The sequence below is a fragment of the Candidatus Oscillochloris fontis genome (assembly GCF_004138135.1).
In the GTDB taxonomy this organism is placed as follows: domain Bacteria; phylum Chloroflexota; class Chloroflexia; order Chloroflexales; family Chloroflexaceae; genus Oscillochloris; species Oscillochloris fontis.
The window spans coordinates 1-51,083 of record NZ_RYFD01000031.1; the positions used below are offsets into that span (position 1 = coordinate 1).

Annotated in this window: 45 protein-coding genes; 27 read left to right on the forward strand and 18 right to left on the reverse strand. The window is 56.5% G+C overall.

Annotation, left to right across the window (positions count from 1 at the left end; translation table 11 throughout):
- Window positions 1–288 precede the first annotated feature (288 nt).
- From EKD03_RS12245 to EKD03_RS12280, 9 genes are all read right to left on the reverse strand, one after another.
- Window positions 289–1,392, reverse strand: a complete 1,104-nt coding sequence (locus EKD03_RS12245) for a DegT/DnrJ/EryC1/StrS family aminotransferase (protein WP_129631006.1) — start codon at window positions 1,390–1,392, stop codon at window positions 289–291.
- Window positions 1,393–1,420: 28 nt separating this feature from the next.
- On the reverse strand, window positions 1,421–2,428 hold the full coding sequence (locus EKD03_RS12250) for a Gfo/Idh/MocA family protein (protein ID WP_129631009.1): 1,008 nt from the start codon (window positions 2,426–2,428) through the stop codon (window positions 1,421–1,423).
- An 80-nt stretch (window positions 2,429–2,508) separates the two neighbouring features.
- Window positions 2,509–3,063 carry an acyltransferase gene (locus tag EKD03_RS12255; protein ID WP_129631012.1) on the reverse strand — a complete coding sequence of 185 codons (555 nt, stop codon included), beginning with the start codon at window positions 3,061–3,063 and terminating at the stop codon, window positions 2,509–2,511.
- Window positions 3,064–3,179: 116 nt separating this feature from the next.
- Window positions 3,180–4,643, reverse strand: coding sequence for a flippase (locus tag EKD03_RS12260; RefSeq protein WP_161569256.1), 1,464 nt, complete (start codon window positions 4,641–4,643; stop codon window positions 3,180–3,182).
- A 101-nt stretch (window positions 4,644–4,744) separates the two neighbouring features.
- Window positions 4,745–5,392, reverse strand: coding sequence for a hypothetical protein (locus EKD03_RS12265; protein WP_129631018.1), 648 nt, complete (start codon window positions 5,390–5,392; stop codon window positions 4,745–4,747).
- Between the two features lie 177 nt (window positions 5,393–5,569).
- Window positions 5,570–7,246, reverse strand: coding sequence for an O-antigen ligase family protein (locus EKD03_RS12270; RefSeq protein ID WP_238613508.1), 1,677 nt, complete (start codon window positions 7,244–7,246; stop codon window positions 5,570–5,572).
- A 1-nt stretch (window position 7,247) separates the two neighbouring features.
- Window positions 7,248–7,391: a hypothetical protein gene (locus EKD03_RS18440; protein ID WP_161569257.1), complete on the reverse strand. Its 144-nt coding sequence runs from the start codon at window positions 7,389–7,391 to the stop codon at window positions 7,248–7,250.
- Window positions 7,392–7,409: 18 nt separating this feature from the next.
- Window positions 7,410–8,198, reverse strand: coding sequence for a P-loop NTPase family protein (locus EKD03_RS12275; RefSeq protein WP_129631021.1), 789 nt, complete (start codon window positions 8,196–8,198; stop codon window positions 7,410–7,412).
- A 64-nt stretch (window positions 8,199–8,262) separates the two neighbouring features.
- Entirely contained in the window at window positions 8,263–9,324 is a 1,062-nt protein-coding gene (locus EKD03_RS12280; protein WP_129631023.1) for a GumC domain-containing protein, read from the reverse strand.
- 221 nt (window positions 9,325–9,545) lie between these two features.
- Between EKD03_RS12280 and EKD03_RS12285 the strand changes: the two genes are divergently transcribed.
- Window positions 9,546–10,130: an acyltransferase gene (locus tag EKD03_RS12285; protein ID WP_129631026.1), complete on the forward strand. Its 585-nt coding sequence runs from the start codon at window positions 9,546–9,548 to the stop codon at window positions 10,128–10,130.
- A gap of 196 nt (window positions 10,131–10,326) precedes the next feature.
- Here the strand turns inward: EKD03_RS12285 and EKD03_RS12295 are convergent, their stop codons facing one another.
- Both EKD03_RS12295 and rfbB read right to left on the reverse strand, forming a co-directional pair.
- A complete protein-coding gene (locus EKD03_RS12295) occupies window positions 10,327–12,039 on the reverse strand; it encodes an alpha-L-arabinofuranosidase (protein ID WP_129631032.1) in 1,713 nt (570 codons plus the stop codon).
- 40 nt (window positions 12,040–12,079) lie between these two features.
- The gene (gene rfbB / locus EKD03_RS12300) at window positions 12,080–13,090 is read right to left on the reverse strand and encodes a dTDP-glucose 4,6-dehydratase (RefSeq protein ID WP_129631035.1); all 1,011 of its coding nucleotides are present in this window, start codon (window positions 13,088–13,090) and stop codon (window positions 12,080–12,082) included.
- Window positions 13,091–13,259: 169 nt separating this feature from the next.
- Between rfbB and EKD03_RS12305 the strand changes: the two genes are divergently transcribed.
- From EKD03_RS12305 to EKD03_RS12325, 5 genes are all read left to right on the forward strand, one after another.
- On the forward strand, window positions 13,260–14,213 hold the full coding sequence (locus tag EKD03_RS12305) for a UDP-glucuronic acid decarboxylase family protein (protein WP_129631039.1): 954 nt from the start codon (window positions 13,260–13,262) through the stop codon (window positions 14,211–14,213).
- Between the two features lie 19 nt (window positions 14,214–14,232).
- Window positions 14,233–15,426 (forward strand): L-2-hydroxyglutarate oxidase, encoded by a 1,194-nt coding sequence (gene lhgO, locus EKD03_RS12310; protein WP_202976793.1) that lies wholly within the window; start codon window positions 14,233–14,235, stop codon window positions 15,424–15,426.
- Between the two features lie 20 nt (window positions 15,427–15,446).
- Complete coding sequence (gene rfbC, locus EKD03_RS12315; protein ID WP_129631042.1) at window positions 15,447–15,977, forward strand: dTDP-4-dehydrorhamnose 3,5-epimerase; 531 nt, start codon at window positions 15,447–15,449, stop codon at window positions 15,975–15,977.
- Window positions 15,978–16,145: 168 nt separating this feature from the next.
- Window positions 16,146–17,732: an HlyD family efflux transporter periplasmic adaptor subunit gene (locus EKD03_RS12320; protein ID WP_129631045.1), complete on the forward strand. Its 1,587-nt coding sequence runs from the start codon at window positions 16,146–16,148 to the stop codon at window positions 17,730–17,732.
- A gap of 56 nt (window positions 17,733–17,788) precedes the next feature.
- Entirely contained in the window at window positions 17,789–18,832 is a 1,044-nt protein-coding gene (locus tag EKD03_RS12325) for a tyrosine-type recombinase/integrase (protein ID WP_129631048.1), read from the forward strand.
- A 12-nt stretch (window positions 18,833–18,844) separates the two neighbouring features.
- Here the strand turns inward: EKD03_RS12325 and EKD03_RS12330 are convergent, their stop codons facing one another.
- From EKD03_RS12330 to EKD03_RS12340, 3 genes are all read right to left on the reverse strand, one after another.
- The gene (locus EKD03_RS12330; protein ID WP_129631051.1) at window positions 18,845–19,606 is read right to left on the reverse strand and encodes an SDR family NAD(P)-dependent oxidoreductase; all 762 of its coding nucleotides are present in this window, start codon (window positions 19,604–19,606) and stop codon (window positions 18,845–18,847) included.
- Between the two features lie 137 nt (window positions 19,607–19,743).
- A complete protein-coding gene (locus EKD03_RS12335) occupies window positions 19,744–20,127 on the reverse strand; it encodes a hypothetical protein (protein ID WP_129631054.1) in 384 nt (127 codons plus the stop codon).
- Window positions 20,128–20,479: 352 nt separating this feature from the next.
- Window positions 20,480–20,827: a hypothetical protein gene (locus EKD03_RS12340; protein ID WP_129631056.1), complete on the reverse strand. Its 348-nt coding sequence runs from the start codon at window positions 20,825–20,827 to the stop codon at window positions 20,480–20,482.
- Between the two features lie 249 nt (window positions 20,828–21,076).
- Between EKD03_RS12340 and EKD03_RS12345 the strand changes: the two genes are divergently transcribed.
- A complete protein-coding gene (locus EKD03_RS12345; RefSeq protein WP_129631059.1) occupies window positions 21,077–22,504 on the forward strand; it encodes an ATP-binding protein in 1,428 nt (475 codons plus the stop codon).
- Window positions 22,505–22,793: 289 nt separating this feature from the next.
- On the opposite strand, the gene EKD03_RS12350 is transcribed toward EKD03_RS12345, so the two are convergent.
- Entirely contained in the window at window positions 22,794–26,261 is a 3,468-nt protein-coding gene (locus tag EKD03_RS12350) for a hypothetical protein (RefSeq protein ID WP_129631062.1), read from the reverse strand.
- An 814-nt stretch (window positions 26,262–27,075) separates the two neighbouring features.
- On the reverse strand, window positions 27,076–28,116 hold the full coding sequence (locus EKD03_RS12355; RefSeq protein ID WP_129631065.1) for an ATP-binding protein: 1,041 nt from the start codon (window positions 28,114–28,116) through the stop codon (window positions 27,076–27,078).
- Window positions 28,117–28,322: 206 nt separating this feature from the next.
- Between EKD03_RS12355 and EKD03_RS12360 the strand changes: the two genes are divergently transcribed.
- The 4 genes from EKD03_RS12360 (at window position 28,323) to EKD03_RS12375 (ending at window position 32,842) form a co-directional block, all read left to right on the forward strand.
- A complete protein-coding gene (locus tag EKD03_RS12360) occupies window positions 28,323–29,453 on the forward strand; it encodes an ABC transporter permease (RefSeq protein ID WP_129631068.1) in 1,131 nt (376 codons plus the stop codon).
- 170 nt (window positions 29,454–29,623) lie between these two features.
- Window positions 29,624–31,174, forward strand: a complete 1,551-nt coding sequence (locus EKD03_RS12365; protein WP_129631071.1) for an HlyD family secretion protein — start codon at window positions 29,624–29,626, stop codon at window positions 31,172–31,174.
- A 92-nt stretch (window positions 31,175–31,266) separates the two neighbouring features.
- On the forward strand, window positions 31,267–32,025 hold the full coding sequence (locus EKD03_RS12370) for a ParA family protein (protein ID WP_129631074.1): 759 nt from the start codon (window positions 31,267–31,269) through the stop codon (window positions 32,023–32,025).
- Window positions 32,018–32,842: a hypothetical protein gene (locus EKD03_RS12375; protein ID WP_129631077.1), complete on the forward strand. Its 825-nt coding sequence runs from the start codon at window positions 32,018–32,020 to the stop codon at window positions 32,840–32,842. Before EKD03_RS12370 ends, EKD03_RS12375 begins: the two co-directional genes overlap by 8 nt.
- Before the next feature lie 48 nt (window positions 32,843–32,890).
- On the opposite strand, the gene EKD03_RS12380 is transcribed toward EKD03_RS12375, so the two are convergent.
- On the reverse strand, window positions 32,891–33,127 hold the full coding sequence (locus tag EKD03_RS12380; protein ID WP_129631080.1) for a PspC domain-containing protein: 237 nt from the start codon (window positions 33,125–33,127) through the stop codon (window positions 32,891–32,893).
- 190 nt (window positions 33,128–33,317) lie between these two features.
- Here EKD03_RS12380 and EKD03_RS12385 point away from each other — a divergent pair, with 190 nt between their 5' ends.
- From EKD03_RS12385 to EKD03_RS12460, 16 genes are all read left to right on the forward strand, one after another.
- Window positions 33,318–34,241 (forward strand): ABC transporter ATP-binding protein, encoded by a 924-nt coding sequence (locus EKD03_RS12385; protein WP_129631083.1) that lies wholly within the window; start codon window positions 33,318–33,320, stop codon window positions 34,239–34,241.
- Between the two features lie 137 nt (window positions 34,242–34,378).
- A complete protein-coding gene (locus tag EKD03_RS12390) occupies window positions 34,379–35,317 on the forward strand; it encodes an ABC transporter ATP-binding protein (protein ID WP_238613509.1) in 939 nt (312 codons plus the stop codon).
- Window positions 35,318–35,398: 81 nt separating this feature from the next.
- Entirely contained in the window at window positions 35,399–36,649 is a 1,251-nt protein-coding gene (locus tag EKD03_RS12395; RefSeq protein WP_129631086.1) for a lycopene cyclase family protein, read from the forward strand.
- 251 nt (window positions 36,650–36,900) lie between these two features.
- Window positions 36,901–37,722, forward strand: coding sequence for a hypothetical protein (locus EKD03_RS12400; protein ID WP_129631088.1), 822 nt, complete (start codon window positions 36,901–36,903; stop codon window positions 37,720–37,722).
- Window positions 37,723–37,858: 136 nt separating this feature from the next.
- Complete coding sequence (locus tag EKD03_RS12405) at window positions 37,859–38,194, forward strand: hypothetical protein (RefSeq protein WP_129631091.1); 336 nt, start codon at window positions 37,859–37,861, stop codon at window positions 38,192–38,194.
- Window positions 38,195–38,422: 228 nt separating this feature from the next.
- Complete coding sequence (locus EKD03_RS12410; RefSeq protein WP_161569258.1) at window positions 38,423–39,583, forward strand: sensor histidine kinase; 1,161 nt, start codon at window positions 38,423–38,425, stop codon at window positions 39,581–39,583.
- 256 nt (window positions 39,584–39,839) lie between these two features.
- Complete coding sequence (locus EKD03_RS12415) at window positions 39,840–40,580, forward strand: exopolysaccharide biosynthesis polyprenyl glycosylphosphotransferase (RefSeq protein ID WP_129631096.1); 741 nt, start codon at window positions 39,840–39,842, stop codon at window positions 40,578–40,580.
- Between the two features lie 47 nt (window positions 40,581–40,627).
- A complete protein-coding gene (locus tag EKD03_RS12420; RefSeq protein ID WP_174842863.1) occupies window positions 40,628–42,238 on the forward strand; it encodes a WecB/TagA/CpsF family glycosyltransferase in 1,611 nt (536 codons plus the stop codon).
- A gap of 32 nt (window positions 42,239–42,270) precedes the next feature.
- Complete coding sequence (locus EKD03_RS12425) at window positions 42,271–43,962, forward strand: sugar phosphate nucleotidyltransferase (protein WP_129631100.1); 1,692 nt, start codon at window positions 42,271–42,273, stop codon at window positions 43,960–43,962.
- 16 nt (window positions 43,963–43,978) lie between these two features.
- Window positions 43,979–44,317, forward strand: a complete 339-nt coding sequence (locus EKD03_RS12430; RefSeq protein ID WP_129631102.1) for an STAS domain-containing protein — start codon at window positions 43,979–43,981, stop codon at window positions 44,315–44,317.
- 63 nt (window positions 44,318–44,380) lie between these two features.
- On the forward strand, window positions 44,381–45,904 hold the full coding sequence (locus tag EKD03_RS12435) for a PP2C family protein-serine/threonine phosphatase (RefSeq protein WP_129631104.1): 1,524 nt from the start codon (window positions 44,381–44,383) through the stop codon (window positions 45,902–45,904).
- Window positions 45,901–46,335, forward strand: coding sequence for an ATP-binding protein (locus EKD03_RS12440; RefSeq protein ID WP_129631106.1), 435 nt, complete (start codon window positions 45,901–45,903; stop codon window positions 46,333–46,335). Before EKD03_RS12435 ends, EKD03_RS12440 begins: the two co-directional genes overlap by 4 nt.
- Window positions 46,336–46,432: 97 nt before the next feature.
- Entirely contained in the window at window positions 46,433–46,792 is a 360-nt protein-coding gene (locus EKD03_RS12445; RefSeq protein WP_129631108.1) for a response regulator, read from the forward strand.
- Between the two features lie 55 nt (window positions 46,793–46,847).
- Window positions 46,848–47,963: a glycosyltransferase family 4 protein gene (locus tag EKD03_RS12450; RefSeq protein ID WP_129631110.1), complete on the forward strand. Its 1,116-nt coding sequence runs from the start codon at window positions 46,848–46,850 to the stop codon at window positions 47,961–47,963.
- Window positions 47,960–49,033 (forward strand): glycosyltransferase family 4 protein, encoded by a 1,074-nt coding sequence (locus tag EKD03_RS12455; protein ID WP_129631112.1) that lies wholly within the window; start codon window positions 47,960–47,962, stop codon window positions 49,031–49,033. The genes EKD03_RS12450 and EKD03_RS12455 overlap by 4 nt, the downstream gene beginning before the upstream one ends.
- An 8-nt stretch (window positions 49,034–49,041) precedes the next feature.
- The gene (locus tag EKD03_RS12460; protein WP_129631115.1) at window positions 49,042–50,241 is read left to right on the forward strand and encodes a glycosyltransferase family 2 protein; all 1,200 of its coding nucleotides are present in this window, start codon (window positions 49,042–49,044) and stop codon (window positions 50,239–50,241) included.
- Here the strand turns inward: EKD03_RS12460 and EKD03_RS12465 are convergent, their stop codons facing one another.
- Window positions 50,242–50,766, reverse strand: coding sequence for a serine O-acetyltransferase (locus EKD03_RS12465; RefSeq protein ID WP_129631118.1), 525 nt, complete (start codon window positions 50,764–50,766; stop codon window positions 50,242–50,244).
- Window positions 50,767–51,083: the final 317 nt, after the last annotated feature.

Genomic DNA, 51,083 nt, shown 5'->3' on the forward strand with positions numbered 1-51,083 from the left:
CCAGCCATACCACACCGGAGGTCTTTGGTCAACCTCCCAGACCTGCTATGAACCAATTTTCAACTAGCACAACCCCCCAGTAAGAACGATCAATGCGAAATCAATATGATACGCTACTGACGTAGATACAGTGCTCATCTATCTAGTCTCCATAGTATTGCTTACCCGTCACGCTAGATCATGGAACAACGATTTACCCCGTAAAAGTGATGAATATTTGGAACAACACAGATCAGACATAAGACCAAACCGCTCGTACCAAATATTCATCACCATTATCGCAGTAACTTACGCAGGATGATACCAAGATCGTAGGGCTGCAATTACATGATCTTGCAATTCTGGGGGTAATTCAGGGTACATCGGCAACGAGAGCACCTCCCGCGCCGCCGCCTCGGAGTGCGGGAAGTCGCCCTCCTTGTGGCCAAGTTCGGCAAACGCCTTCTGGAGATGCACCGGGATGGGGTAATGAATACCCGTACTCACCCCGTGGTCATGCAGGAAGGTTTGGAGTTGGTCGCGGCGGGCCTCGCGGATGGCGTAGATGTGGTAAACGTGGCGACGTTCGGGGAGTGCGGTAGGGGTTGCGATCCCCAAGGCGGGCAACTGCGCATCATAGCGTGCCGCCACCGCCCGGCGCGCCTCAGTCCATGCCTCAATGTACTGCATCTTCACCTTGAGTACCGCGCCCTGCACACCCTCTAGGCGGTAGTTATAGCCCTTGAGATCGTGGTAGTACTTGCGCTCCGCGCCCCAATCGCGCAGCATGCGGATGGTACGCGCAAACTCCGGGTTATTGGTCGTCACCGCGCCACCCTCGCCATACGCGCCCAGGTTCTTGCCGGGGTAGAAGCTGAAGCAGCCCAGATCCCCAATACTCCCCACGCGCTGGCCACGGTACTCAGCCCCATGCGCCTGGGCAGCATCCTCGATCACCACCAGATTATGGCGGCGGGCGATCTCCATAATCGGGGCCATCTCCGCCGGCTGGCCGTAGAGGTGGACGGGGAGGATCGCCTTGGTACGCGGCGTAATCGCAGCCTCAATCTTGGCCGGATCTATCGTGAACGAGACCGGGTCAATATCCACAAAGACCGGCGTTGCGCCGGTGTAGTCAATTGCCGAGACGGTGGCAATGAAGGTGAAGGGGGTAGTAATGACCTCATCCCCACGCCCGATTCCCGCCGCGAGCAGCGCCAGGTGCAGCGCACTCGTGCCGGTATTCACCCCCATCACATAACTAGTCTGGGTATAGGCGGCAAAAAGCTCCTCAAAGGCAGCAACCTCTTTCCCCAACACAAACTGGGTACTCTCCAACAGACTCAGCACCGCCGCATCAACCTCGGCCTTGATCGAGAGATACTGCGCCTTCAGGTCAACAAAAGGAACCATCGAAGCCTCCTGAGTCGTCCGGCTGATTTCAGATTGCGACCGGCTGACCATGATTGGCCATCGAACGGGAAGCCGCCTCTAAGATGCGCACCACCCGCAGCCCCGCCGCACCACTTGAGAGGGGTGTTGCCCCACTGTGGATACACTCGACGAAGTGTTCGGCCTCAATCTTCAGCGCCTCAATGTTATCGAGCCGGGGTGCCCACATATCACCGGTGCGGTAGCCGACATGGCGCTGGTAGATCTCATCTTCCTCGTGGCTAACGATGATGCCCTTATCGTAGATTTTGACCTTCTCACTCATCTCCATGTCGTCATAGACGATCATCTTCTCCGAGCCACCAATCAGGGTCTGACGGATCTTGACCGGAGCCAGCCAATTGACGTGGAAATGGGCGATCAGGCTCTGCTCGAAGAAACAGGTCAGATAGGCCATATTCTCCGGGCGACCGGGCACATGCGCCATGCCCGTGGCGGCAACCATTTGGGGGCTACGCCCGATCAAAAAATCCATGATCGAGAGATCATGGACGGCGAGATCCCACAACACACTCACGTCGCTCTGGAAGAGACCGAGATTCACCCGCACCGAATCGTAGTAGTAGAGATCGCCCAAAGAGCCATTCTCGATCAACTCCTTAATCTTACGCACCGAACTGGTGTAGATAAAGGTATGATCAACCATCAGGGTCAAGTTGCGTCGCGCAGCCTCGGCGACCAACTGCTCACCCTCGGCCACGGTGGCCGCAAAGGGCTTCTCGACAAAGACATGCTTCCCGGCCTCCAGAGCACGCATAGCCAAGGGGAAGTGCGAAGAGACTGGGGTTGCAACAGCGACCGCATGCACCTGGGGGCTGCTCAACATCGCATCCACATCGGCATAGGTCGTCACCGCCGGGTAGAGCTTCTCAACCAGAGCGCGGCGTTCTTCACGCTGATCACACACGGCAACCACCTGCGCCCCACGTGCCTGCGAGAAGTTGCGAACAAGGTTCGGTCCCCAATAGCCATAGCCGATCACACCAATACCTAGCATGGAGATGTTCCTTTGGCTCTACGGGTGTCGGGTCAACCCCATCGGTGACCCTGACAGTCAACACCATCCTCTCTGTCAAGCTACATTGCCCCTTCTTGCACACTGAGTTGCGCAGCCTCTTCGGCTGAAGCGCAGCGCACCCCGGTTGCACTCACATACCCAATCAGGCGGGCCGGGTTGCCAACCACCAAGCCAAAATCGGGCACATCCTTGGTTACGACCGACCCCGATCCCACCATCGCCCAGCGCCCAACCGTCACCCCGGTCACAATCACTGCCCCGGCACCGATGGCGGCTCCATACCGAATATGAGTCTTGCCCACATGCCAATCGGTGGCGCTCTTCAAGCTGCCATCCGGGTTGATCGCCCGTGGCAACTTGTCATTGGTGAAGATGACATGTGGGCCGATAAAGACCCCATCCTCAACCGTCAGGCCGACATAGAGCGAGGCATTATTCTGAATTTTGACGTTGTCACCAATAGTTACGTCAAATTCGATGTACGAGTTACGGCCAATGATACAGTTGCAGCCAATCGTGGCCCGCTCACGGATCTGGACATTCGCCCACACTCGCGTGCCCGCACCAATCACCGCTTGTGCAGAGACATCCGCCGTTGGATGGATCGTCGCCATGCGCTACCTTTCGCCAGCATTGCCGAAGATCAGATTCGACAATAACGCATTATGCTCCATTGGTATCTTAACAAAGATAGCGCGAAAAATTAAGCCCCAATAGGTAAAAATACGCTCTAATTCCGTCGCAATCGGCCTACAACGCTCATCAGCCCCTGACGAATGACCTCCATATCCTGCTGTGGGATAATCCGCAGCCCCAATACAGCAGCGACATAGGTTATCGCAGCGACGATGATCGAGAGGAACATCCAGTCGGTACGCAGCCACCAACTCGTGGCCATCATCAACAGGCCCGCGCAGAGGGTAAGGATGCTTGAGCGTACATTCGACCAACCCAATGTGTTGCGGGGAAGGAGGAAAATCGCCGTCACCACCATGCCGCACTCGGTAATCAAGAAGCCTAGTACCCCCCCTAACGCCCCGTTCTGATAGGTCGCGTGGGTCCACGGCACCAGCCACAGGTCCAGCGGCAGCGTAACCACAATCGCCACGAACATGACAATATTCCACGATCCCGTTCGATCCACCGAAATGAGCAACTGGCCCAGAATCGTATTCAGGTAGGTGAAGATCAGCACCACCCCCAGCAGCATCAGAATCGGGCCACTCTGATAAAACTCCGGGCCATAAAGCAGATCAACAAAGGGCTGACCGATCACCACTAAGCCTAAACCAACCGGCACACTCAGCATGAACATGAGATCAAAGCTGCGCTGGGCGATCAGATTGAGTTTAGAATCACCCGTCGCATAGCTGCGCGCCATCGAAGGGAAGATCACCGTCCCAAAGACAACCGGGAGGAACATCAACGTCCCAAACAGGTTCATGGCGGTGCTATACCAACCCACCGTGCGCATATCTACCAGGGCGGCAATAAAGAGCTTGTCAATCTGTTGGTAGACGGTCATCGCAAGGGCAGAGATGAGGTAGACCCATGACTGCATGAGCATGGTGGTGATACCAGCAAAGCGAAATTGGAGACGGAGGGGGTAGAGACGTTGGATAGCCACAAACATAATCGCACAGAGGACAATCGTGGCGAGGATGTTAATTGAGATGACAATGTAGAGTCCTGCATCCAAAACAATCAGGAGCAGACTGCCTCCAGTCAGCACTACTTTAGCGGCAATATTGGCAATCGAGATAAACTCCATCCGTTCTAACCCAATCAGCACCGCTGTAAACACCCCCGAATAGGCCATAAAGAGAAACGAGGCTCCCTCAATCGCCAAGACCCAATTGGCAGTTGCATCGTAGCCCATGATCCAGGAATAGAGCGCCACGACTCCCGATGTGATCACAAAGAGGATGCTCCGAATAAGCAAGCTGGTCAGCATCAGATCCACCGTCATGGTGGGATCACGAGCAACACTCTTGGTGAGGTGGGTATCCATCCCAAACGAGATGAAGACCTGCCCGATTAACCAGATCGAGGTCGCAATCGCCACCACCCCGATAAGATCAGCCCCAAGATAGCGGGGAAGAAAGATTGCCAAGATGAACGATAGCGCCCAGGTGGTAATCTGCGAGGCCATCATCACACTGACATTTTTGGCAATCGTTCTTCCACTGATCATGAATTGTTCCTTTTTTTCGCTCATGTTGGCGACGAAGCCGCCAACATGAGCGAAAAAGAATTCTTTGGAGGAGGCGTAACGTAGGTCACCAACATGCTAATCTAGCGTTCTGGGAGCAGCAGCAGACTCACCTGATCGACATAGAAGGTTGGTACCGACGCACGATCCGTCTTGAGATAGAACCCCGTCACATACTTGTAGGTCGGGTCATAGAGCAGACTATCCAACCAAACCGTCACCTCAACCGATTTTTTGGCCGGAATGGCGGTGTTGATACCAAGAAAGGACAGCCGGGTTTCAGAAAAGATCGGCTCATTATCCGTCACCCGGCCATCAAACTGTACTGAGGTATCATTGTCCACCCAATAGGGCTTCGCATTACTCCCCACTACTGCAACCGTCAACGCATCATTATTGATCGCCAGCGGCCCACCGCTGAGATAGAAGCGAACACCCTGCACCCGTGAGCGCAGAAACATCTGTTTGGCGGTTGGCTTGAGCGTGAAATAGAGCGTCCCGGTGGTATAGAGCGATTTGGCCTTGATCGAATAGCGGCCATTTTGTACATAGGCACGGTTAAGCAGATCAATCTCGGTCTGAAAACTCTGCTCAAGCGACCAATCCGCACTGAGGCTATCACCATAGACCGGCACCACCACTAGTTTATCCTCACCCAGCGCCGTATTGGTCGCTTGGGCAATCGCGGTCGCATTCGGGCGGGTGATCGGGATCGGTGACGATTCGGTCACCAACACAGGGGTAGGCAAGGCGTCAGGAGTGACAAAGAGCGATGAGAGGGTTGGAGCAGGTAGAGGTGTAACTGTTTGAGTTGGGGGCTCTCCACAAGCTACTAAACTAAGTAAGAGGAATAACCCGATAAACTGGAATGTACGCCAAGGATGAGGTATGGGATGCATGGGAAAACCTTATTGATCAGTAGCGTGTGCGGCACGTTCCTTCGCCCGATCCATCTGCGCCGCACGGTAGGCAGGTACGGGCCAGGGCCAAACCTTAGGGGAAGGATAAGGTGGAATAACCCCCGTATCAGGTACCCAAGGCCAGCGTTTGGATGGGGGGAGATCATGGGCGGGAACCCAAGGCCAGCGGGACACCGGGACGGGAAGTGTGCGCTGCGAGATGGGATCAAGCGCATTGATCAGCCCCATCATCGTGCCCACAAAGGTCATACTAATCACTTCCCATGACATGTCGGCATAGGCATAGGTAAAGTGCATCAAGACATAGAGCGTCGCGGTCAGCGCTACCGCTCGTAAGGGGCCAGCAGGCATATTCCAGACCGCTCGCCCACCGACAATCATGGTCATACCCGTGAGTAAGAGCATGGAGAAGAAGGCTCCCACCCCAGCCTGCATCCAGATCCACATGATTGAGTTGTGGGTAATGTACTCCCACCAGATAAAGAAACTGATGTCAGGCATCGGGACGACCATATAAAACTTATTCCCAAACCCAATCCCAAAGAGAGGCGATGCCTTGATATTGAACATCGTATTGACATTCTCAATATCACGATAGATATTCGAGGCCGCATCGCGGGCAGTTGGTTGGCCAATAACTGAACGCACAGCACGAGCCAGAATCCCGATTGCGCCAGTATTATTCCAAAACGCCGCGAGATAGACCAAAAAGACCCCTGCCCCACTGGGTACAAGGGTAAAAAAGAGTTTCCGATTCTCACGATAGAGCATACTGAGTACCACCATCACCCCTAACCCTAAGGTCAAGAAACTCGCTCGGCGCTGGTTGGCAAAGAAACTGTAGAGAACAAACGGAGCCAGCATGGGCAAAATCAAGCGTTTGAGTGCTGAGTCATGGTAAAACCAGACCGTAATCAAGAGCATGAAGAAGGCATTGAATTGGATTGACATGGAGTGTTCGGCAATCCGCTCCACTCCACTCAAGTCCCAATTCAACTGAGTTGCCACATGAACAATGCCCATAATCCCCTTGTAACCCAGCGCAATCACCATCAACCACATCATGCGATTGACGTGTACTGAGGTCAGGATCAGGTTGCCAGTCAGAATCAACATGACGGGGAGGTAGTAGATCGAACGCACCTCCCACAGTGCAATCGAGAGCACCCCACCACGAGAGATTCCATACACCAATCCGAGGGTAATAAAACCCGCAAAGAGCATGGCAGGGATCAGAATCGGGCCAACATAGAAACTAAACTTACGTTCCATGGCCATCCGGCCAAACCAGACAAACAGAGTCAGAGCAATATAGCTCTCCAACGGGCTAAGGTTGACCGACCCATGCAGATACATGAGTGATTCGCCACTGGAGAAATTTTTGGTAAAGGGGTACCAGTAGAGCATAGCCTGATCCCCCATCAAGGTGAGAAAGAGGATCAGATAGACTCCATAACGCGGATTGTAGAAAATTGCCACCATACCCATGAGGTAGATGATCCATGCGATCATAGACCACGAGGGTCCTTGGGTATGCATAAACAGCAGCAGCATCCCAGTGGTCGCGATCAAGCCCACATACATGAGCCACCAGATCAACTGTGAGCGACGCTGAACATCATCAACCGAAGGTATGTGTTTGGCGAGAAAGGCATCAACAGCCATGCTAAATCCAGTTGAGGAAGAAATAACCGAAACAGATAAAGAGGCTAAACCCAACCAAAAGAATAGACATTGTCCGCATACTAAACCGATTGAGGAGCCAACCCGCATAGAAACAGACAAATAAAAATCCGAGAAAGATCTTCATGCCACCTCCTCCATCCAATCAATCCTGGGGTACTAGGCTCTGAATCCAATTCGGCATATGGATCCTGACCTTATTTAAAACGATCCCCAGCATGGTAAGGCTCTTCACATCATCCAACGCCTGCTGGACGGGAGTAATGGAGGTTGTTCCCTGCTGTGTCACCACAATGCATGCAGAACTGAGCGCCGCTAAGACTATCGCATCACTAGTTGTGCGCAGGGCTGGCACATCCAACAACAGGTGATCATACTGTTCGGTTAGCCGAGCTATCAGATCGCGCAAACTGGCAGACCGCGCCGTTGCCGGGCGTCGGCTAATAGGAATATCCCCCGCCGGTAACAGATCCAGGGTGGGAATATTGGTATGGATGATTGCAGCATCCAAGTCGGCTTCGCCCGCCAAAACATGTTCAATACGCGGATGATCAGGAAGCAGTGGTTCGATAGCTTCAACCGCAGCCTTCTTCTTCTTCTTAGCCAGGGTAAGATCTACCCGCCGTGGATCGAGCAGATTGATCATACCCGGTGCCCACCAATTGAGTTCAACCACACAGATACGCCGTCCTGTATCACTCGCAATCGTGGCCCCTAAGGCAACTGCCGTATGCGTTACCCCCTCCCCACGCAAAGCTGCAATCAAAGCAATTCGTGCGGGAAGTTCATTATTCAGAGTCAGATGCGTCGCCATATAACGAAAGCTCTGGATGACATCGGGAGCAAAGGTATGCTGGAGCCGCCCATCCAGTGCCGACACTGTTAATACCTGAGACATATCAATCTCAGGTTCTTTCTTACGTTGCTTGGCCATACTGGCTTTCTATCTCAGGTATACGCATCCCGACCGAGACGAGTAACCGACCGTAGCGTGCGGCTCATGTCTGTGGTTGGAGCGTGGCTTCCTCAGTTGCAACCAGAGTAGCAATGCTGTTTACCCCAACTTCTGCGGGTACCGCAACCAAAATCGGTTTCGCCATAGGCACCATTGCCAATACGGGCAAACTCAACCCATGACGAACATCAATCGGGAAGCGCAGACTACGATCAAGCAATGCACCACCGGCAATCCCGACCACCGAGAGAAAGATTCCTACCACGACAAAGATCGCAAAGTTCATGATCATCGTCTTGGTGGAAATCTCTGCCACTTGGGGTATTTCGGGCTGATCGATCACCATATAGGTCTGTTTGGTGACACTCTCGGATTGCACTTGCGAGAGACTCGCGTTTTCAAGGTTATCACGTGCTGCACTAAGTCGTTCCTCTGCCCGCTGCACCGATGCTTGAAGCCGCTCTAGTTCCATGGTTTCTTCTGGTGGACGATCACCACGCACTGGATTGGGGTTGGCATCCAAGAAATCAATCAGATCATTGCGTGCGTTATCTACGTCTTCCTGGTATGGCACCATCAATGCCTCAAAGAACGAGCGCGCCGCCACGCTCTCCTGGTAGCCATTATTGATCTTCCACTGCACATAGGCATCCATGGTCGAAGCGACCAACTGGTAGACAATCGTCGGATCATCTCCAGTCGCACTAATATCTAGCAAATTGCTCCCCACCGCCTGAATGGAGATGACCTTACGTGCATAGGTCATCGTCTCATAGACCGAATCTGGCCCCAGCGCCATGGAGGCTTCGAGATCGGTCTTCTGGATGACGGTGCGGATGAATGCCTGAGTGCTGATCAACTCATACATCTCGGACACAGTCGTCTCCGCCGCCGTGGTCCAAAATGAACCGCTCTGACCACTTGAGGTGAGGTCGGCGAGCAGATTCTCCTGTGAGACATACAAGCGTCCCGTTGCAACATACTCAGGAGCCATGTTCAACACAAAGATCACGCCGACAATTGCCGCGATGAGTATCGGGATGATGTTGAGCCAACGATGGCGGAAGAAACTCTCCAGCAACCGTAATATGACGATACGTACCATACCTGTTTCACCTTCAAGCTATAATAGAATCGTTTCCTCAAAGGACGGAAACATTCGTAGTGCCAGCATACCATACTCGCTTCGTAGAGACCGCCAGCGGAGTCGTAGGGTCATCATACCTATAGTAGGTGAATAACGCCTGAATCCATGCGTTGTTGATATAAATGGACATTCAACAAGGGTAAGAAAAAGCCCGTGCTCATTATGCTAGTGAGAGGCTTATGACCCGCATCGCTATGCTTGACTATCATCAACTCCGGGCGAAGCTCGGCCACATCGTCTATGAAGAGACCTACGCCTTTCAACCTCGGTTTCTTCTGCTTGCCCTGATCCTGCGCTTCATTCCGCGCTACAGTGGGATGCGTTTGCGTACCCGTCTCCTCCGCGCTTTTGGGATTCAGATTGGCCATGGGACAATCATCCTCGGAACACCCCATATGCATGGGACGGGCAAGATTCACCAACGCTTACGCATCGGTGGACATGTCACACTCAATACAGATTGTTTTTTCGACCTCAATGCACCAATCACAATTGGGAACCATGTCGCCATCGGTCATGAGGTCATGTTTCTCACGAGCTCCCACCAGATCGAATTCCCACATCATCGCGCCGGAAACGTCACGACTGCGGGCGTCACGATTGAAGATGGAGCTTGGATCGGCTCTCGCTGTATCATCCTCCCCGGTATCACGATTGGAACGGGAAGTGTGGTTGCAGCCGGGGCGGTGGTGACAAAGGATGTCCCCCCCAACACCCTGATGGGTGGAGTACCAGCCAAACGCATCCGCGAACTTGATGTCTGAGCAGCTTCCAGGGCATGCACAGAGTCACCTCCGGTGGGGGTTCGGGGGCGGCTTTGCCGCCCCCGAAGATCTTTTTTGTTATTTTTTGGCGGCTTCGCCGCCAAAAAATAACAAAAACTGGGACGTGGGGCTTCAGCCCCAAAGACTTTGCCCATGCCCTGCTTGAGCTTCAGGGAAGCTTCAAACTTCCCTGAAGCTAGGACTCCAGCCGGATCAGGCTGATCGAGAAGGGCGGAGCGGTGTAATCCAACGAACCCTCAACTTGGCCCAGATCCTCGGCTGGTGCATCGGCAAGATCAAATGCCGGATTGGGGTTCTGATTAAACGTTCCTGCGGTCGCTTCCAGCGTATCCGCCATGAAGAGATCAACGCTGGCCTGCCACGTGCCACTCGCTCCCAGCCACTCAAACCGCACCTCCTGCGGGGTCGCGGTCTTGTTGATCGCAAGCAGACTCAGGCTCCCATCTTCGGCCCGCCCCGCATAGAAACTCAGGGTTGTGTCAGCCGCAAACGGCGACTCAACCGGAAGCAGTTGGGTTCCAAAGCGCGTCCAGAGCAGCAAGGCATAATACTGGGGGGCGCGGATTCCAGTATCCATGTCAATCATGCCATAATCGGTACCGTTATTGGCCCGCCCATTAGCCAGATCCCACTGGTTGGCCATGGCCACCCCATGTGTCGCTAACTGGCCAAGCGTATCGGCCATGAAGAGCGCATTCACCGCCCGCGTCATCAACTGGTCATTATCCAGATCTTGGAAGGCGACCAGGTTATACTCGGTAACGGCAATCGGGATCCGTCGCCCCAAAGTGGTATCGAACGCCGCATTGGTCTGCGCAATCATCTCGGCCCACGTCTCTTGCGGGCGCGTCAGAGCAGCCTCGGCACTAGGGGGTTGCTCCGAGTAGGCGTAGTGGTGGATGACATAGAAATCAAGGTTCTCGCCCCCCTCACGCATGATCTCGTTGCCCCAATCCGACCACGAGTCGGGTTCTTCGACCCCCACCGCACCAACGAGGATGCTTGGATCAACCTCGCGCATGGCGTCACGGAAATCGAGATAACCTTCGTGAATTTCTGATCCGGCGATCTTGCCGAGCATATACTCGGTTCCATCACAGGTCCAGACATCCTCCCAGCCCCACTCGGAACAATCGCTCCCGCCCGTATCGGGCTTACCACCATAGACCTCATTGCCCACTTCCCAGAGCTTGATGCCGAGAGGTTCGGGATTGCCATTGTCAGCGCGGAGCTGCGCCCAATGGCCCACGGTCTTCCAATCATAGCCGCGCACATCCACCCCAATCGGGGTCGTATCACCAACTGAACCATTGAAGAAGGCGACCAGCGCTGCGGCCTCTTTGGATGTCCCGTTGATCGAAACCGTCCACATGGCCTCTTGCCCCGTCGCCCGCACAAAGTTGAGGAAATCGGTGGGGCGGGCAGCCCAAGGCCAGTAACAGCCATCTTCGGTATTACTCTGTGCATCGCCCGTCTCGCAGGCCAACCACGAGTAGGCGTTGCTCCAACTCCCCCCAGGAATGCGCAGGATGTTCGTTCCCAATGCCTGAGTCATCGCGATCACATCATCGCGCCCCAGATTGCTCGGACCAATCCATGCCGGAGCGTTCGTACCAAAAAGGCGCGGATCAATCGGCTGACCAGGGGCAGTGGTGTCAATCCGAATAAGTGGCCGCCCATCCAGTGCGGCCGTGGTTGGGGTAAGCGGAAGTTCGGTTGAATCAAGCACTTCGGTTGGAGAAACCAAGGTTGTGGCGGCCGTAGTGGGTGACGCGGTGGTGCCAGGTGAAGATGCCTGTGTCGGTGGTATTGCTGGTGGTGTAGGGGTACAGGCAGCCAAAACCACCAAGCCCCAAATAAGGAGGATGGCGCGCAGAGATCGCATCATGATGCTCCAATCTTGGGGCTAGGCTGCCTGTAGGTGCAGCCTAGCGCCCGCCGTATTGCTTCTGATAGTACTCCAAGTACTCACCGGACTTAATCGGACGCCACCAAGCTTCGTTCTCGACATACCAGCGCACCGTGCGCTCCAACGCTTGATCAAAGGTATGACTTGAACGCCAACCCAAAGCACGCAGCTTGGAGCAATCGAGCGCATAACGACGATCATGCCCGGCGCGATCCGTCACATGCTGGATCAGGCTGTGGGGCTTGCCCAGAATATCCAGAATCTTGTGGGCCATCTCGATATTGGGCGTCTCAACCTCGGTGCCAACGTTATAGATCTCGCCCAATTCGCCCTTGTGCAACACCAGATCGATCCCTTCACAGTGATCCAGCACAAACTGGTAATCACGCACCTGACGGCCATCACCATAGATCGGCAAGGGCAGATTATCGAGCGCGTTGGTCGTGAAGAGCGGTACCACCTTTTCCGGGTAGTGGAAGGGGCCGATATTGTTCGATCCACGGGTGGTGGTGACGCGCAAACCATAGGTGATAAAGTAAGCATAGACCAGATGCTCGGCCCCCGCCTTGCTGGCCGAGTAGGGGCTGCGCGCCTCTAGCGGATCACCCTCACGGGAACGGTTCGGCTCTGGGATGGTGCCATAGACCTCATCGGTACTGATCTGATGGAAGCGCTCCAGTTTGCGCTCACGGGCCACCTCAAGCAACGCCCAGGTTCCATTCACATTCGTGCGTACCACCGCATCAGGAGCCAGAATCGAACGATCAACATGGGTCTCAGCCGCAAAGTTAATGATCGTATCAATCTGATAGGTATCAACGGCGGCCCGTACCGCCTCAAGATCACAAATATCCCCGCGCACAAACGCAAATTGAGAATTCCCCTGGGCCTGCGCCAGATTCTCCATGCGGCCCGCATAGGTCAAGGCATCATAAACCACAATCCGGTACGATGGGTACTTCTCCAACATATACTGGACGAAGTTGGAGCCAATAAATCCCGCCCCTCCGGTGACAAGCAGATTCTGCATTCCTCAATCCTCACCCAAACAGGTATATCATTCAGCAGAGGGATTGTACCATGCACATCTTGGAGTCTCGTGAGTACAGCATGCCGCAATAAACATACAAGGTGTACAATACGTGCGATAACGAAGCCTCCCGATTCCGCATCCGGCATCGGGAAGAGGAGAACCTCATATGCGCGTTCTGATTACAGGCGGAGCTGGTTTTTTAGGTTCCCATTTGTGCGACCGGTTCCTCACCGAGGGCCATACGGTGATCGCCATGGATAATCTAATCACCGGTACCACCGATAACATTGCCCATCTGGCCGGCCATGAGCGCTTTACCTTCATCAAGCACGATGTAACCAATTACATCTATGTTGAGGGTGCCCTTGATGCGATCCTCCATTTTGCCTCGCCCGCCTCACCAATTGACTACCTGGAACTGCCGATCCAGACCCTAAAAGTCGGAGCACTAGGTACCCACAAAGCACTAGGCTTAGCCAAGGAGAAGGGGGCGCGTTTCCTGCTCGCCTCGACCTCGGAGGTGTATGGCGACCCCCAAGTTCATCCCCAACCTGAGAGCTACTATGGCCACGTCAATCCCGTTGGACCACGCGGGGTGTATGATGAAGCCAAGCGCTTTGCGGAAGCGATCACCATGGCCTACCACACCTATCATCATGTCGAAACCCGCATTGTGCGCATCTTCAACACCTATGGCCCACGCATGCGGCTCCGCGATGGGCGGGTCGTCCCCAACTTCATCGCCCAAGCCCTGCGCGGGGAACCGCTGACCCTCTATGGTGATGGGATGCAGACTCGTTCGTTCCAGTATGTGAGCGATCTGGTCGAGGGAATCTACCGCCTACTACAATCGGATGAGGTTGAGCCAGTGAATATCGGCAATCCGGGTGAGTTCACGATTAAGGAATTTGCCGAATTGGTGAATGAGTTGGTGGACAACCCGGCGGGAACGGTGACCCGTGATCTGCGCACCAAAGACGATCCCCAGGTGCGCCAGCCCGACATCACCAAGGCGCGTACCATTCTGGGTTGGCAGCCAACCATCAGTCTACGCGAAGGCTTGGAGCGCACCATCCCTTGGTTCCGCAGCGAATTGCAACGCCTGGGTGAAATCGCCTAGCAAGCAAGGGTAGCAGACGATGATCTACGACTACCTGATCGTTGGGGGGGGCATTGTTGGCCTCTCCACCGCCATGGCCCTTGGCCAGCACCATCCACGCGCTCGGATCGCGATCTGTGAGAAGGAGGCGCACTGGGCCGCGCATCAGACGGGGAATAATAGTGGCGTGATCCATGCCGGGGTCTACTACAAACCAGGCAGCCTCAAGGCCCAGTTTGCCCATGCAGGGCAACAATCCATGGTCGCCTTCTGCCAAAAACATGACATTCCCTATGAGGTATGTGGCAAACTGATCGTTGCCACGACCAAGCAAGAGTTGGATCGCCTAGAGAACCTCTACCAACGCGCCCAAGCCAATGGACTAGACGCGCAAAAGGTTGGCCCAGAGGAGATCAAAGCCCGCGAACCACATGTCCGTGCCATCGCGGGGATCTACATCCCCAGTACCGGGATCGTCAACTACACCCAGGTGAGCGAAGTCTTTGCGCAGATCATCCAACGTCAAGGCGGCGATTTACATCTGAAGACCACGGTGCGCGGGATCAAGGAACGCGGCAACATCATCAGCGTGAAGACCAGCCAAGGCACCCTCCATACGCGCTACCTGATCAACTGCGCCGGGTTGCAGAGCGACCGCGTCGCTGCCATGGCCGGTGTACGCACGAATATGAAGATCGTGCCCTTCCGGGGCGAGTACTACGAGTTGGTGCCAGAAAAGCGCCACCTGGTCAAGGGGCTAATCTACCCCGTCCCCAACCCCAACTTCCCATTCCTGGGCGTCCACTTCACCCGCATGATTGATGGCACCGTACATGCCGGTCCGAACGCAGTCTTAGCACTCAAACGCGAGGGCTACCACAAGCAAGACATCAACCTGGGGGATATGGCCGAAGTGTTCACCTACCCCGCCTTCTGGAAACTAGCCAGCCGCTACCTCGGTGAGGGCAGTAAAGAGATGCTGCGCTCAGCCAGCAAGGCACTCTTTGTCCAGAGCATGCGACGCATGATCCCAGAGATCCGCGCCAAGGATGTCGTCCCGACCCATGCTGGAGTGCGCGCCCAGGCACTCATGCGCGACGGTACGCTCATGGATGACTTTGTGATCATTCCCCATGGCCGAGCGATCCATGTCTGCAACGCCCCCTCGCCAGCAGCAACCGCCTCAATTGAGATCGGAAACGCGATTGTCGCCCGCATTCCGAGTCCATCCTGATCTAGACCTAGAGGATCGTTATGTACTTCACGCCCACCGAATTGAACGGTGCCTATATCATTGACCTCCAGCGCTTTGAGGATAACCGGGGCTTCTTCGCCTGCACCTGGGAGGCGAATGAATTTGCCACCCAAGGACTGAGTAGCACGGTGGTGCAAGCCAACCTCTCCTACAACCGCACCAAAGGCACGCTGCGCGGCATGCACTTCCAACACCCACCCTATGCCGAAGTCAAGATCATTCGCTGTGTACGCGGATCGATTGTAGATGTTATCATTGACCTGCGTCCCGATTCAGAATCGTATAAACGCTGGATCAGTGTCGAGTTGAGTGCCGAAAATCGGCGTGCGCTCTATATCCCCGAAGGCTTCGGCCATGGCTTCCAGACACTTGAGGATGATACCGAGGTCATGTATCAAGTCTCACAGTTCTACACCCCCAGTGCGGCAGATGGGGTACGCTATGATGACCCGGCCTTTGGAATCACGTGGCCACTTCCGGTAAGTGAGATCAGCCCCAAAGATGCGGCTTGGCCTGCCTTTCAGGAGTAGCATGTGCAAGGGAAGATTCATCCCGCGTTGATGTACAACACCCATGGTGCTGCTCATCAAATTATCATCCTGACCATATAGGATAGAGCAGCACAAACGCAATAGGGCACGCGGGTGCCAAATCCATGTGGGGGATCTTCCCCCACAACGGAGGAAAGGACGTACACCATGCAGCATCGTATGATCTTGAGTGTGTGCCTTGCAGGAGTACTCCTCACCGGTTGTTCCAATTCAACACCGGTACCTGCTGCAACCCCGGCGCAAGCCACTGCCGCTCCTACAGTTGGGATAGTCGAACCAACCACAGAACCGAGCCCAACCCCCATTCCTCGCCCCTCCTATACAGTGCAGCGCGGAACGATTGAGGATGTCCTACGCTTTAATGGCCTGGTCTCTGCGGTGCAATACCCCATGTCATTCACCCAAGATGGGATTATCGAGAAGATCTTTGTCCGACCAGGCCAGATGATCAACCAAGGCGATCTTGTGGCACAGTTGAATATTGAAGATCTCCAGACTCAATTGACGGAGGCCAAACTCAACTTGGCCCAGGCACAACGCACCATTACCCAGGCCGCGCAGGCGGGGCAGTTGGAGGTCAGACAGGCTGAATTACTGGTCGAAGCGGCCCAACAAGACCTAGCCCAAGCCAAACAACCACCTTCAGCCTTGGTTGTCGCCCAGGCCCAGACCGCCGTGCGCGAAGCGCAATCCAACCTCGATACAACCAAGAATAACTACTCGCAACTCAAGAATCAGGCCCAAGCCGATCTGGCTCGCACTGTGGCAGCACTACAAGCTATTCAGGAGCAATATGGAACGGCGGTAACCCAATTGCAGAATGCAAAGGGCGAGCAAGCCAAAGAACTACAGACCAAGGTTGATGACCTGAAACGCCAAATGGCTGAGGCCGAGGCAGCGGTAGCAAGCGCCGTCATTAACTATGACACCGCCCGCAATAATGAGGTCGCAGCAGTTAGTGACGCCGAGGCCAAACTGGATCTGGCGCGGGCGCAACTGAATGACATCCTCAAAGGTCCCGATCAGTTTGTGATCGCCGAGAAGGAGCGTGCGGTACGCAGTGCTGAAATTGCACTAGCCCAAGCACGCCAGCGCGTGCAGGTTGATCCTACGCTGACGACTACGGTGGAGAGTTTGCGTAACCAGATGCGCAACATTGAGGAGCAGATCCAGGCGCGTCAGCTCGTCGCACCGATTAGTGGTGAGATTGTCGAGATTAATGTCAGTATTGGCGAACCGGTGCAAGTTGGTATGCCAATCATCACCATCTTCGATGAGAGTCGCCTAGAGATCATGGCCGAAACGAGCGACATGCTCACCGATGGGCGCACGAGTCTGCCCCAGTTCAACCCGCGCCAAACGATCACCATCACGTTTGACCGCTACCCCGGCAAGAGCTTTGAGGGAGCGATCAGTTTGGCTCCGGTGGCCTCGATTGAACTTGAAGGCGAGGTGACTGAAGGAACCTACCACTTTGTCTTCGATACCCAGGGACTGAGTTTTGCCTCCGGCGATATGGCAGAGATCAGTATTCTGCTCAGCCGCCGCACCAACGCGCTCTACCTGCCCCCAGAAGCAATCCGTATCTCGCGCAGTCGTAGTACCGTGGTGGTGGATCGTGGAGGAACAGACGAGACGCTTGAGATCAAGACTGGCCTCGTCACCCTCGATAAGGTGGAGATTCTGAGCGGATTACGCGAGGGGGAGGTGGTGTTCGGGGAGGCCGAGGAGTAAACGCTCGTGACGTAACACAAAGTTATAATACCCAGTTATGAAGGAATAATGCGCTTATGGGTGATCTTGTTCCATCCAATTCGTCGCTCCAACTGGCTCATGCGGCTGAGGTTGCAAATCAGATCGCGGCTCAAGGAACCTTCAATCAGTACCGTGCCAGACTCTCTACACATACCCTGCGCGCCCAGGATGCCGACTTCGTGCGCTGGAGTCGCTACCTAGAGGCGATGGGGATGGAGAACAGCCATGTGGCCTGGAACGAAGATCCGCGCCACTGGAAGCATGTCTCATGGGGTCTGATCGAAGGCTTCCTGCAATGGCAGTCCAATGCTGGCTACAGTTTGGCAACCATCGCCCGCTCACTTGCCACCATCCGCGCCTACTGTACCCATGCCACCCGTGCGGGGGTGATCGCACCTGAGGCAATGGCACTGATCCAAACCATCCATAGCCCGCATCCCGACTCGCGGGCGGGGCGCAATAAAGATGCCCAACGCCCAACGACCCGCCGTGGGGCGAAGAAGGCTAACCCCACCCGCATCAGCCGCGAGCAGGCACGACGCCTGCGCGACAATCACCCCGATACACCCGTCGGGCGGCGGGATGCGCTGCTCATGTGCCTCCTCCTCGATCATGGATTGCGCTCCTCCGAGGTCGCGGATCTCCAAGTCACCGATCTGGATCTGGCACAGGGAGTGTTACGCTTCTATCGGCGTAAAGTGCATATGACCCAAACCCACCGCCTCAGCCGTGCCACCTTGCGTGCGGCCCAACGCTATGTCGAAGCCGGAGATGCGCCCGCCAACGGGATCTTGTTGCGTACCATTGCCAAGCCATATAGCCAGAAGCTGGGTGGCCCAATCAACGCCGTTGCTATCGGCGGCCTAGTGCGCCGCCTAGGAGTCCGAATCGGGTTGTACCGCCTGAGTCCCCACGACTGCCGCCACTTCTGGGCGACACGAGCAGCAGCAGCGGGCACCGATCCGATTGCGCTCCAAGAAGCAGGCGGGTGGAATGACCTCACGATGCCCCGCATCTATATCGAGAGAGCAGCCATTGCGAATGCCCGTGTGCAGCTCGGTGCTGACTTGGATGAGTGATACGCATTCAGCCTAGCGCGTACAGAGCATGCCGCCATCTACAACCAACGTCGTGCCATGAATATAGCTGGCATCATCACTACACAGGAAGAGGATCGCCGGAGCAACATCATCAGGTGCTCCGATCCGCCGCTTAGGGATGCGCTCTAAAAAGAACTTCTCAGTCTGTTCCTGCGCCAGCATGCGCTCGGTCAAATTGGTAACCACCATCCCCGGTGCGACAGCGTTCACGTTAATGTTCTTGCCCGTCACGTCCACCGCAATCCCCTGAGTGAGGAGCTTGGCCGCGCCCTTACTGGCGTTGTAGATACTCTGCCCAACCGCTCCAATATCGCCCATGATTGAGGTGACATTGACGATTTTACCATAATCGTTCTTGATCATTGTGGGAATCACCGCTCGGCAAAAGAAGAAGGTGCCGCGTAGGTTGATGTCCATCACCCGATCATACTCCTCATTCTGCATCATGGGGAAGGGAACAAACTGGGCGGTGCCGGCATTATTCACCAGAATATCAACCGTCCCAAAGCGATCTAGGGTCTGTTGCACACACGCCTCAACGGCAGCTTGGCTGCGTACATCTACCTGAATGGCGAGACATTCGGCATTCAACTCGCTAATCGCCTGACGAGTCTCCTCCAAGCCTTGCACATTCCGGTCCGCGCAGATAGTCAGTCGCGCACCTTCACGCGCCAAACTGATCGCAGTGGCGCGGCCAATCCCTGATGAGGCGCCGGTGACAATCGCGACCTTTTGATGAAAGCGGGGAAGCATGAGTATTCTCCAGATAACCGTCCCAAACTGAGGGAGCGATTCGTGAACAGGATTCGCTATGGAGTATAAACGATCAGACGGCGCGAGGGGTACCCTCGCGCCGTCTGATCGTTGTGGAATTGAAGAGCGGTTCGTGCTTATTGGTTGCCGTGGCGCGACTGATTGCCTGTCCCGGTTCCACTGCCCATGTTGTCACAGACCCCATCCCCGTCCGCGTCAGTATAGTTCGTTCCCGTTCCGGTTCCACTGCCCGTGTTGTCACAGACCCCATCCCCGTCCGCGTCAACAAAGTTATCGCCACTACAAGTGCCATCACTCTGCGGGCCACGCTGGCCCTGATCCTGGCCTTGGCCATGCCCATGGCCCTGATCCTGGCCGCGACCCTGGCCTTGGCCCTGAAGCACGAGTGCCGATTCGTCGGTGGGCGTAGCCTGCTGGGCCGAGGTGATCGGGGCAACCGCAAGGGTTGCGGCGAGAACTGCGGCACCGACCGCGCTGGTGAGCCAAATACCGATATTCATAGAGGTACTCCTTGTCATTGTTGGGGCGGATGGCTGATTGCCATTCCGCAGCAGTTTGCTTACACCTACAGCATACCAACCAACTATGGAGGAGCGATGGAGATGTAGCATACGTGGGATGGAGATTCTCTGAATCAAAAAAGCGACCTAGGGTAGCCCCAGGCCGCTTCTCGATCCCCATCAACCCAGGACATGTGCAAAGTCACCTCCGGTGGGGGTTCGGGGGCGGCTTCGCCGCCCCCGAAGAACTTTTTTGTTGTGTTTTGGCGGCTTCGCCGCCAAAACACAACAAAAATTGAGGTTTGGGGCACAGCCCCAAGAACCTTGCACATACCCTGACCATCAACCAGTGCTACTTGCCCGGAGTCTTGAGGTTCTCGGCAACCGCAGTATCAATCGCCTTGGTGGCCGACTGAAGTGTCTTAACGGCGGCATCAAGCAGGCTCGTATAGAGGCTCGTACCGGCCTGCACCAACTCATTCGTGGCCTTCACAATATCATTGTTGCTCTGTACCGGATTGCCATCCAGCGCAGAAGTGAAGCCCGTCACCAGCCGATTAAAGGTCGCGCCCAGTGCGTTGGCCGCCGTGAGCGGCAACGAAATGGCCGCCACCCACAGGCGGATCAGCCCTTCACCCGACTTGGCAATCGACTCAGCCGAAATTCCCTGGGTGGGAGTGGTGTCCTTTGGAGTGGTCATCGCAATCTTCCTTTGTTTCTCCGAACCATGGCGGTAGAGATAGTCCCTATTATACAAGGAGGAGTTGGTACGTGGTTACGCACCGCAGCATGAAATACCCAAGGCTCAAGCTCTTGGACTTTACGGGATATTTCTGTAACTGTATCGGATAACGCGATTATAGCAGATACCGATACGATTACTTCATGTCCACAATAAGCCACATCTAATGTATACTACACCAGACGTGGTTTATTGGAGGAACACACAATGTTCGTTGATCGTCTTCAGGAACTCGACTTTCTCAACCGGGTGCTGACGCGGCGGCGACCTGGCCCAGCCCAGTTGGTGTTGCTCTATGGGCGACGCCGGGTAGGCAAGACCGATCTGTTGCGCCACTGGGCCAATCAGAGTGGCCTCGCAACAACCTTTTGGACGGCAGAGAAGGAACCGGCTGCGCTCCAACGCCGCAAATGCTATGCAGCCCTGATGAAGATGCCACTGAACCGCGCCCCAATCTTCGAGAGTTGGGCAGAGGTGTGGGAGGCCGCCGCTGATGTGCTTGGCGATCAGCGCCATATTCTCATCCTTGATGAGATTCCCTACGCTATCGAGTCCGATCCTGGCGCCCTCTCGGCGCTGCAACATGCTTGGGATCACCGCTTCCAATACATGCAAACGGTGATTGCGCTTTGCGGGTCACAGATCCGCGTGATGGAGGGTATCCAGGGCGGACAATCACCTCTCTTCGGTCGGCTCACCGGACGCTGGTATCTTCAACCACTGCCCTTTTCGGCGCTAAACGAATTCTTCCCTACGTGGTCGGTTGAAGAGCGCATCGCGGTGTATGCAGTGGTTGGTGGCATCCCAGCCTATCTGGATTGGCTCGATCCAGAGTTGAGTCTGGTTGAGAACATCCGCCAGATCATCCTCGATCCAGGCAGTATGTTCGGGGCGGAACCAGCCTTCTTGCTCTATGATGAGGTACGCGAGCCACAATCACATTTGGCAATCCTCAAGGCGATTGGTGAGGGAGCGCATACGCTCGATGCGATCAAACAGACCACCTTGATAAACAAGGCGCACCTCTCGTCCTACCTGATGCGTCTACAAGATTTGAAGATGGTGGAGCGACGTCTGCCCGCAACCATCCCCCAAGCCGAGCAGCGCACGTCACGCAAAGGACGCTACCACCTAAGCGATGCCTACTTCCGCTTCTATTTTCGTTTCTTGGCTCCATACCACGACCGACTTGCTTTTGCTCCTCAAGAGGCGCTTCAGCGTATTCAGGCCAACATGCGGGCGTTTGTTGGGCAGACGGGGTTTGAGGAGTTGTGCCGCCAGTGGGTGGCCGAGCAGTCCGAGACGGGGGTGTTGCGCTTCACTCCAACGGTGGTAGGCAGCCACTGGAACCGGAACGTGCAGGTGGATGTGGTCGCTATCAACTGGCAGACCCACACCATCTTGTTGGGTGAGTGCAAGTGGGGTGCTGATGAGGTTGATCGCCAGGTGGTGCGCGAATTGATCGAACAGAAGACAGCTAAGGTGTTGGCAGATCTCCCCAATGCTGGCCAGGGATGGACGGTACAATACGCATTCTTCGCTCGGCGCGGATTCACCGCCGAGGCTCAGCACGAGGCGCTACGCTACAGTGCCATGCTAGTTAACGCAACGCAATTAGGCGCAGAGTTGCGCTAAATAAGCCACGCCGTAAATAGTCTAGTCTAGACGTGGCTTATTGAAATTGAAGGTAGCCTGTGATGGCTTCGACAAGTTCAGCCAGCGGCGTGGTGGCTGAACTTGTCGAAGCCATGCGGCGCTTCCCAAAATAGTTTTGCACCAACAAAACGTTTGCTACAGGTATCTGTATGTGACACTCCGCAGCCACTAAAGTGGCGCGGCTTCTTGGCCCAACCCGCCACCGCTCGGCTAAAGCGTGGCGGCTTGCGGCGGGTTCAATCGGTCAGACACCTGTAGCACCCCTGCCTTATGGAGGGCGTGGCTCGTTGCCAAACATACGGAGAATCTCGCGCGCTCCAGACGATTCCACCGCGTCTCGCCCACGTCGGTGAGCAGATTCCAGCCTATCTGGTGGCGGCTGGCTGCGCTGGGGATGGAGGAGTTGGGTGATGCTGGCTCCACGATCCCGCTGGATGTGGGGTATCGCTGAGTAGCTCGGCTGCGGCGTGGGCACGCATGCTTCATACTGCTCAGGCGTAGCTATCAGTTCAGGCTCGCGATCAGGTAGCGGCAATGGATCAGGTTCAGCACTGATCACATCTGCCTGATCCGTACCATGAGCAGAGATCAAGCAGATAATAGGACTCTTATTATCTGCTTGATCTCTGCTCATTGGGCTTTCTGATGCGCTATCTTCTGCGTGCGGCATGACCAAAATTGCCCGCTTGTAGCTACGTTTCCCTGGTGGGCGGATGGTTTCGGTGCTGGTCTCCATCGTGAGTGCATGGGCTAACTCCTTCCAGTGGGTGCGTACAGTGACGACGCTTACTTCCGCTGCTTGAGCTAGGTCATCAACGCTGAGTCGCGTCTGCCCCGCTGCGCACAGATGTTGGCCGGCACGGATCAGTTTGTGGAGGCTGGCGGCTTTGCGCCCGCTACTGCTGGTTGGCCCCACCTCTGGGGGGATGATCGTGGTAGGTGTGAGTCCCGGCAGCGGTAGGCTGAACATCAGCGTGATCTGGCTCTCTGGGTGGTCGAACGGGCGACCGCGCAGCGCACACTGTACCATCTCGGCTTCGCGGTGGCGTTCGAGCAGCGCGGCCAGACGTGCATCGGCGAAGGTGGGAACCTGGACTTCCCAGTATGATCCGTCGTTGTCCTGAAGGGTGCGCTCTGCAATGATGATACGCTCATCAAGCGCGGTGGGGTCATCGGCGAAGAGGGCCCGCCCCTCGTAGATGATTGCGTCCAGGTTGGGGTGGTAGACCTGGGCCAGGATGACATCGTACCCCTTGTAGCTGTTGGAACCTCGTAGCGCCCCGTAGTGGGCGACAACGATGTTCTGGTGCCCGCGTGCATGCAGGGTGGTGCGTAGCTCCTCTTCGTGCTCCATGGTGCAGACGATCAGGGTGGGCTGTTCGGGGCGGATGTAGCTGGCGACGGCATCGTGCCATTCCGTTTTGCGCTCGCCATGTAGGGTACTCTTGGCCCAATTGCTGCGGAGTACTTGGCGTACCACCCCAGGGATGCGGATGTGGGGTTGAATGGTCTGGATCGGTGTGTTCGGGAAGATCGCTTCTAGCAGATGCGGGATGGAGCTGGCATCAAGCAGGATCTTGGGTTGCTCCGGGCGGGCGAGTTGGGCGATCAGGTGCTCATAGCGCAAGAAGAGGGTGATTTTGCCATTGCGCAGTTCGAGGCGGCTGGTGAAGATTTGCCCGCCGAGCATGCGCTCCGCCTCGTGGTTTAGTTGGCGCACGAGGGTTGGCAAGTGGCCGGGAGGCAGGGCGTGGTAGTCGGCCAGCGTGGCCCCGTTGGGCAGCCCGACTAGGAGCGCGTGTTCTTTGTTGCTGGGTAGGGCTTGTTTGGCGGCGTAGAGCGTGCGATCCAGGTGCTGGCCCTCGCGGGTGGCGATGTTGGCCAGGGCGGTAAGCAGGGTGCTGCCGCGTAGGCTGCATCCGCCGCTCTCGATCATCAGGCTGCTCAGCCAGCGCAGAAGGTCGCGGGCGTGCGGCTCGTGGGTGGCCTGATACATCGCGGTGAGGTCGGACATGGTCAGCGTGACACGATGGGTGAGTTGGGCTGGGTCAAACTCATCCAACACCATTACACGGTTCTTTTTCCACCAGTTGGTTGCGAGGAGTAGTTGTTGGGATGCAAAGTGGTCGTTGTCATCCCTGAACTGGCGTAGGTAGGTACAGCGGCTAACGAAGGGGCAGCGGCGCTGGCAGAGCGCTTCGCGCACGGGGTAGCCTTTGGATGCGAGGGCGTGGGCTTCGTGTAGGCGTTGGCAGTTGTCCTCGTTGCGCCCATGCAGCGGGGTGAGGTTGAGGCCATGTTGATCCTCGTGCTGGTTTTTGCGCAACCCCGTCCAGCCGATACGGCCCGCATTGGGGCTATTGGTGAGCCATGCCTGTAGCCCTGCGGTGGTGCCGTGGCCTTTGCCCACGCCGGGCGGGTGGGCGAGTATCTGGAAGCCTTCGCCGCTGGTGGCGTGTTGCTGCACAAGCTGGGGGATGGATTCGCGGGCCTCGGCAAAGCTGGTGGTGGTCTCAAGTTTTCCGGTAGCAGAATCCCCGGACGCTTCAACGCGGTTCGGGCGGGCGCGGTGGCGCGGGTAGCGCTGCGCTTCGGGGAGGTTGGCGGTCTTCAGGAGCGTGTGCGGGAGGCTGGCGTGGTAGTCGGCCAGTGAGGGTGCGCCGCTGATCAGCCGCTCAAGCGCATTGGGGCCATGGGCGAGCAGGAAGGCATCGAGGTCGGCTTTGTCGGCGTCTGCCGTGAGCGGTAGGCGCAGTACGCGCACGGTGAGACCCGCAGCTTCGAGGTTGAGACCATGGCGGATGCTCCAGATCTCTTCGGGGGCAAGATGAATGTGTTCATCCTTCTGCGGGCGCGGCTGGCTATCATAGGCAAGAATGACGGTGCGTACCTCGCGCTGGGTGAGTAAGCGCGGCCACTCGGAGTGCATGTAGCTTAGGCCGGGGTGGGCGATGGCCGGGGCGCTCAGCCGCCCGTCGTGGTAGGCTTGGGTCACTGCGAGGGCTTTGAATTCGCCCTCGGTGATGAGGATGGTGTTGTTCTTCGCGGTTTCGTTCCAGCCGAAGGGGCGGTCGGCTCCGCGAGCCATGTAGCCGCCGGGGAGCGAGCGGTAGCCCTTGCCGGGGAAGCTGCGGGTGCGCAGATCCACGATCTGCGCACCATCCATGTAGGGCAGCACCAGGGTTCCAAGCAGGTTGGGGTGGGTCTGGAGTTTGCCGTTGCGCTGGATGAGGACGCCTGCCGCTTCTCCGTAGGTGATGAGTTCCGGGCACTCCTTACGCAGATAGTCGGGCAGGGAATTCGGGTCGCGCAGGGCATAGCCGAGCAGTGCGGCTCCGATGGTCGCATCGCTCAGACCGCGTTTGTGTAGGTAGGCGCATGGTTCTGGGTTGCACTCTTCCAACAGGTTGGCGTGCGCCCATAGCGCGATCTCTGCATACAACTCGCGGTAGTGTTGAATATGTGTCGGGTTGGGCGTTGGGGCCGCGTGTCGCTGCGCGTTGGCGGGTTTAAACTGTGGGAGGGGCTGTTGCCCGCGCTCCCCCATGATTGAATCCAACCAGCCGCTTTGGTTGCACTGGCGGCACCAGTAGCGGTTCTGCTCTGGCCAGACGCGGAAACGGTCACTGCGATGGTTGCCGCCACAGAAGGGGCAGGCACCGGCATATTCTTGGCGCGCTTGGCTGGTTAGCCGGAGCGGTGGGATGCCTTTGAATGTATGAAGCTGCGCGGTCATACATGTCCTACTTCAGCAGCCTGAAGAGCAAACAACTCCCAGAGCCCAAACTCTTGACAGAGTTGAGCAAAGCTGCTAGGATAACAGCGGATTGGGATTGAGATTGGGATTGGCCTAGCCTGGCATTGGCTCTTACATTGCGATTGTACATTTGCCCTCTTGACCACTTGCTGGCCGGCTAGTGGGGTCAGGGGGCTTTGTCATGTACGCCACAATGGGTCAACCCGCTGTGTGCGATATTCAATTCGGCAAGCGCCGCTAGGCGCGGGAAGATCAGACGATAGTCAAGCCTCTGGTGATGGTCGGTGGAGTTTCTCCGCCGATCATTTGTTTTTTCTACGTCAATATAGTAATGGCGAATCTTTTGCTTGTCAACAATGTACACGGTTTCCTTTGAATGACTGGAGGTAGATCTATATATATATCGGAGCATGGGTTCGATCCAAGTCCACGACAAAAAATCCCCCAGCAGAGGTCTTGACAGTTCAGTTTTTGGCTGCTACGATGAAATAGCTGTAGCTCGGTTTGTTAGTTGTGGATGGTGGTAGCGACAGTAGTCACAATCGCGAACCGTCTGAAGAAGAGCTTTGACACCTTACGAGATTCCACTCAGGTGTCAGGGCTCTTTTTCATGCCGAACAGGTATCTACCACTATCATAGCGATGAACCGCGCCACATGGAAGAGGGCAACCGCGCCATTTTGGGCATGAACCGCGCCATTTTTTGGCATGGTTTGGCGCGGTTCTCATCAATCACTCATAAAGGCCGCATGATCCACCAACCGCGCCATTTTTTGGCGCGGTTGGCGCGGTTCTAGCCTTCAAACTCATCGGGGGTTTGGTTGATGAGGTCATAGCGCAAGGCGCGGCCTTCACCAATAGCCGTGATTAGTTGCGCATCTACCAACCCACTCAGATCGCGTTGCACCGAGCGGCGCGAGCGTCCGGGGAATTCGAGCGCAATATCGCGTGGCGAGAGACCGGGGCGAGCGCGCAGCAGCGAGAGGATCTTGTGCTGGCGCTCGTTCAGGTTGAGGTAGATCTTACCGCCATAGAAGATGTCGAGCGGACGCCCATAGATAGTGACGATAAACGACGCCCCGGTATCGGTAAAGACCGGGCGTGCCATACCCTCGCGCTCAAGCAGATAGACAACCGTATTCAACCCCTGGCCAATCGCCTCCACAAAACCGGCCTCAAACAGAATATTGAGCATAACCGGATTGCGCGCCACCTGCTCATGGAGCAAGTTATTGACCGTGACCCCCGGCGGCAGACCACCGGGCGAGATCCACTCGATGCGATTGCGGAAGAGATGCACGCGGGCCGCAGCGCGGAAGTTGGTATAGTCGCGGTGGGCGATCATATTCACACACAGCTCACGTAGCACCGCACGCGGGTACTCGTGAACCTCACTGCGTTGGAAGCTGCGGTTATTGAGCCGCATGCCGTGGTGAATGTTCGTCCAGAGATAATTTTCCACCCGTGTCAACTGTTCAAACAGCGTCCCGCCAATATTCTTCTCAAGGTGTACCACCTCAAACGAGAGCGGGTCGGCACCGCGCCAATGGCCAATATCAATCACCGCCTGGCGGAAGAGATCCTGCGGGTTATAGCCAAAACACATCAACCCGGCCAGGGTCGCCACCTCCTCACCCTCTAGATCCACGAGGCAATGGTTGTAACGGAGGTACTCAACAGGCGTCGTGGGGCCATTCAGGCGACCATTCTCGGTGGCATGGCGAATATGTGCCTCGACCCGCCGCATGTCTAGCATGGCGCGGCTCGTGCCGATAACGGGTTGGCTATCAATACCGCGTAATGCGTCTGGGTTAATCGGGCCGCGCTCGTGCATAGCGTCCTATGTCTCGCTGGTCTGTATTCCTCTGAATCGTAGCACAGATCGGCTACCTTGCCGCAATAGCTTCTTCGTTGCTAGATGTTACGTCTTGGCTTCCAATTGTCGCCAAAGATTAACTTGGTTGTGGGCGGGGGCAGTGCTACATTTATGATTGACTGGTCAATCAATCAAATTACTGACTATCAATAAGCGAGATCTGGATGGCTACCCATCTTTGGCCGATTATCCGCAAAGAATTCATCCACATCATCCGTGACCCGCGCACCCTAGCGGTAATGTTCGTGATGCCACTGCTCCAGCTCATTCTGCTGGGCTACGCAGCGACATCGGATGTCCGCAATGTGCCGCTGGCCGTGTATGACCAGAGCCGCACGCCCCAGAGTCGGCGCTTAGTTGAAGCCTTTGTGGCATCGGGGCAGTTTGCGGTGACACAAGTGGCCACGAGTGAGGAAGATCTGGCGCGGCTGGTCGATTCGGGGCAGGCCCAAGCCGGGTTGATCATCCCACCTGCGTATGCGACCGATCTGCTGAGTGGGCGCACCGCCCAAGCCGCATTCGTCTTGGATGGCTCTGACCCCTCGGTCGCCTCCTCCTCGCTCTCCGCAGCCCGTCTGATTGGCCAGGTCGAGGCGACCACGATCCAGCAACAGAACTTGGCGCGGCGGGCGGGTGGGGTAGCGCTGGCAAGCCCGATAGAGGTACGCACGCGGGTTTGGTACAACCCAGACATGGCGAGTGCCTACTTTATGGTACCGGCACTGATTGGCATAATCTTGCAGATTCAGGCCACCCTGCTCACCGCCTCGGCGATTGTGCGGGAACGTGAGCGTGGGACGATTGAGCAATTGATTGTCACCCCGATTCGGTCATGGGAACTCATTGTGGGCAAAATCCTCCCCTTTGCCTTCGTTGCGCTCCTGATCACAGTTGAGGTGCTGGTGATCGGAACCTTCTGGTTTCAGGTGCCGATTCGGGGGAGCCTACTCTTGCTGCTTGGGATCTCGTGCCTCTTCCTGCTCTCCTCGTTAGGGATTGGGTTATTCATCTCCACCATTGCGCAGACCCAGCAGGAAGCCTTTCTGCTCACCTTCCTCACCCTTCTACCTTCGATCTTTCTCTCCGGCTTCATCTACCCCATTGCCGCCATGCCGCTCGCCCTCCAATATGTGAGTGGCTTTATTCCTCTCACCTACTTCCTGGTCGTGGTGCGCGGAATTGTACTCAAGGGGATCGGCATCCCCGAACTGGGCAACCAGATCGTGGCGCTGACCATTTTTGGCATCGTGTTGATCATCCTGGCCTCAGCGCGCTTCCGCAAGCGGCTAGACTAGGCGAGGTATCTGTTCATTGTTCTCCTAACATCCCGATTTTGACGCCAAGACGCCAAGACGCAAAGCGTTCAAGATAGATTCTAATCAAAACCTTTGCGTCTTTGCGCCTTGGCGTCAATACGAGGATTCTGGTTACTCCAAGTGTGAGCAGCTACAATAAGAGGTCTTCTATGCAGCATCGCGCACGAATCATCATCCCCATCTTGGTGCTTGCCGCCCTCATTGGTGGTGGCTATTGGTGGCTAAACCAACAAACCGTCAGTGCCGATTCCGCGCTGCTGAGCGGTTCGGGCACCATCGAGGCCGAAGAGGTGTTGGTGAGTAGTGAGGTGGCGGGCCGGGTGCAGACCCTTCTGGTTGATGAAGGTGATGAAGTTGAGCCGGGTGCGATTCTGGCTACGCTTGACCCCGCCTTATTGGAGGCCCAGCGCGATCAGGCCGCAGCGGGCGTCGCGGTTGCCGAAGCCAATCTGGCGCTACTCCAAGCGGGTAGCCGGGCGGAGGATGTTGTGGCGGCGGAAGCTGCGGTAGCCCAGGCTCAGGCGCTGCGCGATGGGGCAGCGGCGGCGCATGCCAACTCACTCGAAGCGCTGCGTAACCCGCAACAACTTACCACCCAGGTGGTGCAGGCGCGTGCCACCCGCGATTCGGCCCAGCGTGCCTTGGAGCAGGTGCAGGCGGGGAGTCGGCCTGAGGATCTTGCTGCCACCGAAGCCCAACTGGCCCAGGCCCAGACCAATCTTCAGGCCACGCGGGATCGGCTCTCTATGGCCAAAACCCAGGCCGAGAGTATCGTGACCCAGGCGGCGAACAACCTACGCAACGCCCAGGATGGCTATAGCCGCATCTACTGGGAGAACCGTGCGTTGGCAGATCGTGGCGTAGATATACCCCAAGCGAAACTCGATGCCGAGACAGCAGCCCAGCGGGCGGTAGAGAACGCCCAGGAGGCGCTCAACCAAGCCCAGATGGCCTTGGAGAGTGCGGTACAGAACGAGCAGACCGGGGTGGCAGCAGCCGAGAGCCAGGTGGCGGCCCTCACCGCCAACCTTGAGAAGCTGCGCAACGGTGCGCGCAAGGAAGATGTAGCGGCGGCGCAGACTGCCCTCACCAACGCGCAGCGGGTGTTAGACCAAATGCTGGCCATGCGATCCAACCCGCAGCAACTGCAAGCGACGGTAGACGCGGCAGCGGCCCAACTGGCCGCCGCAGATGCCCAACTGAGCCAGGCCCAAGCACGGCTGGCGTTAGCGCAAGCTGGAGCGCGCCCGGAGCAGGTACAGGCGGCACAGGCCCAACTCAGCCAAGCCCAAGCCAACCTGCGCCAGATCGAAGTCCAGTTAGCCAAAGCGACCCTCAGCGCTCCACGTGCGGGACTCGTCCTCACCCGGCCCATCCACGAGGGGGAACAGGTCTTGCCGGGTAGCGTGCTCATGACCATCGGCTCACTCGAAACAGTCCGGCTCACCCTCTACATTGCCGAGCCAGATATTGGCCGCGTCTTCCCAGGGCAGCAGGTGCAGGTAACGGTAGACAGCTACCCAGATCGGATCTTTACCGGGGTTGTCACCTTTATTGCGCAGGAGGCTGAATTCACCCCACGTAACGTGCAGACCCAAGATGAGCGGGCGACGACCGTCTTTGCGGTGCGGGTTGAGATTGCGAACCCCGACCACGCACTCAAGCCGGGGATGCCCGCAGATGGGGTGATGGTGGAGTAGGGGCGAAGTATTCGCCCCTCCTGCATGCGTGGTAGGTGCTATCATAGCCAGCAGATAGCCGAAAGAGATTCCCAAGAAGGAACCAACCAGGCATGACCATCTTAGCGATTGCGATGCAAAAAGGGGGCGTGGGCAAGACCACCACCACACTCTCGTTAGGGGTTGAGCTAGGCCGCTTGGGGCGACGGGTGTTGCTGGTGGATATGGATGCCCAGAGTAATCTGACCCAGGCGGTAGGGATTGATCCGCTCACTCTGACCCAAACGGTCTATGATCTGCTGCTCGAACCAAGCCGTGAGATTGGCCAGGTGGTGCTGACTACGGCATATGGGGTGGATCTGATCCCGGCGACGTTGGGGTTAGCCCGCGCAGAGATGGTGTTAGCTGGGCATGTCGGGCGCGAGTTGCTGTTGCGGCGGGCGCTGAGCGGGTTGGTGGAGGCGTATGACTATATCCTGATCGATTCGCCGCCCTCGCTCGGCCTGCTCACCCTGAATGCGCTGGCCGCCGCTGACGCGGTGCTTGTCCCGCTGCAATCGCACGTCTTTGCACTCAACGCCATGGCACATCTGGAGGAGACGATCCGCCTGATCCAGCAATTCCACCCCCGCCTGCATATCGGGGGGATTGTGATGACCATGGTAGATCGCCGCACCTCGGTCAATATGGCGGTTGACCAAGCAGCGCGTCAGGAGTATGGCGAGTTGGTGTATCAGACGGTGATACCCTTTCATGTGAAACTGGTTGAAGCCCCCGCAGTCGGTCAGCCCATCCAACGCTATGCGCCGGGGAGTAGTAGCGCCGTCGCTTACGCGCAACTCACACAGGAGGTCATCGCACGCCATGGCTAAGAAGAGCTTTTCGATTGACAACCTCAAACGCTCGCGTGAGCAGGTGGTGAATCCGCGCCAACCGATCTACGAACTCTCCACCACCCAGCCGATCCATCTCGACGATGTGTTACCCCTCCCGCCCGAAGCGGCGGCGCTCTCCGCCCCGCTGCGCGAGTTGGCGCTGCGCTATATCCGTTCGCGCCGCCGGGTGGGTGAGGCGTTGCTGGAGGCGTGTCGCGCCATGACCGAGGCGCGTAACTTGGCCGAGGAGGGCGAGTGGCTGCTCTTCTTGTCCGTGATGGGTGTTAGCCCCGATCAGGCTGAGGTGCAGATCAATATCTATCTGCGTTCCCAGCAATACCCCGCCTTCGCCGAGAAACTTCGCTCTGGGTGGCTCAACCAGAGTGTGGCGGGTGAGTTGGCGCGTGCCTCAACCCCCCCAGAGGTGCTGAACCAGTTGCTGGAAGCGCCGAGTCCCCCCAAGGTGGCCGATGTGCGCCGGGCACGGCGTAACTTTAAACGCGAAGAAGCTGCTGAGCCTGTGGATAAGCCTGTTCTCGTGGCTTATCCACATATGGGTGAAGTACATCACAATCCTGTGGATAAGCCTGTTCTCGTGGCTTATCCACATATGGGTGAAGAAGAACAGCCTGGTGTGATTCTGGGCAGCCAGGGCGAGGCTGAAGCCACACTCGGTACCATGCTGAACGAGGTCGCGGAGCATCTGGAGTGGATACTGACCCAGGAGTCGGTGCCTCATGATCCCGCGACCCAAGCACTACTCCAACGGATAGAGCAGGCCACCCAGGCGCTTTGGCTCCGCATGCGCGGGTAATACAAAGGCGGGCGGGGAACATCCCCGCCCGCCCTTCTTCGCTTCAACCTAGCCTAACGGCTGCCCCGTATACGGGTCGTAGCGCGGCACATCAAGGGCTGGCTCCTCTGGCATCACAATCCAGAGGATGACATAGATTGGCAACCCGATCCCGTGCGGGAGCAGGAAGAGGATGACCAAGATCAAGCGGACGATGGTCACATCTATGTTGAAGTAGCGGGCAAGGCCATTGGCAACCCCGGCGATCATCTTATCGTTGCGCGTGCGCTGAAGTTTGCTGGTCATGGTCGTCTCTCTCTATGTTGGTGGAACTTCGTTCCGTGCTGTATTCCTTCTGCCAACTGTGACGTAGGCAGGGGAAGAAATGTTGCTGGGAGAGCCGATCTTTTGCGTATTGGGCACAAGAAGCCCTTTGCAATTTGGCGCTGAGGTGGTACATTTATGATTGATTAGTCAATCAATAACGAGAACACCCATGAGTCTTGCGATCACCACAACTGACCTGCGGCGTTCCTTTGGGTCAATCCAGGCCGTGGCAGGTCTGAACCTGGAGGTCACGCAGGGCCAAATCTATGGCCTGGTTGGCCCGGATGGAGCGGGGAAGACAACGGCGCTGCGCATCCTGTGTGGGGTTCTGCGCCCCGATGCGGGTGTGGCGCATGTGATGGGGGTGGATGTGGTGCGCGACCCGGAGGGGGTGCGGCGGCGGATTGGCTATATGCCCCAGCGCTTCAGCCTGTACGGGGATCTCACCGTGCGCGAGAATATGCAGTTCTTCGCCGAAGTGTATGGGGTGCCGCGTGCCTCGCACGCAGAACTGATAACCCGCCTGCTCGCCTTTAGCCGCCTCGCCCCGTTCCAAGCCCGCCGCGCCGATGCCCTCTCTGGCGGAATGAAGCAGAAGCTGGCCCTCGCCTGCGCCCTCATTCATCGCCCCGATGTCTTGATGCTCGATGAACCCACGACCGGCGTTGATCCAGTCTCGCGGCGCGAGTTCTGGGACATCCTGCGCGACGCGGTGGCTCAGGATGGTATGACCGTGCTGGTCTCGACCCCCTACATGGACGAGGCGGATCGCTGTCATGCGGTGGGGTTCATGCGGGCCGGGGCGCTGATGGCCACCGGGACGCCGAGGGAGTTGCAGCGCCTAGTGCCAGGGGTGGTGTTGGAGGTGCAGGCGCAGCCCTACCAGGGTGCTCAAGCGCATCTGCATGATCTGCCAGGGGTACACGGGGTGCAGATCTTTGGAGATCGTCTGCATGTGATTGCGGAAGAGGAACTGGCTGAAGAGGTGGTGCGTGCCGCCCTGGCTCCGCATGCAATCACCCTCACCAGCCTGCGCCGCATCCAACCGACGATGGAAGAGGTCTTTATGTATTTGCAACGGGCTGCAAACTGAGTGACTGTGCAAACTTCTCGTCTTGACGCAAAGACGCCAAGGCGCAAAGACTTGAATAGAGATCCCACTCGCAACCTTTGCGTCTTTGCGCCTTGGCGTCAACACGAGGTTTTTTGTGTACCCCAAAGAGGAATCGTATGTCAACCTCCTATGCCGTTGAAATGGAAGACCTGACCCGGCGCTTTGGCGATTTTGTGGCCGTGGATCATGTCAGCTTGAAGGTTGAGCCAGGTGAGGTGTTTGGCTTCCTTGGCCCGAATGGGTCGGGTAAGACGACCACGATCCGCATGCTGTGTGGCCTGATCGCCCCCACCGCCGGCCATGGGCGGGTGTTGGGGTTTGATATTGGGCGGGAGAGTGAGGCGATCAAGGCGCGCATTGGCTATATGTCGCAGAAGTTTAGCCTCTACCCAGATTTGCGGGTGCGTGAGAATCTTCAGTTTTATGCCGATGTGTATGAAGTGCCGCGCCGCGAACGCACCGCCCGTATGGCCGAACTGATCGCCATGGCCGGGTTGACCGGGCGCGAGCGTGAGTTGACTGCGAACCTCTCTGGTGGCTGGAAGCAGCGTCTGGCGCTGGCCTGTGCGATTGTGCATCGCCCGCGCATGCTCTTTTTGGATGAGCCGACGGGTGGGGTTGATCCAGAGGCGCGGCGCGCTTTTTGGGAACTGATCTATACGCTCGCCCAAGACGGGGTGACGGTCTTTGTCACCACCCACTACATGGACGAGGCGGAACATTGCCACCGGATTGGTTTGATGTATGGCGGCAAGTTGGTGGCGCTCGACACCCCCATGGGACTCAAGCATGGTACGATCAAGGGTGAGGTCTTAGAGATCGAGGGTTCGCCGCAGAACGAAGCGCGGGATCTGGTTGGCGCACACCCAGGGGTGCGCGAAATCGCGCCCCACGGAGCACGGCTACACGCGATTGTGGATGATGCAGCCCTGCGTGGCCCGCAGATTGCCGAGGCGCTGCGAGCAGCCGGGATCGAGGACGTGCATACCGAACATATAGACCCCTCCTTAGAAGATGTCTTTGTGACGCTCGTAGCGCAGCAGGCGGGCGGCTAGAAACAAGAACGCCGAAGTGCGCGTCTAACCTAGTGTCCTACACAGACATTGATAGTGCGCTCAGGCTAGGAGGGGAGCGCTATGCAACACTATGACATCATCATCGCTGGGGGCGGGGCGGCAGGACTGAGCCTCGCCTACCAGATGATCTCCAGTCCCTTGCGGGATTGCTCGATCTTACTGATAGACTCAGGTACCAAAAACCAGAATGATCGCACCTGGGCCTTCTGGACTGATGCCCCGACCCCTTTTGAACCCATCGTCTACCACTCGTGGGACTACCTGCACCTCGCGGATGATGCGCGTGAGCAGCATCTGGATCTCAAGGACTATCGCTACCAGGTCATCCGGGGGATTGATTTCTACCGCTTCGTTCATGCCGCCCTCGATGCCTGCCCGAATGTCACCCGCATACAGGGCTGCGTGGCCCAGATTGAAGATGGCTCGGAGGTTGCGCGGGTGATCTGTGGTGAGCAGATCTATCAGGCAACCTGGGTCTTTGATAGCATCTTTCGCCCTACCCAGGTGCCAGAGAGTGAACGCTACCAGTACTTGCAGCTACACTTTAAGGGCTGGGAGATCGAGACCAACCAGGATGTCTTTCGCCCTGATGCGGCCACGCTCATGGACTTCCGCACCCCCCAGGAGGGCGAGACGCGCTTCTTCTACGTGTTGCCCTTCTCCACCCGGCGCGCCTTGGTGGAATTCACGGTCTTTTCGGATGCCCGTTTCAGCCACGAAGAATACGCCCAGGCGTTGCAGGAGTATGTGACTGAGGTGTTGCAGGTTGCCGAGTACCAAATCCTCGACGAGGAGCAAGGCGTCATCCCCGCCACCGATCACCCCTTCCCGCGCCAGATTGGGCAGCGGGTGATGGCGATAGGCACGAAGGGTGGGCGGGTTAAACCGACCACCGGCTATGCCTTTGTGCGCATCCAGCGCGATAGTGCGGCAATCCTCTCCTCACTGCTTACCCACGGGCACCCCTTTGCCGTGCCGAGCGATTCGCAGCGCTACCGCCTGCTCGATGCCGTCATGCTGGAGTTGATGGATCATTATGGCCAGGAACTCAAGCCGATCTTTGCCAAGATGTTTGCGCGCAACCCCATCGAGCGCATCCTACGCTTTTTGGATGAGGAAGGTAGCCCCGTCGAAAACCTCCAACTGATTGCGACACTGCCGCCCTGGAACTTCATTCAAGCGGCGGTACAGTGGCAACTGAGCCACAACACGCCTATTCGTCCCTTCATCCAAGCACCTCCCGATCCACATCCGGAACAATATGACACCGAGGGTGATTCGTGGCTGGGTGTGGCAGCGCGGATGTTTTAGGTTCCAAGGGCAGCAACCCAGGATCTTCAGTGGCTGTTGTGGGCTGGTTGGGTGTGGCGGTACGCTGCTATCATGCGCCGTGTGCCGATTAATCATCCACGCCAGCGCTGCAGACTGAACAGCGCAGAATCTGGAGATCCCGTATGTCATCCCAACCCCGATTTTGCCCCCATTGCGGTGCGCCCCAAGAACCAGGGGCGCGGCGTTGTCGCGCCTGTGATCGCCCACTGGCACAACCCGCGCTGACCCCTATGACCACAGATGAGCCGCCTACCGTACCCTCCTTCCGTCCTGTCGGTGCCGAAGTATGGCCAGTGCTGTGGAGCTTGGTGGGGCTATGCGTCTTCGGCATCATCATCGCGGTTGTCACCGGAGTTGAGGAACTCGGCTATGCGTTGGGGATGGTGGGGCTGACCTTCTTCTTCACCCAGATCATCTTCTGGGTTGCGGGGCGATCCAATGCGCGCCACGGAGCCGAATTTCTGGGCAGCAATCGCCCTTTGGTGCGCTGGGTCTATACCCCAGAGGAGTGGCAACAGGTACGTAGTCTCTTCTACGAGCAGATGCAGAGTAACCAGCCACCCTTAGGCTGTCTACCCGCCATGTTTGGCGGGGTCGGACTCCTCACCGGATTCTTTATTGGCTTGGAGGAGGGCTTTCCAGAGGGATTCGTGGCGATGCTCATCGCCCTCGCCATCGGTGTCGCATTTGGTGGGTTGATGATCCTTCCTGTGAAGATCATCAACCATCAAGCTGCGCAAAACATCATGCGTGCCACGTCCCCTGCCACCGTCGCGCTTGGCAGCCATGAACTCTTCTATGAGCGGGTCTATTTTGATGCACGAGTCCATCGGCTCAATGCAATCCGCCTCCGTGAACGCAAGCGCACCATGGACTACCTCGACATTGATCGCTTTGCCCCCCGGTATAGCCTTGTAATCTACTTCCCCTCGATCATCTACGTTCCACCACGCATGCTCCCGGCGGTTCAGGAGGTCTTGCCAAAGATCGCGGCGCGGGGGAAAGCATGGGATGCAAATGATTCGGATGCCGATATGGATCAGGATCTGTAACCCATGTACGTATTGCGCGGATTTTCACAGATAGCTCTAAATCCGCCTATTTTAGCGCACGGGACACCCGAATCTAGATGTATAATCGGAATTGTGATCATCGATTTGCGATGAACGAAACCAAGGAGCTACAGCTATGACTAATGCACAGACCACGTCCGGGCCGTTGAGCACGATCACCAATGTCGGTACGAGCCTCATCCGTTTGGGTGCCACGGTCGTGACCCTGCCGCTCAACACGGTCAGCACCGTCACCGCCAACCTGTCGCGCATGGTCAACGACGTTGCCACCTCGGCGGGCAACGCGGTTTCCAACCCCGAGAGCAATGACATTGTCAAGGCTGCGGGCGACCTGATTAACGCCACCACCGGCCTCTACATGGGCCTGGTTAAGACGGTAGTCGGTGGGGTTGAGCAGGCGTCGCAGGCGGTTACCAAGGCCGTCAACGATGTTGTTGAGCCAAGCAAGTAAGTCCCAGATGTAGGGACGCTTCATGCGCGTCTCATCCCATGGCTGCGTGCGGTTCATCAATGCCGCACGCGGCTGTTTATTCTCCCTCCTACTACCCCACTCCCACAAGATTGCTACGGATTCTCAGTCTGAAGGCCATCATCTATGAGTACTATCCAGCTATCTAGTGAAGAGCTTTGGCAAGAAAATCAGAATCTACGTGAACGTCTTGCGGAAGTAGAATCTCAATTGGCTGCTTATCAACAAGCAGCGAGCCTAATTGATAGTAGCTCACGCACTCGGGTTGAAGCTGAACTCAACGTAGCCTTAACCAAGTACCGAACGCTCTTTGAAGCCCTACCCTTGGGTATTACCGTCTCTGATCACACCGGCCAGATTGTTGAGAGTAATGCGATGGCCGAGCGCTTATTGGGGATTGGGAAAGAAGAGCAGCAGTATCGTCATATTGATGGAGCCGAGTGGCATATTGTGCGCCCTGATGGTACCCCGATGCCACCAGAAGAATTTGCCAGCGTGCGTGCGCTGAAAGAGCAGCGCTTAATTGAGAATGTTGAGATGGGTATTATGAGTCCAGACGGAGTGACAACCTGGATCAATGTGACCGCCGCACCGGTGCCACTTGAGAACTATGGGGTTGTGATTGCCTATAACGACATCAGCTCTCGGATGGCAGCGGAACATGCACTGCATCAGACGATGCGCGAGTTAACCCGCTCGAATGCTGATCTCGAACAGTTTGCGTATGTGGCTTCGCATGATCTCCAAGAGCCATTGCGGGGTGCAATTGGGATGCTGCAACTATTACAACAGCGCTACCATGGGCGGCTTGATTCACGTGCTGATCAGTACATCTCACTCGCAGTCGATTCGGCGAATCGCATGCAGGCATTGATCAATGATCTGCTCCTTTTTTCACGTGTGGAGCGGCGTAATCAGATTTTTACCCAGATAGATGCCGTAGACGCACTTGAGCATGCGATTGGAAATCTCCAAGTTGCGATTCAAGAGAGCAGCGCAGAAATAACCTATGATCCCTTGCCCCAAGTCTATGCTGACTCAATCCAAATAACGCAACTCTTCCAAAACTTGCTGAGTAATGCGATAAAGTTTTGCAATGAAGCGCCCCCCCGTATTCATGTATCAGCGCAACGGCGGAGTAACGCATGGGTGTTTGCGGTTCGTGATAATGGTATTGGCATCGCCCCTGATCACGTCGAGCGGATCTTTATCATCTTTCAGCGCCTCCATCCGCGCCAAGCCTACCCCGGTACGGGTATTGGTCTTGCCATCTGTAAAAAAATTATTGAGCGCCATGGTGGTCAGATCTGGGTTGATTCACACCTCGGTCATGGAGCGACCTTCTTCTTCTCCATCCCCGATCAAGCCTAATCGTATCTACTTGTCTATCCAACATGATATGATATAGGATACTACCTTGTTGAAAAATAGATAAATTTTCAACTTGATGAGCATGATGAGTTGCATTCAGATGCAGAAAAAAGCCTGAAGGGCGTTGATGAGGTGGAGTGAATAAATTGTCAGATTGGTTCTTCGTTGCTGTAAGGCAATTGTTCATCCCGGCTGATACAGTCGAGAATGGATCTAGAGAGTGGATTTCTTGGCATCATGAATACTGAGGTGCCGCATGCGCCCCACGAATCAAACTGCACAACTTGACCCGAAGACACTCCGGATGTTGGAGAAGTTTGCGGATCGTCGCTTTCAGAGTACCCAAGACAATCAGCGTCTGCGCTTAGTGATGTCTTGGTGGGTAGTGCGCAACAAGATAGTTGGCAATCTCAAGCGAGTGCTTGATATCACCGTTTCAGTTGTGGCGATCATTCTAGGTAGCCCCATTATGTTGGCGACCGCACTGGCGATCAAGCTCGATTCGCCTGGCCCGATCCTCTTCTGCCAAACACGGGTGGGGAAGTATGGTGAACACTTCGCCTGCTACAAATTTCGCTCAATGTATATTGATGCCGAAACTCGCAAAGCCGAGTTGATGGCCAGGAATGAAGCGGATGGGCCTGTCTTCAAGATCAAACATGATCCGCGTGTGACACGAGTCGGACGGATCATTCGTAAATTGAGTATTGATGAGTTGCCGCAACTCTTCAACGTATTGCGTGGCGAGATGAGCCTCGTTGGCCCGCGACCAGCGCTGCCCAGTGAAGTTGCCAAGTATAACTATGAGCAGATTGGCCGTTTACATGCCATTCCTGGCATCACTGGGTTGCAACAAGTCTCTGGTCGTAGCGATGTTGATTTCAAGCGTTGGGTCGAATTGGATTTGCAGTATATCTCTGAACAGAGCATCTGGAAGGATCTTGAGATTTTGGTGCGAACGATTCCAGCCGTACTGTTCAGTAAGGGTGCATACTGATACATGTTGCGTGGTGCGCTAACGCGCCATTGGATAGTGGGGCTCTGATGCGTAAGCTTCTCGTTGTGCTGGGCGTACCCGTCGATAATTTGACGATGGAAGAGGCCCTGGATCGTTGTGATGAGTTCATCGCCATTGGTCGAGCGACAGGGCGAACCCATCAGATCGCGACGGTGAATGCTGATTTTGTGGTCAATTCGCTGCATGATCCCGAACTCCAACGCATTCTGCAAGAGGCGGATATGGCTACCGCTGATGGTATGCCCCTCGTTTGGGGATCGCGGCTTCTGGGTGGCCCCTTGTCTGGTCGGGTGACTGGTGCGGATATGGTTCCGGCTTTAGCGCGGCGTGCTGCCCAGAAGGGCTATTCGATCTTCTTCCTGGGGGCACGTGAAGGGATTGCGGCGAAGGCGGCGGATATGTTGCAGCAGCGCAATCCCGGTATGCGGATTGCGGGGGTGCTCTCACCACCACCACGCTCAATCTTGGAGATGGATCAGTCGGTGGTGGATGCCGTAAAGGCGGCGCAACCCGATATTCTCCTGGTTGCATTTGGTAATCCGAAGCAGGAGAAGTGGATCCGCATGTATGCCCACGAACTGCATGTGCCGATCTGTATTGGGGTGGGGGGGACCTTTGACATGATTGTCGGGGTCACCAAACGCGCCCCGACTTGGATGCAGAAGGTGGGTTTGGAGTGGGCGTATCGCTTGTCGCAAGAGCCACAACGGCTGGCCAAGCGCTATCTGCATGATTTTGGCTATTTTGGCTATTTCTTTGTGCGCCAGTGGTGGGGTATGCGGCGTGGAACCGCAATCTCGATGGTGCCGCCTAAGCCCGTGCCAGAGGTGGTTCCTCCGGCACTTCCTGTTCCCCCTCTCATCCCGGTTGAAGCTCCGCTCGCTCCTATCGCTCCATCCCTCCTACCTCCCACACCCCCCGATCCCCTAAGCCATACGCCTACCCCAATGATGACCTTGCAAGGGCGGTTGGATATTGATAATCAGGATGCATTTGCCGATGAAGCCAATCGGTTGCTTGATGTGTCGCCCTATCTGATCCTCAATTTGGCCGAGGCGACCTTTCTGGATAGCTCGGCCCTTGGGGTGCTGGTTGCCCTTGCCAATCGTGCCCATCGTGCGGGTGGAGCGCTCTGGTTGGTGGCGATCCCGCCCCAGATCCAGAGCCTGTTTCGGCTGGTGCGCCTCGATACCTTCTTTGAGGTCTACCCTGATGCCGATACGGTTGAGTTCAAGCGGCGACAAGAACCGCAGCCGGTTGCGCCCCAGCCAACCGATAATGGTTGGAGTATTGTGCGTATGCCCCGTATGTATGATGGCAATAACATTGCGACCATCACAGATCGGTGCTTAGAAGGGATCGAGACCAATCCCTATCTGGTTTTGGATTTTAGTGACACAGTCTTCATGTCTAGTGCCGGTATGGCCTCGTTACTGCGGTTGGATCGGGCGGCTCGATCTAAGTCAGGGGCCTTGCGGGTTGTTAGTTGTTCGAATGATCTGGTACGGACACTCAAGTTGATTAATATTGATACCATTCTTACGCTGATGGCTGATGTTGCTACGGCTACCCGTGAGCCAGTGCAGTCCGCTCCGAATCTCACCGACCTGCGGGTGATCCCGTCAGGCACGCAATAGGCTACTAGTATCTACTGGTAGTACCAAGGATTATGCAAGCGATCATTCTTGCAACTCATGAGGTGCGGACACTTCTCCCACTAACTGATACCATGCCGGGTGCGCTCCTCCCCATTGTGGATCGCCCGGTGATGGCGATGACGGTGGAGATCTTGGCGCGTATTGGGCAGAAACGTATCTTAGTCAGTCTCTATAACCAAGGTGGCTCGATAGCTTCCTATTTTGGCAGTGGGAAGCGTTGGGGCGTGGATCTGGAGTATGTGGCTCAGCGTGAGAGTTGGGGTTCAGCGGGGTCATTGCGCTGGGTCGCCGGTCTGCTGGATGAGACCTTCTTGGTGCTGCCGGGGGATCAGGTGGTGGATGTGGATGTGGAGGCGGCCTTGGCCTTCCATCGTGCCCATGGTGGGTTGGCGACAGTGATTATGCATCCCGCACTACCCGGAGCACATGTGCCACACCTCGCACTTACTCCTGATAACCAGGTGGGGGCGCATGGAACGCCCTATGCAGTCACCGGGGCGTTTATTTTTGAACCGCAGGTGCTTCAGCAGATTGCTCCACGTACCCAAGCTGACATCTTGGCGGATCTACTTCCAGCTCTGGCTACTTGCAATCATCCGGTGTATGGTTTTGTAATGCAGGGCTACTGGAACCCGTTAGACAGCCTCGCCGCCTTCCACGCTGCGCAACAGGTAGTGCTCTATAGTGCAGTACAGGAGAAAGCCCCCGATCTGGCTCTGGGTGGTCCCTCTGAACGGGTACGTTATCCCGCCTTGAGCAGTCGTCATATTGTGCCGGGGGTGTGGGTTGGCCCGAATCACTCCATCCACCCAAGTGTCAAGATTGCTGCCCCGGTCTATATTGGTGATAACTGCTATATTGGGCGTGAAGTGGAGATCGGGGCCGGTACGGTGATCGGCTCGAATGTGGTGATTGATGATGAGGCAACGGTTAGTGGCAGTACGATTCTCCGTGAAACCTATGTTGGTCAGTTGGTGAAGGTTGAGGGGCGAATTGTTACTCCAGCGACAATTAGTGATCCAGAGTCGGGTGAGACGACTCAGGTGGTTGATCCCTTCCTCCTGAGTCGGGTTGGTACACGCCATGAAGGTCCGAATCGTTTGGCTTTGAATCTTACCCGTGGTGTTGCAGGAGCCTTGTTGGTGGTGCTAGGGCCACTCTTCTTGATCCTCTTCTTCCTCACAACTATTGTTACCCTGGGGCGTCCAATCGTGCGCCACATGCGGGTTGGTCAGCGGATCACCAATCCGGATGGTAGCCCCGGTCTGTATGAGTTCTCCCTCCTCAATTTCCGAACCCGCCGCCGTAATGGCCGCTATACACTCCTAGGAGGCTGGATGGAGCGTTGGGAGCTTCAACGTCTACCGGAGCTCATCAATGTCTTACGCGGCGATTTAGCCTTGGTAGGGGTCAAACCACTCACTCCCGATCAAGCCAAACTTCTCACTGAAGAGTGGCACCAGAAGCGTCATGATACCCAAGCAGGCATCACCGGACTCTGGTATCAACAAACTGATCCAAGCAGTGATTTAGATACGATCATTATTGCCGATGTATACTATACGGCGACGCGCACATGGCATAGTGATGTGTTGCTCTTCTTGCGAACGCCTGCTATTTGGGTGCGGCGGAATATTCACCGCCACACATCGAAAGCCATGATCCATGCTGATCATGGGAGAAGCATGGAACCTTTGAGTTGAGAAGGAGGATCTCCTCATGGAGATGAAAACTCGCGTTGCCGGCGATGTACATATTTTGGAGATTGCTGGGCGGTTCGATACGAACACCGTCCCGCCGGTTGCTGCATGGTTGGAGCAGGTTACAGCCGCCCCTAAGGCGCGGGTATTGGTTAATCTGGCCGAGACAACATTTGTTGATTCGACCGCATTAGCTACGTTGGTTCAGGCGCTCAAACGCTGTCAGCAAGTCCAGGGCGATCTGTGTGTGTGTAGTTTGCGCCGTCCAGTCTATATGATCTTTGAGTTGACCCGTCTGGATAAGGCGTTCAATATCTTTGTGGATGAGGAGCATGCGCTCCAGGCATTGATTAGTTGACCGGATCAGGGGAGGGCTGTGTATGGCTGCGGATGATCTCCGCATACCTACGCAGTAGATGGCATGCTCGTCGCACTACTCAGTTCTCAATATCAACGTTTTGCCGCCATCGCTGAGGCATGGCTGGCTCAAGGAGCCAGCGCCTTTGGGGTCTTTCAGGATGGCCGCCCACTTATCTATTGGCCGAGTAGCCATCGTTTGGTGCGGCCCAGCCTCACTGCGCCGATCATCCAGGATGATCAGCCGGTTGCTGATCTGCGTGTAGCTGGGATCACGGGGATGGCGGCGGAGGCGCGCTTGCGTGCTGATGCTGTCATTATTAGCTCCTTGTTGCAATTGGAGCATGATCTTCAGTGTATGACCGCCGATCTGGTGACAAGCCAGGATCAGCAATTGGCGCTCTATCGCCTCAGTCAGTCCATGCGTGATCATGTGACCGTGCTCGAAACTCTGCGCTCATTGGTGGCGGAGGGTATGCGGATGACCAAGAGCCATGCCGGTTTTGCAGCCTTTATTCCTAAACATGGCCAAGAACCGCTTTTGGTCAAATCTGCTGAAGACTTTTTGAGTGATGAGATGGCATGGCGTATTTATTGGCATACCCGTTCATTAGAACATGCAGTAAACTTGCCCGATCCGGATGCGGATTTTCCTACGCTACCGGACATAGAGGATTTGCTGGCAGTGCCGATACGGGTGCGTGGAAGTATTATGGCAGGCATGGCCATGGCTAATCGTCCTGGTGGATTTGGTACCCCAGATATGAAGCTCATTCAGGCGATTGCCGATCAGGCGAGTGCCCAAATTGAACGTATGTTGCTCTATCAAGAGATGTTCGATCAGGCCAAGTTGCGTACCGAGATGGATCTGGCCCGCCGGGTTCAACTCGATCTGCTCCTCCGTCAGTTGCCTCAGGTTACGGGTCTTGATATCTATGCCACGTCACGCCCAGCCTACCAAGTTGGCGGCGATTTCTTCGATTTTATTGTTAATCCGGGGCGTCCGTTTGTCTTCTCACTCGGTGATGTGACTGGAAAGGGTCTCTCGGCTGCACTCTTAATGACGATGACCCGCTCAGCTATCCATAGTAAAGCCCAGTTCATGCCCTTTCCTACTCCTGAAGCTGTCATGCGACAGTCGAATGAGGATCTCTATAACGATTTTACCCGTGTCGGTGTCTTTGCCACGGTCTTTGTTGGCCAATACGAACCCGGTACGCAACGTTTGCTCTACGCCAATGCGGGCCATGCCCCTGTTATCTACCGTCCCATTGACGGCCCTGCCCAACTCTTACGGGCAGATAGTACCGCTATCGGTATTCTCCCGGTGAGCCACTGCCGAAACCAGACCCTCAACATGCGCCCTGGCGATCTCTTGGTTGTGGCAACGGATGGTTTTAGTGACGCCCGTAATGCGCATGATGAGACCTTCGATATTGAACGCCTGATCGATCTGATCGATCAGTTGGCCCCACGCACCGCCCGCGACATTGCCGATGCGATGTTCGAGACTGTTGATCGCTTCGGAGGGGGGCGTAACCAAGATGATGATCAGACCCTCGTGGTGATCAAAGGAGCAGCATCGTGAGCCTGCAGCATCCAGAGGTTGTCCGGCTTGATCTGCCGGCCCGCTACACCTATCTGCATATTCTCAGTGATTGCATTGCGGATATGCTTCGCCAGATTGATGGCATCGAAGATCATGAGATGCTGACTTACAATATGCAACTCGCTGCCCATGAAGCGTGTACCAATATTGTCGGTCATGCCTATGCTGGTTCTCAGAGTGGGAATGAGCGGATTGTCATCTCGTTGGCGCTCTTTCCGCATCCACGACGCTTACAGATCGAGTTACGTGATACTGGTAGGTCGTTTGATCCCGAAGAGGTGCCCACCCCAACGCTGGATCAGGCCCAGGTTCATGGCTATGGTCTCTTTTTGATGCGTAATTTGATGGATAGTGTGACCTATACCCCTCAGCCGGGAGATAATCATTGGTGTTTGGTAAAACATTTGTAAGTTAGGTCTTGGTCGGGTGCGGAGGGGCACTCGCACCGAGGGCCATTGTTTCTGCATTATTTCTACTGGTGCCGTATGTTCCGAAGGGGGGACTCCTATGGCGACGATTCTGATTGTGGATGACTATGCACCCAATCATCGCCTAATGAGTTTTGTCCTTGAACAGCATGGCTATGCGGTTCAAGCGGTGGTGGATGGTCGCCAGGCGTTGGAGAGTCTGGAGTATACCAACGTGGATCTGGTGCTGACGGATCTTACGATGCCAAAGATGGATGGCTTAGAGCTCACCCGCATCTTACGCGCTGATCCACGGTTTGCGCTGATCCCAATTATTATTGTGACGGCGAGTACTCGCGAGCAGGATCATGTACGGGCAAGTGGGATTGGCGTGAATGCTTTTTTGACCAAGCCGGTCGATTCGGAAGATTTGGTAGCTGAAGTGGCTCGGTTGCTCTAATCACCTCAGCGTACTGTTCTTGGTTTCTTCTCAGCGATACGTGGAGTGTCTGTCTATGCCTGCCTATACGCTTGGGTTTGTTCTGGAGCAGGCTCTTGGTCATGTGACCCACGCCAAGAATCTTCAACTCAACGTTCCCTCTGATCCAGAGGTGCGGGCGCTTTGGGGGTTGATTCCTTTTGAGGTTGCTGGTCTTTCGGCTCGAATTCCTGTCTATAAGAGTAACTGGACGGTGCGGGCGGGCCTGCGGGCACGCCGGGTGGTGGCTGGATTGATGCGTCAGGCACCACTTGAAGCGCTCTTCTTCCATACCCAAGTGCCTGCTATCCTTGCGCAGAACTGGCTCAAACGCATTCCCAGTATCGTTTCGCTGGATGCAACTCCGTTGCAGTATGACCGCCTGGGTGCGTTTTACCAGCACGCGCAGGGGCCGGGGTGGCTCGAAGCCCTCAAGTGGCGCCTCAATCGTGATTGTTACCGCCACGCCCGCCACCTTGTCGCTTGGGCTGAGTGGACGAAGCGCGGCCTAGTTGATGAGTATGAGGTGCCCGCCACGAAGATCACGGTCATTCCACCTGGGGTGAATGTGGCCGATTGGCGCCGCCCTACCCCGCGTACCCGCCACGATGATCCGGTGAAGATTCTCTTTGTCGGCGCGAATCTGGAGCGCAAGGGCGGCATGTTGCTCCTCGATGCCTTCCGCTCACTCCGCCCATTAGGCGTGGAGCTACATCTGGTCACAAAAGATCCGGTTGTGCCCGAACCGGGACTCTTTGTCTATGCCCAGATGCAGCCCAATAGCCAACCGCTGAAAGATCTCTACCATCGCTGTGATATCTTCGCTCTGCCTACCTTTGGCGACTGCCTGCCCATGGTGCTCTCTGAGGCTGGCGCAGCGGGAATGGCGATGGTCTCAACCAAGGTTGCGGCCATCCCGGAGATTGTGCGTGATGGTGAAACTGGGTTGACCGTTCCGGTTGGGGATGTGAGTGGCTTAACCGAAGCACTGCGGCGGCTCATCCTCGATCCTGCATTGCGGCTCCAGGTCGGTGAGCGTGCAATTGCTCATGTGACTCAATCCTATGATGCGCAGAAGAATGCGACCCGTCTGCTCGATCTGCTCAAACACGAAGTAGATCTAGCGCGGGTGAAGGCGAGGCGAACGGCATGAGTCACCAGGTTTTGCTTACGGTATCGGGCACTATTCCTGCCGATCTCGACGCCCACGTCAAGGCCGGACAGCGTCCCCAGGCTGATTATCGGGTGATGGCGGCGCAGTTTGGCGCGGATCTGCTGGATTACCCGGCGGCGCGTAAGGCCAGCGGGTTGATTGGCAAACTCATGGAGCGCGTGGGTGGCCCCGATCTGATGCTGGCCTGGGCCTGTTTCACGCTGCGCAAGCGCTACCGCGTCATCGTCACCGATGGCGAGCAGATCGGTTTGCCCCTGGCGGCCATGTTCAAGTTCCTCGGCTTTGGGCGACGGCCGCGCCACCTGATGATTGTCCACATCATCTCCGTACCCAAGAAGATGATCTTCCTGGATCGACTGCGGGTGCAGAGCCAGATTGATCGCTTCCTCGTCTATGCCACGGCGCAGAAGCAGTTTATCGAGCGGCGCTGGAAGATCCCGCCCCAGCGGGTGGTCTTGACGCCCTTTATGGTGGATAGTGACTTTTTTGCTCCCAGCAAGGTGCAGGCCCAGCAGAGCGAGCCGATGATCTGTGCGGTGGGGTTGGAGCGCCGCGACTACCCCACGCTCCTCAAGGCGGTGGCCGGCTTACCCGCAAAGGTGGTGATCGCCGCTGCCAGCCCCTGGTCGAAGCGCAGTGACAGCACCCAGGGTCAGATGATTCCGGCGAATGTTGAGGTGCGCCGTTTTAGCCAACACGAGCTGCGCCAACTCTATGCGGATAGCCGCTTTTTGGTCATGCCGCTGGAGAATGTCGAATTCCAAGCCGGCATCACTGCGATACTGGAGGCTATGGCGATGGAGCGGGCGGTGATTTGCTCGCGCACTCCCGGCCAGACCGATGCGGTGGTTGATGAGGTAACGGGGATCTATGTCTCACCGAGTGATCCGGTGGCATTGCGGGCAGCCCTAGAGCGCCTGCTCAACCAGCCGGAGGTGGCTACACGCATGGGCAAGGCGGGGCGGCAACGCATCGAGCAGCAGATGAGTCTGCACCACTATGCCGCCGGATTAACCCGCCATGTGCGCGAGGCAGAAATGCAGGGCTAGGAGGGTCTGTGGCACCATTCTTTACATTCCTCACCCGGCTTCTCATCCTGGGTGAGATCGGGCTGAAGCTGATCGTGGACTATCTGCTTCTGCTTACCGCAGCTGCGCTCTTTGCCCCACGCACCACCCCGCTACGGGCTGGCCCACCCACCACTCGCTTTGTGATCATGATCCCGGCGCATAACGAGGAGCGCCTGCTCCCCCAACTGCTCGACAACCTGGCGCAACTCGATTACCCGGATGATCTCTACCAGGTACATGTGGTGGCCGATAACTGCACTGACCAGACCGCAGCGTATGGACGAGCCGCAGGGGCAAGCGTGCATGAGCGCTTCAACCAAGAACTGCGCGGCAAGGGCTATGCGCTGGAGTGGCTGCTCGAACAGATCTGGGAGCGCGGCGATCCGCATGATGCCATCGTCATCCTCGATGCCGACTCGGTCGTCTCTTCCAACTTCCTGCGCGTGATGGACTCGCGGATTGCCCGTGGCGAGCGGGTGATCCAAGCCTACTATGCGGTACGCGCCCCAGAAAGCTCGGCCAGCGCCGGCATCCGTGCGGTGGCCCTCACCGTTCTGCACTACCTCCGCCCCCAGGGGCGCATGGTGCTCGGTGGTTCGACTGGCCTCAAGGGGAATGGGATGGTCTTTGTGGCCGAGATCCTACGCCAACACCGCTGGACCGCCTCGCTAACCGAGGACATCGAGTACCACATGGAACTGATCCGAGCGGGTGAACGCGCCATGTTCGCCCCCGATGCGGTGGTGTGGGCCGAAATGCCGGATAGCCTCAAAGCCTCGCAGACCCAGAATGAGCGTTGGGAGCGCGGGCGTATGGAGATGATTCGCACCTACGTCCCGGCGCTACTCCGCGAGGGGGTACACAAACGCAACTTCTTGCTGCTTGATGCGGCGATTGAACAACTCATCCCACCCTTCTCGATTGTGGTCGGGCTGAGTGGAGTAGCCATGATCACCGCGCTGATCAGCCGTAGCCGCCAAGCGATCCTACTGGCTATTGCGATCATCACCGGCCAGATCGCCTACATCTTCACCGGCCTCGCGCTGGCACGCGCACCATGGGCACTCTACCGCGCCCTACTCTTTGCCCCGGTCTTCCTCTTCTGGAAGATCGTGCTCTATGTGCGCCTCTTGCTCGGCATCAAGCCCGATGACTGGGTGCGCACGGCGCGGAATATTGAGCAGTAGTTACCCGTTAATCCGGGTGACTCGGGCCGGAATCCCCACCGCCGTCGCCCCAGCGGGAACATCCGACACCACCACCGCATTCGCCCCGATCTGGGCGCGGTCGCCAATCGTGATCCCGCCCAGGATGCGTGCCCCGGTGCCAACAAAGACCTCATCGCCAATCACGGGGAATTCCCAGGTATTGCGCATCCCAATCGTGATCCCACCGATCAGGCTACAGTTCTTGCCGATCCGGGCAGGTGAGACGACCATCCCAATCGGGTGGGGGATGTACAAACCGCCCTCAATATCGGCACCAATCACAATATCCAGCCCATAGCGGCTAAAAATTTGGCGTTGGGCAAAACCAGGCAGATAGGGAATTCTCTTCCGTTGGCACCAGTTGCCAAAGCGAAACCAGGCAATCGCACGGAAGGGCATGTAGCGAAAGAGGAGTTTGAGGATGATGCCCCACGTCACCGGGGCATCGGTATTGATCTTGCCCAACTCGATCCAGCGCCGCGCATCCTGCTTAAATCGCTCCATGGTTGATTGCCTCGATCATTGCGTAGGGTCAAAAGCATCGTCCTCCATGTCGTCGGGAAATACGATCTACGTTGATGGGCGATGCTTCACAGAAAAAGACCCGCGTGGAAGCCGCAGGGCTTTAGCCCTCGCGGAGGAAACGCGGGCGCGGCACAAGGGCGACTCGTACTTCGGATATGCGCGCCGCGAGTCCGGCTGCTGGCTTGTATAAACAGGACGGATGTGCTATAATTCGCTTTATGAAACTCATCGCCCAACTGAAACTCCTTCCGACACCCGAACAGGCGGATGCGCTGCTGCGCACGCTGGAAACGACC

Coding starts and splice junctions, on each gene's coding strand:
- EKD03_RS12245 (WP_129631006.1), bottom strand. CDS start 1,392: ATGGTTCCTTTTGTTGACCTGAAGGCGCAGTATCTCTCGATCAAGGCC.
- EKD03_RS12250 (WP_129631009.1), bottom strand. CDS start 2,428: ATGCTAGGTATTGGTGTGATCGGCTATGGCTATTGGGGACCGAACCTT.
- EKD03_RS12255 (WP_129631012.1), bottom strand. CDS start 3,063: ATGGCGACGATCCATCCAACGGCGGATGTCTCTGCACAAGCGGTGATT.
- EKD03_RS12260 (WP_161569256.1), bottom strand. CDS start 4,643: ATGATCAGTGGAAGAACGATTGCCAAAAATGTCAGTGTGATGATGGCC.
- EKD03_RS12270 (WP_238613508.1), bottom strand. CDS start 7,246: ATGGCTGTTGATGCCTTTCTCGCCAAACACATACCTTCGGTTGATGAT.
- EKD03_RS18440 (WP_161569257.1), bottom strand. CDS start 7,391: ATGAAGATCTTTCTCGGATTTTTATTTGTCTGTTTCTATGCGGGTTGG.
- EKD03_RS12275 (WP_129631021.1), bottom strand. CDS start 8,198: ATGGCCAAGCAACGTAAGAAAGAACCTGAGATTGATATGTCTCAGGTA.
- EKD03_RS12280 (WP_129631023.1), bottom strand. CDS start 9,324: ATGGTACGTATCGTCATATTACGGTTGCTGGAGAGTTTCTTCCGCCAT.
- EKD03_RS12285 (WP_129631026.1), top strand. CDS start 9,546: ATGACCCGCATCGCTATGCTTGACTATCATCAACTCCGGGCGAAGCTC.
- EKD03_RS12295 (WP_129631032.1), bottom strand. CDS start 12,039: ATGATGCGATCTCTGCGCGCCATCCTCCTTATTTGGGGCTTGGTGGTT.
- rfbB (WP_129631035.1), bottom strand. CDS start 13,090: ATGCAGAATCTGCTTGTCACCGGAGGGGCGGGATTTATTGGCTCCAAC.
- EKD03_RS12305 (WP_129631039.1), top strand. CDS start 13,260: ATGCGCGTTCTGATTACAGGCGGAGCTGGTTTTTTAGGTTCCCATTTG.
- lhgO (WP_202976793.1), top strand. CDS start 14,233: ATGATCTACGACTACCTGATCGTTGGGGGGGGCATTGTTGGCCTCTCC.
- rfbC (WP_129631042.1), top strand. CDS start 15,447: ATGTACTTCACGCCCACCGAATTGAACGGTGCCTATATCATTGACCTC.
- EKD03_RS12320 (WP_129631045.1), top strand. CDS start 16,146: ATGCAGCATCGTATGATCTTGAGTGTGTGCCTTGCAGGAGTACTCCTC.
- EKD03_RS12325 (WP_129631048.1), top strand. CDS start 17,789: ATGGGTGATCTTGTTCCATCCAATTCGTCGCTCCAACTGGCTCATGCG.
- EKD03_RS12330 (WP_129631051.1), bottom strand. CDS start 19,606: ATGCTTCCCCGCTTTCATCAAAAGGTCGCGATTGTCACCGGCGCCTCA.
- EKD03_RS12335 (WP_129631054.1), bottom strand. CDS start 20,127: ATGAATATCGGTATTTGGCTCACCAGCGCGGTCGGTGCCGCAGTTCTC.
- EKD03_RS12340 (WP_129631056.1), bottom strand. CDS start 20,827: ATGACCACTCCAAAGGACACCACTCCCACCCAGGGAATTTCGGCTGAG.
- EKD03_RS12345 (WP_129631059.1), top strand. CDS start 21,077: ATGTTCGTTGATCGTCTTCAGGAACTCGACTTTCTCAACCGGGTGCTG.
- EKD03_RS12350 (WP_129631062.1), bottom strand. CDS start 26,261: ATGACCGCGCAGCTTCATACATTCAAAGGCATCCCACCGCTCCGGCTA.
- EKD03_RS12355 (WP_129631065.1), bottom strand. CDS start 28,116: ATGCACGAGCGCGGCCCGATTAACCCAGACGCATTACGCGGTATTGAT.
- EKD03_RS12360 (WP_129631068.1), top strand. CDS start 28,323: ATGGCTACCCATCTTTGGCCGATTATCCGCAAAGAATTCATCCACATC.
- EKD03_RS12365 (WP_129631071.1), top strand. CDS start 29,624: ATGCAGCATCGCGCACGAATCATCATCCCCATCTTGGTGCTTGCCGCC.
- EKD03_RS12370 (WP_129631074.1), top strand. CDS start 31,267: ATGACCATCTTAGCGATTGCGATGCAAAAAGGGGGCGTGGGCAAGACC.
- EKD03_RS12375 (WP_129631077.1), top strand. CDS start 32,018: ATGGCTAAGAAGAGCTTTTCGATTGACAACCTCAAACGCTCGCGTGAG.
- EKD03_RS12380 (WP_129631080.1), bottom strand. CDS start 33,127: ATGACCAGCAAACTTCAGCGCACGCGCAACGATAAGATGATCGCCGGG.
- EKD03_RS12385 (WP_129631083.1), top strand. CDS start 33,318: ATGAGTCTTGCGATCACCACAACTGACCTGCGGCGTTCCTTTGGGTCA.
- EKD03_RS12390 (WP_238613509.1), top strand. CDS start 34,379: ATGTCAACCTCCTATGCCGTTGAAATGGAAGACCTGACCCGGCGCTTT.
- EKD03_RS12395 (WP_129631086.1), top strand. CDS start 35,399: ATGCAACACTATGACATCATCATCGCTGGGGGCGGGGCGGCAGGACTG.
- EKD03_RS12400 (WP_129631088.1), top strand. CDS start 36,901: ATGACCACAGATGAGCCGCCTACCGTACCCTCCTTCCGTCCTGTCGGT.
- EKD03_RS12405 (WP_129631091.1), top strand. CDS start 37,859: ATGACTAATGCACAGACCACGTCCGGGCCGTTGAGCACGATCACCAAT.
- EKD03_RS12415 (WP_129631096.1), top strand. CDS start 39,840: ATGCGCCCCACGAATCAAACTGCACAACTTGACCCGAAGACACTCCGG.
- EKD03_RS12420 (WP_174842863.1), top strand. CDS start 40,628: ATGCGTAAGCTTCTCGTTGTGCTGGGCGTACCCGTCGATAATTTGACG.
- EKD03_RS12425 (WP_129631100.1), top strand. CDS start 42,271: ATGCAAGCGATCATTCTTGCAACTCATGAGGTGCGGACACTTCTCCCA.
- EKD03_RS12430 (WP_129631102.1), top strand. CDS start 43,979: ATGGAGATGAAAACTCGCGTTGCCGGCGATGTACATATTTTGGAGATT.
- EKD03_RS12435 (WP_129631104.1), top strand. CDS start 44,381: ATGCTCGTCGCACTACTCAGTTCTCAATATCAACGTTTTGCCGCCATC.
- EKD03_RS12445 (WP_129631108.1), top strand. CDS start 46,433: ATGGCGACGATTCTGATTGTGGATGACTATGCACCCAATCATCGCCTA.
- EKD03_RS12450 (WP_129631110.1), top strand. CDS start 46,848: ATGCCTGCCTATACGCTTGGGTTTGTTCTGGAGCAGGCTCTTGGTCAT.
- EKD03_RS12455 (WP_129631112.1), top strand. CDS start 47,960: ATGAGTCACCAGGTTTTGCTTACGGTATCGGGCACTATTCCTGCCGAT.
- EKD03_RS12465 (WP_129631118.1), bottom strand. CDS start 50,766: ATGGAGCGATTTAAGCAGGATGCGCGGCGCTGGATCGAGTTGGGCAAG.